This is a genomic window from Xylophilus sp. (assembly GCA_009914555.1).
In the GTDB taxonomy this organism is placed as follows: domain Bacteria; phylum Pseudomonadota; class Gammaproteobacteria; order Burkholderiales; family Burkholderiaceae_C; genus WNDY01.
This window is the reverse complement of sequence record WNDY01000009.1, coordinates 1-56,424: the sequence shown is the minus strand read 5'-3', so window position 1 is coordinate 56,424 and position 56,424 is coordinate 1. Positions and strand designations below refer to the sequence as shown.

The window sequence follows — 56,424 nt, the reverse complement described above, 5'->3', positions numbered from 1 at the left end:
CGCTTCCTCGATCGAGTGGGTGACGAAGACGAGCGTGAAGCGCACCTCGTCCCACAGCGCGAGCAGCTCCTCCTGCATCTTGCGGCGCGTGAGCGCGTCGAGCGCGGCGAAGGGCTCGTCCATCAGCAGCACGCGCGGCTGCATCGCGAGAGCGCGCGCGATGGCCACGCGCTGCTTCATGCCGCCCGAGAGGGTATGCGGATAGGCATCGGCGAACTTCGAGAGCCCGACCTTCTCCAGGTAGTGCAGCGCCCGCTCGTCGGCTTCGCGCCTGGCCAAGGTGCCCGAGGCGCGCAGCGGGAAGGCGACGTTCTGCCGCACCGTCTTCCACGGCGGCAGCTGGTCGAACTCCTGGAACACAACGATGCGGTCCGGCCCCGGGCCGGTGACCGCGCGGCCGTCGAGCCGGATCTGGCCTTCGACCGGCGCGATGAAGCCGGCGATGGCCTTGAGCAGCGTCGACTTGCCGCAGCCCGAGGCGCCGAGCAGCACGAAGCGGTCGGCGCCATACACGTCGAAGCGCACGCGGTGGGTGGCCCGCACCACGCGCTCGGGCGTGCGGTATTCGAGGCTCACGCCGTCCACCGCGAGCAGCGGCGCCGGCAGGGCCAGCGGCTCCTGCGGCGCATCGGCGGGCGCGCGCACGAGCGAAAGACCGGCCGCCGCCATCAGCGCAGGCTCCCGCGAGGGAAGGCCGGCTGGCGGCGGTGCGGTGTCGGATTCAGATGGAGATGCATGGAATGTGTTGTGCTCTGAAACGACAAGCCCGCCGCAGGCGCCGGGAAGCCATGCGGCGGAACGGGACGAGGCCGGTCAGCTGCCGTTGGCCGTCAGCGGCTCGTCGAAGAAGTAGTCCCTGAGCGCCTTGGGCTCGTTCTTGATCGCGCCCACGCGGTACAGAAACTGGCCCAGGCCCAGCGTGTTCTGCGGCTGCACCTTGAACTGCACCTCGGGGTTCTTGATGATCTGGAGCAGCAGGTTGCGGTCGGTCCTGGCGCCGGTCACCTTGAGGTAGATGTCGGCCGCCTTCTCGGGGTTGGCGGTGATGAACCGGGCCGCCTCGTCGAGCGCCTCGACGAAGGCCCTGTAGGTTTTTGGGCTCTCGTTGCGGAACTTCTCGGTGGCATAGAGCACCGTGACCGAGCCCGGGCCGCCGAGCACGTCGTAGGAGTTGAGCACCACGCGCGCGTTCTTGTTGTCGGCCAGTTCCTGTTCCTGGAACGGCGGGTTGCCGAAGTGCGCGGTGATCTCGGTGCCGCCCTTGATGATGGCGGCGGCCGCGTCGGGGTGTGGCACGGCGACCTGGATCTTGTCGAGGCGGTTGTACTCCTTGTCGCCCCAGAGCTTGGCCGATGCGAACTGGAGCACGCGCGACTGCACCGACACGCCCACGGCCGGCAGCGCGATGCGGTCCTTGTCGGTGAAGTCGGCGATCGACTTCACGTTGGGATTGTTGGTGACGAGGTAGTAGGGGAAGTTGCCCAGCGAGGCCACGCCCTTGACGTTCTGCCTGCCCTTGGTGCGGTCCCACAGCGTGAACAGCGGGCCGACGCCGGCGCCGGCGATCTCGACATTGCCCGACAGCAGCGCGTCGTTGACGGCCGAGCCGCCGGAGAGCTTGAGGAACTCGACCTTGATGTCCACGCCCGCAGCCTTGCCGTGCTTCTCGATGAGCTTCTGCTCTTGCGCCACGTTGAGCAGCAGGTAGACGATGCCGAACTGTTCGGCGATGCGCAGCTGGCCTTCGGCCGCGTGGGCGGCGCTAGTGGCGCCGAGGCTCGCGCCGAACAGGCCGATGGCTGTGGCGAACGCGGCGGCCCGGCGGACGAAGCGGCGGCGGACGGAATGCGGGACGGTCATGCTCTCTCCTCACCAAGGCAAAAGCTGCGACTGTAAGGAGCGCACCTTCTTCGGAAAACGAATTGTTTATTGGCTGCTAATTACGCCGGCTTCTATGGATGAATCCGCCGCAGCGGCATTCCCACAGGAGCACGGCCAGCGGCTTCGTTACCGGATCGAACTTCTAATGAGCAGGCTTGATTTTGTTATCTGGATTGATTCGTTTATGCCGGACGAGTTTGTCAAAGAGAATTTCGGCGTCCTATTCCCTGTCCACAGCGGAGACCCATCGTGTCCCAGTCTTCCACGTCTCACATCGACACCTCCATCGGCGACCTGCGCGTCCGGCGCGTGGCCGGCACCCTGGGAGGCGAGGTCCTCGACGTCAAGCTGAGCTCGCAGCTCGACGAAGCCGTCATCCAGCATCTGCACGCCGCGCTGGTCAGGCACAAGGTGCTGTTCTTCCGTGGCCAGAAGCATCTGGACGACGCCGAGCACGAAGCGTTCGGCGCGCGTCTGGGCAAGACCGTGACGCACCCGACGGTGCCCGCGCCCGCCGGCACCCGCATCTTCGAGCTCGATGCTTCCAAGGGCGGCGGGCGGGCCGACTCCTGGCATACCGACGTGACCTTTCTCGACGCCTTCCCCAAGTACGGCGTGCTGCGCGGCGTCACCATTCCGGCCTACGGCGGCGATACCGTGTGGGCCGACACGGCCGCCGCCTACGCGCGTCTGCCAGAGAGCCTCCAGCGGCTGGCCGACAACCTCTGGGCCGTGCACAGCAACGACTACGACTACGGCGCCGACCGCGTCGTGGTGAACGAGCAGCGGCTGCGCCACCACCGTGACGTGTTCGTCTCGGCGGTGTACGAGGCGGAGCATCCCGTAGTCCACGTGCACCCGGTATCGGGCGAGCGGGCCCTGCTGCTGGGCCACTTCATCAAGCGCATCCAGGGCCTGTCGAGCAACGAGTCGGCGCGCGTGTTCGAACTGCTGCAAAACCGCGTGATCCGGCTGGAAAATACCGTGCGCTGGCAATGGCAACAGGGCGACGTGGCGATCTGGGACAACCGCGCGACCCAGCATTTCGCCGTGAACGACTACGGCGACCAGCCCCGCCTGGTGCGGCGGGTCACCGTGCATGGCGACACGGCGGTGGCCATCGACGGGCGGCGCAGCCGCACGCTGCGCCGGCCCGAGGCCACCAACGACGCGCAGATCGACGCCGTGATTGCCGCCACTGCATGACTTCCCCCCGCAGCCTGAGCACCATGACCCAACGCCGCCATTTCCTGCAGACCGCCGGCGCACTCGGCGCCTCTGCACTGCTGCCCACCCTCGCCCGGGCCCAGTCCGGTGCGAGGAAATTCCAGGGCGTGACGCTCAATGTCTCCGCCTTCAGCTCCGCCTACCACACGCTGCTCAAGCAGTGGCTACCGGAGTTCGAGGCCGCCACCGGCGCCAAGGTCAACTTCGACACTCCTTCGTTCCCGGTCTACAACCAGCGCACCGACCTGGAACTGTCCACCAAGGGCTCGGCCTACGACGTGGTGAACGTCACCTTCATCTACATCAGCCGCTGGATCAACTCGGGCTGGCTGACGCCGCTGGACGATTTCATCAGGAACCCCAACCTGACGCCGCCGGACTGGGACGTGGCCGACTTCCTGCCCGGCGCGCGCGCGCCCGAGACCGGCAAGGACGGCAAACTCTACGGCATCCCCTGGGTGGCCGAGGCGCTGCTGTCGGGCGCCTCGCGCTTCGATCTCGTCAAAGCCGCCGGGTTCGGCTATCCCGACACCACCGACGACCTCGTGAAGGTGCTGCGCGCCGTCAACAAGAAGGAGCGCGTTGCCGGCTTCGTGGCCGACAACCATTACGGCTGGACCTTCGTGCCCTACCTGCACGCCTTCGGCGGCGATGTGTTCCGCAAGGCGCCGGACGACCTGTTCCCGACGCTGGACACGCCCGAGGCCGTGGCCGCCGCCGAGTACTACGCCAACCTGCTCAAGGAGTTCGGCCCCGACGGCGCCATCACCTACCAACCCGACCAGGTGACGCAGGCACTCAAGTCGGGGCGCGTGAACTTCGCCGATGCCGGGCAGATCTACCTCGCCCAGCTCGCCGACAAAGCCAGCAGCAAGGTGGCCCAGACCGCCCACTTCGGCCTGCTGCCCAAGGGGCCGGCGGGGCGTTTTCCGGGCACGGCGGTGCATGCGCTCAGCATTCCGACGGGTTCGAGGAACAAGGAGGCGGCCTGGGCTTTATCCAGTGGGCGCTGTCGAAGCAGACCACGCGCCGTGCCGTCCTGGCCGGCTACGGTTCGCCGGCGCGCCGCTCCGACCTGGACACCAGGGAATTCCGCGCCAAGCAGATCATCAACGGCGTCGACCTGGCCCAGCTCTCGATCGACTCGCTCGACATCGCAGCCAAGGGCGGCTACATGAAATACCGCACGGTCGCGGTCTATCCGCAGGTGGACCAGCAACTCAACAAGGCCATCGCACTGATCGCTTCGGGCTCAGCCACGGCCAAGCAGGCGTTGCAGCAGGCGCAGGCGCAATCGATCGCCGAGCTCACGCGGGCCGGGCAGAACATCTGAGCCACCGGTTTCGATGAATACACCGGCCGCGGCATCCACGCCCGGCTGGGAGGCCGAACGCCGCCGCGCCTTCCTGCTGGGGCTCGCCCCTTCGCTCGCGGTGCTGCTCGTCATTACGCTGGCGCCGTCTGTGGCGCTGTTGGTGGCGAGCCTCACTCCGCTGAGCCTGACCGACCCTGCGGGCACCTTCCGTTTCGACGACCCGCTGGTCAATTACCGGCACTTGCTGGAAGACGACCGCTTCATCGGTTCGGTCGCCACCCAGGCCAAGCTCTCCGTCGTCAGCGTGGCACTGCAGCTGGCTGCGGGCCTGGGGCTGGCGCTGTTGCTCAACGGCCGCTCGCGCATCCTGGACGCGGCCCGCGCCGTCTTCCTGATCCCGATGGTGCTGCCGCCGATCGTGGTGGCGCTGATCTGGAAGATCATCTACACGCCCGACGTGAGCCCGGTGCACCGCGCGCTGGACGCTCTGGGGCTGCCAGTGCACTCGCTGATAGCCAATCCAGCCACGGCGCTCTGGGCCATTGCCTTCGCGGACACCTGGCAGTGGTTCCCCTTCACGCTGCTGATGGTGCTGGCCGCGCTGCAGATGATGCCCGACGACCCGCTGGAAGCCGCCAGCCTGGACGGCGCCAACCGCTGGCAGTTGTTCCGCCACATCGTGTTCCCGCACATCCGACCGGTACTGGCGGTGTGCGGACTGTTCCGGCTGATCGACAGCCTCAAGGCCTTTCCGCTGATCTACGTGCTGACCGACGGCGGCCCCGGCAGCGTCACAGAAGTGACCAACTACTATGGCTTCGTCCAAGCCTTTAATTTCTCGTACTGGGGCTACGCCAGCGCGATCGCGATGGTCATCCTGGCGGGCGTGTTCGCCCTGAGCTGGCTGGTGCAGCGTCTCGGGTGGAATGACCATGCGCAGCAGCATTGAACCGGCGCGCGCAGCGGCGGCTCCCCCGGCGATCCGCCGGCGGCGTCTTGCCGGCTGGCTGCGCCGCCACGCGCGCGAACTGGTCACGCTGGCGCTTCTGCTGGCAGTGATGTTTCCCTTCCTCTGGCTGGTGCATCTGGCCTTCAAGCCGGGCGGGGAGCTGTTCGAGGAAAACCTGCTCTTCACTCCCACGCTGGAGGGCTTCCGCAGCCTGCTGCAGGGTAGCTTTCCGCGCTCGTTCGGCAACAGCCTGCTGGTGAGCACGCTGTCCACCGTGCTGTCGCTGCTCATCGGCGTGCCTGCCGCCTACGCGCTGGCGCGCTGGCGCTTCCGGTGGCGCCGCCGGGTGGCGCTGTGGATTCTGGTGACGCGCATGGCGCCGCCCATCGCCTTCACGATACCGTTCTTCCTGGCCTACCGCTGGCTCGGCTTGCAGGACACGGTACCCGGCCTTGCCATCGTTTACCTGACCTTCAATCTCGCCGTCGTGATCTGGCTGATGCAGACCTTCTTCGAAGCGGTGCCGCCCGCGCTGGAGGAGGCCGCCTACATCGACGGCTGCGGCGTCTGGCAGGCATTCTGGCGTGTGACGCTGCCGCTGTCCGCGCCGGGGCTGGCGGCCACCGCGGTGCTGTGCTTCATCTTCTCGTGGAACGATTTCTTCTACGCGCTCATCCTCACGCGCACCAACGCCGTGACCGCGCCGGTGGCGATCGTCAACTTCCTGCAGTTCGAGGGCTGGGAGTGGACCAAGATCGCCGCCGCAGGCACGCTGGTAATGTTTCCGGTGGTCATCTTCACGGTGCTGATGCGCAGCTACCTGGTGCGCGGCCTCACGGCGGGCGGCGTCAAGGACTGAAAAAACCATGGCCCGACTCACCCTGCACCGGATCGTCAAGCACTACGCCGATACCGAAGTCATTCACGGCATCGACATCGAAATCGGCGACGGCGAGTTCGTCGCGCTGGTCGGTCCTTCGGGCTGCGGCAAATCGACGCTATTGCGCCTGATCGCCGGGCTGGAGGCCATCGGCGGCGGTGAGATCCGCCTGGGCGAGCGCGTCATCAACGACGTGCCGCCGCGCGAGCGCAACATCGCGATGGTGTTCCAGAACTACGCGCTCTACCCGCACATGACGGTGGCGCAGAACCTCGGCTTCGCCCTCAGGCTGCAAGGCGAGGAAAAGGCCGCCATCCGCCGCCGCGTCGAGGAGGTCGCGGGCATCCTGGGACTGGAAGCACTGCTGGAGCGGCTGCCGCGCCAGCTGTCGGGCGGCCAGCGCCAGCGCGTGGCGATGGGCCGCGCCATCGTGCGGCGGCCGGAGGCGTTTCTGTTCGACGAGCCGCTGTCCAACCTGGACGCCAAGCTGCGCGTGCAGGTGCGCACCGAGATCAAGGCGCTGCACCAGCGCCTGGGCACCACCACCGTCTACGTGACGCACGATCAGGTGGAAGCCATGACGCTGGCCGATCGCATCGTGGTGCTGAAGGACGGCCGCGTCGAGCAGGCCGGCACGCCGCTGGATTTGTACGACCGCCCGGCCAACGCCTTCGTGGCCGGCTTCATCGGCTCGCCGGCCATGAACTTCGTCCCCGGGCGGTTGAGTCTGGACGGCGCGCCCGTCGTGCTGACCGAGGACGGCCTGCGCCTGCCGTTGGTCGCGCCGCCGCGCGCGGGCGACGGCACGCGCGTGCTCTACGGCGTACGGCCTGAGCACTTCACGCTGGATGATGGCGCGGACGGCCTGCCGGCGCAGGTGGCCGTGGTCGAGCCGACCGGCTCGGAGACGCAGGTGGCGCTGCGCCTGGGCGGACAGGACATCCTGGCCGCGTTCCGCGAGCGGCTGGCGCCGCGCCCCGGCGATGTGCTCCGGCTGCGACCCGTGGCGGCGCACGCCCATGTGTTCGACGCGGCCAGCGGTGCGCGGCTGAACTGAGCGCCGCTCACAGACGGTGCGTGCGGTCGCCTTCGGCGAAGCCGACCGGCTCCCATGCCGCGCCGGCCGTGCCGAGCAGCAGCGCCTTGAACAGCTCGCCCATCTCGTGCTCGTGGATCAGCCGCGCGCCTGCGGCGCGCTCGGCAGCGGTGCCCCGGGCCATGCGTTCGGGCAGCCCGCAGTTGATGAGCAGCCGCGCCTGCGTGGTGTAGCCCAGCACGTCGAGTCCGGCCTCCTGGGCGGCCACGGCGATGCCGGTGAAGTCCACGTGCGCCGTAATGTCCTTGCGCCCCACGTCGGCCAGCGGGTCGGAGTCGCTGCGGTGGCCCTGGTGGCACATGACGGTGCCCATGTGGCGCTGCGGGTGGTAGTACTCGCGCTCGCCGAAGCCGTAGTCGATCAGCAGCGCCGCGCCGCGCGCCATCCGGTCGCCCAGCGTGCGCACGAAGGCCTGGGCCTGGGGGTGGATCTCGGTCAGGTAGTCGTGGCCGCCGCCAATCTCCATTGGCGGGCGCAGGCCGGTCGGCACATCGGCCCAGGCGAAACGGCCTTCGTGCAGCGCCACGCCGCGCTCGTTCCACGCACCGGCATGCCGGGCGAGGAGCTGGACTGGCATCGCGTCGAGCACCTCGTTGCCGACGACCACGCCCTCGATGCGCTCGGGCAGCTCGCCCACCCAGCGCACGCGGTCGCCCCAGCCCGCGAGCCGCGCCTGCTGGCGCGCGCGCAGGGAGCCGGAGAGATCGACGATGGTATAGCGGGTTACCCGGTCGCCCAGCGCGTCGAGCAGCTGCTGCGCCAGCGCCCCGGAGCCGGCGCCGAACTCCCAGACCTCGCGCGTGCCGGTCGCGTCGAGGGCCTGGCCGACCTGCACCGCCAGCGCCTCGCCGAACAACGGCGTCATCTCGGGCGCGGTCACGAAGTCGCTGCCCGAGGACGGCAACGCGCCGAACTTGGTCGAGTCGCTGGTGTAGTAGCCGAGCTGCGGCGTATAGAGCGCCAATTCCATGAAGCGGTCGAAGCCGATCCAGCCGCCGGCGCGGGCGATGGTCTCGGCGACGTGCGCATGCAGCAGGGTCGAGCGCTCGGCATCGGGAGCGGCCACCGCGGCGGGGCCTGCACTGTCGGGTCGGGTCTTCGTCACGGGAGCGATTGTCCGCCATGCACCGGGCCCGCGCGGCGGCCGGTAAGTCATCCGTAATACAAGGCAGCATCAGCATGGGCAGTTGCAGCTTGTTCTGCACCTGGGCGATGTGGGGATCGATGTCCTGCTCGAAGGCGACGACGATGGTGATGCTGTCGCCGGAATTGCTCTCCGAGCGGATGTAGCGCAGGCCGTCCAGGCCGCTGAGCTGCTGCTCGATCCAGGCAAAGGTCGGGCGGTCGATGAAAAATCTGGCCATGGGCGACCCTCAGTTCGCGCTGGCTGGCGCCGGCTTGACCTAAATGCCCGGGCGGGCGCGCTGCACGCCTCCGGGCAGCCGGGCGCGCACGAACATGCCCGGCGCCAGCACGCCGTCATATCTTTCTCCTGGTTCAGCGCAGCGACTTCCCGACCTTGCGCGCCGCCCACGACGCCGCCATCACGCCCAGCACCACGACCAGTTGCAGCGTGCCCACCACCGCCGTCTTGGGGCTGATCTCCATGCTGATGTCCTCCCACATGCGCACTGCGAGCGTCGTGGCCTTCGGCGAACTGAGGAACAGGCCGATGATCAGGTCGTCGAAGCCGGCCAGGAAGGCGAACAGCAGCGCACTGGCCAGCGACACCGCCAGCAGCGGCAGCGTTACCGTGCGCAGCACGGCGGCCGGCGACGCGCCGAGGCTGGCCGCCGCCCGCTCCAGGTCGCCGTCGAGGCGTTCCAGCGCCGGCAGCAGGATGATGACCACATAGGGCAGGCCGATCACCGCATAGGCCAGCCAGAAGCTCGCCGGCCGTCCGTTGATGCCCAGCGCCACGGCGCAGAAGAACATGCCCAGGCCGATGACGATGTGCGGCAGGATCATCGGCGAGACTGCCAGCAGCCACAGGCCCCGCCGCGCGGCGTGCCGTCCGCGCGCCAGTGCAAAGGCGAGCGGCGTACCGGCTGCCAGAGCCGTCACCGCCGCGGCCAGGGCGATCCAGAGGCTGAAGCCCGCCGAGGCCAGCCAGGCGCCATCAGCGGCCAGGGTCCTGAACCAGCGCAGCGCATAGCCCGGCGGCGGGAAGGTGAGATAGGGCGCGCTGCTAAAGGCAAGCGCCACCACCACGGCCATCGGCGCCAGCAGGACCGCCAGCAACACTCCGGCATAACCGCCCAGCAGGGGCCCGGCAGACGAGGCCAGGGCCTGGGCGGCGCAGGCGGCCAAAGGCTCGGCCGCCCGGGGCCAGCGCAGCGTGGCCAGCCGCCGGCGGCGCAAGCCGGCGGCACCGGCGACGGTAGGGCGTGCGCTCCCGTCGCCATCGAAGGGCGCGATGCGCCGCCGCGCAAGCAGCAGGCCGCCGCTGGTAGCCAGCAGCAGCAGCAGGCAGGACAGCGCGGCCGCCACGTCGAACTCGCCCAGCGTGGACACGCGCACTTCGATGGCCTGTGCCAGCAGGTAATCGCCCGGCGCGCCCAGCAGTGCCGGGGTGATGTAGAAGCCCAGCGCGCTCAGGAAGACCAGTGCCGCGCCGGCGCCCAGCCCCGGCAGCGACAGCGGCAGGAACACGGTGGCGAACACCGCGGCCGGCGAGCCGCCCAGGCCGCGGCCGGCCTGCAGCAGCGCCGGGCTGATGCGCCGCATGCCCGCGTAGAGCGGCAGCGCGATCATGGGCAGCAGCACGTGCACCGTGCCCAGGTAGCTGCCGAAAGTGTTGAACACCAGCGCAACCGGCGCTTCGGTCACGCCCAGCGCCAGCAGCGCACGGTTGACAGGACCGTGGTTGCCGAGGATGGCGACCCAGGCATAGGAGCGGATCAGGATGCTGGTGAGGTAGGGCACCGTCACCAGGGCCATCAGCAACTCGGCGTGGCGGCGGCCGTGCCTCGCCGCGAAGTAGCAGTACGGACAGGCGATCAGCGCGCACAGCGCGGTGACGGCGGCGGCCATGCCCGCGGATGCCCAGGAGCACCGGCGACGCCAGAATCTCCGCGTAGGCGGCGATGCCGAATTGCCCGTTCCGGTGCAGGCTGGTCCAGGCGATGGTGGCCAGCGGCCCGAGGTAGCCGAGGCCGAGCAGCAGCAGTGCCGGCATCGCCGCCAGGCTGCCGCGCCATGAGGGACGTCGCATCGCCGTACCGCCCCGGGCGTCAGCGCGCCGCCACCCAGCGCTCCCACTCGGAGATCGCGCGACGCAGGTTGTTCTGGCCGCTGGCATCCGCGGCGTTCCAGAAGGCGTAGTCCTGCACGATCTGCTTGCCCTTGACGGCAGGCGCCGTGGGCAGCTGCAACGCGCGGTCGGCTTTGATGTGGCGGAAGGCCCGCGAGTTGGTGGGGCCGTAGGTGATGATTTCGGAGAACCGGGCCTGCGCCTCGGGCCGGCTCATGAAGGCAATGTACTTCTGGGCGTTCTCCACGTTGGGCGCCCCTTTCGGGATCGCCCAGGCCGACCATTGCAGGATGCCCTGGTTCCAGCTCTTGGCGATGCGCGCTCCCTCATCGTTCGCCCCGTCGATGCGGCCGTTCCAGGCGCTGCCGATGCTGGCCTGGCGGTCCACCAGCAGTTGCACCGACTCCGCGCCCTTGGTCCACCACTTGGCGATGTCGGCGCGCAGCCGCGCCAGGCTGGCCAGCGCGCGGTTCCAGTCCAGCGGATACAGATTCTCGGGCTTCACGCCGTCGGCCAGCAACGCGATCTCGTAGGTCGCACCGTCGGCGGCATTGGCGCCGGCCGCCAGGGTGCGGCGGCCGGGAAAGTCCTTCACGTTCCACAGGTCGGCCCAGCTGTCCGGCTTGCGGCGGCCATAGGGCTGGGCGTCGTAAGCCAGCACCATCGAGTAGAGCATGGCGGGCACGTACAGCGGCGCGCTCGGCACGATGTCGTAGCCGTCGCGGTCGGCCCGTTCCCAGTGGCCATAGTCGATGGGCAGCAGCAGTTTCTCGCGCTCGAACGCCGAGAGCGATCCGCCCGAGATGTTGGCGACGTCGTGCTTCGGGGCGCCTGCCAGGGTCGCCGCGCGCTGCACGCCCGCGGTCACGCCGGGCTGGTGGATGACCTTGATGCCCGTCTCGGCTTCGAATGGCTCTGAGTAGGCGATGCGCTGTGCCTCGCCCATGGTGCCGCCGCCGAAATGGACGACCACGCTCCCCGAGCCGCGCAGGCTGCCTGCGGCGATTGCCGGAAAGCCCAGGCCGGCGGTGGCCGCGCCGAGGGAAGAGGCGAGAAAGCGGCGGCGGCCGCTGGAGGAAGGGACGAACGTCATGGAAAGCGCTCCTTGGGACGTGGACTATGGTGAGGACAGGGGAAGGAATATGCGGCCGCGCCGCGCATGGAAGTCCAGGCGCGCCGCGTCGCCGCCGCTCCACAGCCGCAGGCTGCTCGGAACCTCGGCGAGGATGCGGTGGCCGGCGGCTTCGACCAGGACCGACTGCGTGGCTCCGGCGTAGGCAGCCTCCACCACGCGACAGGGCTCGCCGCCGGCGTGGTCCGCGGTCCGCAGCGCCACGTGCTCGGGCCGGATGCCGAAGACGCGGCCGGCCAGGGCGGGCGGGCTGTCGGCGGCCAGCGCGTCGACCCCCAGCGGTGCGGCAAAGCCCGCGATGCGCGCATCGCCGCTGCCGTCCAGCGGCAGGAAGTTGGTGCGGCCGATAAAGTCGGCCACGAAGGCATCGGCCGGGTTCTCGTACAGTGCGGCAGGCGCATCGAACTGGCGCAACCTGCCTTCGCTGAGCGGGGCGACGCGGTCGGCCATCGACAGCGCCTCCTCCTGGTCGTGCGTCACCAGAACGATCGTGCAGCCCAGTTCGCGGTGCAGCAGGCGCAACTCCATCTGCATGTGCTGGCGCAGCTTCTTGTCGAGCGCGCTCATGGGCTCGTCCATCAGCAGCACGCCGGGCCGGAACACCAGCGCGCGTGCGATCGCCACGCGCTGCTGCTGTCCGCCGGAGAGCTGGTCCGTACCGCGCGGGCCCAGGCCGTCGAGCCGCACCAGCGCCAACGCCTGCGCCACGCGCGCCGCGATCTCGGCGGTGGGCAGGCCGCGGCGACGCAGCGGATAGGCAACGTTTTCAGCGACCGTGAGGTGCGGGAACAGGGCATAGCGCTGGAACACCATGCCGATGTTGCGGCGGTGCGGCGGCAGACCGTCGATCGCCTGTCCGCCGATGACGATGCGGCCGCCGTCGGGCCGCTCGAAGCCTGCGATGGCCATGAGGGCCGTGGTCTTGCCCGAGCCGCTCGGACCGAGCAGGGCGACGAACTCGCCCGCGCGCACCTCGAGCGAGAGGCCATCGAGCGCCGTGACGGCGCCGTAGTGCTTGCGGATGTCCTGCAGCTCCAGCGATTGGCCCGGATCGGTCGGCGTCATGGCGGTCAGGCGCGCGGAAGTTCGTGGCCGAGCGCGGACAGCCGCTCGGGTTCGCCGTCGGTTACGACGAAGGTCTCGCCCAGGCACATGGCGAGGTTGCGTTCGCTGTCGAGCTGGATCATGTGCAGGAACACCACCATGCCGGGCTCCAGCGGCACTGGATTGCCGGCGAAGACCATCGGCCATTCCATCCAGGTCGGCGGATAGGAGATGCCGAGGCTGTAGCCGCAGGCATTGAGGCGCGCGTGGCGCTGGCCGTGGCGGTCCAGCACGCGGGCGTGCGCGTCGAACAGCTCGCCGTAGCTGCGGCCCGGGCGCAGCAGCGCGCGGCAGGCGCCGAGCGCCTCGACGTTGGCGTCGTGCATGCGCCGTTGCTGGTCCGACACTGCCCCGGTTACCACGGTGCGCATCAGCGCCGCGTGGTAGTGGCGCCAGGCGGCGGCGAACTCGATGTTGACCTGGTCCTGCGCGCCGATGCGCCCCTTGCCGGTGAAGTAGCGGCACAGCAGGGCGTTGTCGCCGGCGCCACAGACGAAGCGGCCCGCGGCCGGGTCGCCGCCTGCGCGCAGCACCGTGGCGTAGATCTCGGCCAGGATGTCGGATTCGGACTGGCCGGGCCGGCTGGCGTCCCGTGCGCGCAACCAGGCCTCGTCGGCGATGCGGCCCGCCTTGCGCACGAACTCCAGCTCGGCCGCAGACTTCACCGCCATCAGCGAAGAAACGAGCGTCGAAGCGTCCACCAGGGTGCACTCCGCCGCAAAGACTTCGTCGAGCAGACGGCCGCGCTGCGCGTTGAGGGACACCGAGGCGTACTCGACGCCGATCCGCTCGCCCGGGCGCAGGCGCCCTCCGATGGCTTCACGCAGCGCCTGGGCAGGATTGGCGCCGTGCGCATCGACCCATTGGCGCACGTCCTCGATCACCGAGGTGAGCCGCGCCTGCCGCACGTCGGAAGAGCGCGTGAGCAGCGTCATGTCGCCGTCGGCACCGAGCCAGAGGCACTGGAACTGCGAGTAGCCGGCCGTGTCGTAACCGGTCAGCCAGTACATGCTTTCCTGGCGGAACACGAGCAGGCCGGCCAGGTCTTCCGAGCGGATGCGCGCAAGGGCCCGGTGCTGCCGGGCCTGATACTCCAATGGTGGGAAGTGCAGCGCCATGCGCAAGGTCCAGAGTTTGCCAAGGCGCGAATCTTATAAGATCATTTGAGTTAAATAGTTATATAAATATGAGTTCATCTCAAGAATTGAATGCGGCCGCCGCAGGGCTGCCGCTGGCAGCACTGCGAACGTTCGAGAGCTTCGCAAGGCTCGGCAGCATCTCTGCGGCGGCGGCGGAACTCGGCATCACCGTGTCGGCGGTGAGCTACCAGCTCAGCGGTCTGGAGAACCAGCTCGGTACTGCCTTGACGGAGAAGCGGGGCCGCATTCTGGTGCTCAACGAGGCCGGCCGGCGCTTCTCGGATGCCGTGAGCCCGGCCTTCCTGTTGCTGCAGCGCGCTGCGGCCCAGTTGCGCCAGGAGGCGTTACCGGAACGCGTGACCGTGAGTGCGCAACCGCTGCTCGCTTCGGGTTGGCTGATGCCGCAGTTGGCCGCCTTCATGGAAAAGCATCCGCAGGTACAGGTGCAGCTTCAATATGCACGCTACCGCAATTACGCCAGCGATGTGGCGGACCTGTCGCTTCGCTTCGGACGAGGCGTCTGGCCGGGCTATGCCAGCGAGAAACTGCTCTCGGGAAAGGCCTTTCCAGTCTGCAGCGCGGCTCTGGCACAGCGGCACGGGCCGTTCGCACGGGATGCCGATCTGGCGGCACTCCCCCTGGTGCACGACGGCACGCCTGAGCCGTGGGCCGCCTGGCTGACCGCAGCCGGGGCACCGCCCAAAGCCGCGCTGGCAGGCATGGTTTGCGAGGACGGCCTGCTGACCCGAGGTGCGATGCTCGAAGGCATTGGCGCGGCGCTGACGCGGCCAGTCCTGATCGCGCCGGAACTGGCCAGCGGCGCGCTGGTACAGCTTTCGCAGCGCGGCTTCGACTCTGGCGAGGACTACTACCTCTGCCTGCGCTCGGATCGCGAGCCACAGCCGGGCGCCGCCGGGCTGGCCGCCTGGCTTCGGCGTGCGGCCCGCCCGGTGGGCCGCGGGCGCACTCGATCCAATCAGTCTGTGCCCGGACGGTAGGCAAGGTGCTGGCCGTGGGATGAAGTAACCGTCTTGGAAGTCAAGTTTGATGAAGGTCCAAATTCCAAGTCGAGCCATGCTTGGCGATGGCGTTGAGCATGCATGCCATGAGCGCGACCTTCTTGCGTTTGTCCGCAGCGAGCAGCCGTTGGTAGTCGGCCCTCAGCATCAGGTTGTGGCGTACGGCGGTCAGCGTGGCCATACACAGGGTTCGGCGCACATCGGCTCTGCCGGCCCAGACGGTGCGCTGCCCGCGCATCTGGCCGGAGTCGCAATTGGCTTCAAACATCCCAGAGGGCGGTCGGGCCACCCAAGCCGGTCCGAGGTCTAAAGATACAAGGGCCTGAGCGCCGGCCGCCGCTAAACTGGCCGCCTGCCGCCGCCCGCCCCTCCCGCCCCTCCCATGCCTGCACCCTCCCGCCCCCGCACCGTCCTCGTGACCGGCGCCGCCCGCCGCCTGGGCCGCGCGATTGCGCGCACGCTCGCCGCGGCCGGCTGGCAAGTGGCGATCCACTACAGATACTCCGAGCAGGATGCCATGGAGGCGGTGGAAGAATGTGCGCTCCAGGGACATACTGCCGCCAGTTTTCATGCAGATCTGTCCGACGAGGCCGATGTGCGGGCGCTGCTGCCGCGCGTGGCCGCGCACTTCGGCCGGGTCGATGCGGTGGTCAACAACGCCTCGCTGTTCGAGCACGACACGGTGCACGACTTCGGGTTCGCCGCGCTGGAGCGGCACCTGCGCAGCAACACCGGCGCGCCGATCCTGCTGGCGCAGGCGCTGCATGCGCATGTCGCGGCGCGCGAGCCGGCCGAGGGCGAACCGCCGGCCGTGGTGGTCAACCTGCTCGACCAGAAGCTCTGGAACCAGAACCCCGATTTCCTCAGCTACACGCTGTCGAAGGCCGCGCTGGAGGCCGCCGGCACCGCGCTGGCGCTGGCGCTGGCGCCGCGGGTGCGCGTGGTCGGCGTGGCGCCCGGGCTCACGCTGACCAGCCACATGCTCGGCGAGGAAAAATTCGCCGAACTGCACAAGCTCTCGCCGCTGGGCCGCTCGTCCACGCCGGCCGATGTGGCCGCTGCCGTGCGCTTCGCGCTGGAGACGCCGTCGATCACCGGCACCACGCTGCTGGTCGACGGCGGCCAGCACCTCATGCGCTTCGAGCGCGATTTCTCCCTGATGTAGCCGCCACGAGGCACGCCACCATGTCCATCACCAAGGGCAACCAGATCCTCACCCTCAGCGGCCTGCGCTTCGACGCCAACCTGGGCATCCTCGCGCACGAGAAGACCGCGCCGCAGCCGATCCAGGTCGATGCCGAGCTCAACCTCGGCACCCAGCCGCTGCTGCCGCGCGACGACGACATCACCCACGTGCTCGACTACCGCAAGGTCCGCCAGATCATCATCAACGAATGCACCGCCGAGCACGTCAACCTGCTGGAGAGCCTGATCGGCCGCCTGGCCCGCCGGCTGCTGCAGCTGCCGGGGGTGCTGGGCGTGCGCGTGAAGATCGCCAAGCTGGAAATCTTCGACGACTGCGAAGTGGCCATACGCGTCGAAACAGGGCAATGGTGAGCGGCCGGTAAAATCCGTGCCCTCGTCCGCCCCTTGCCTGCTGTCCCCATGAGCGCCGTCTGGATCGACCCCTCCGAGCCAACCGCACCGTCCATGAACGGTGCCGCCGCCGCGCGCCTGAAGATCGAGCGCGAGAGCCACAAGCTCGAAAAGCGCCTGTGCCGCGAGGTCGGCCGCGCCATCACCGACTTCCACATGATCGAGGAAGGCGACAAGGTCATGGTCTGCGTGTCGGGCGGCAAAGACAGCTATGCGCTGCTCGACATCCTGCTCAAGCTGCGCGCCCGCGCGCCGGTGCGCTTCGACCTGGTGGCGGTCAACCTCGACCAGAAGCAGCCGGGCTTCCCCGAGGACGTGCTGCCCACCTACCTGAAGAACCTGGGCGTGCCGTTCCACATCGAGGAGCAGGACACCTACAGCATCGTCAAGCGCGTCGTGCCCGAAGGCAAGACCACCTGCGGTCTGTGCAGCCGGCTGCGCCGCGGCATTCTCTACCGCGTGGCCGATGAACTGGGCGCGACCAAGGTCGCGCTGGGCCACCACCGCGACGACATCCTCCAGACGCTGCTGCTCAACATGTTCTTCGGCGCCAAGCTCAAGAGCATGCCGCCCAAGCTGGTGAGCGACGACGGCCGCCACGTGGTGATCCGCCCGCTGGCCTACGTGGCCGAGAAGGACACGGCGCGCTGGGCCCGGCACCGCGCGTTCCCGATCATTCCCTGCACGCTCTGCGGCAGCCAGGAAAACCTGCAGAGGAAGCAGGTCGGCGAGATGCTGCGCGACTGGGAGAAGCGCTTCCCCGGCCGGGTGGAGAACATGTTCACCGCGCTGCAGAACATCGTGCCGAGCCACCTGCTCGACGCCAGCCTGCACGACTTCCGCAACCTGAAGGCCACGGGCGTGGCCAGCGAGGACGGCGACCGGGCCTTCGACCACGAGGACTTTCCCGCCGCCCAGCCCAGCCTGCCCGGGCTGCAGGTCGTCACCATCTGACCTGCGCGGCAGGTCCGGAAAGGAGCACATTCCATGCAATCCCTGCCAAGAACCCTCTCCGCCCTGCTGCTGACGGCCGCGGCGCTGTGCATCGCCGGCTGTTCGACCTCGCGGCTGGTCGACAGCAACGTGCAGAGCTTCTCGTCGCTCAGCGGCCCGGTCGAGCCGTCCACCTACCGCTTCGAGCGGCTGCCCTCGCAGCAGGCGCGCGCCACCGAACAGAAGCAGCTGGAGGACCTGGCCGAGCAGGCGCTGGCCCGCGTCGGCCTGCGCCGCACCGACGAGGCCGCGCGCTTCACGGTGCAGATCGGCAGCCACACCGCGCGCGAGCTGCGCTACGACCCGTGGACCGATCCCTGGCTGCGCGGCGGCTACTGGGGCGGCCCGTACGGCGGCTGGCGCGGCGGCTACTGGGGCGCCGGCTGGCTGCGCCCGCATCCGCTCTACCTGCCGCCGCCCACGCTGTACCTGCGCGAGGCCAGCATCGTGATCCGCGACGCAGCCAGCGGCAAGGTGGTCTACGAGACGCGTGCGGTGCACGAGGGCGTCTGGCCCGACGACGCCACCCTGGGCGCGATGTTCGACGCGGCGCTGCGCGACTTCCCGCAGCCGCTGGCGGGAATCCGGCGCGTGGACGTAGAGATTCCAAGGTAGAGCACACCCCCCGAGCGGCTGCGCCGCTCCCCTCTTCTCTCTAGCGCTGCGCGCTCCGGGAAGGGAGAGAGGGTGACGCCAGCGCGGCGGGGCGGCCCTTGCGCGGCGTCTGCTGGCCTGGGCCGCGCCGGAACTGGCAGCCGATCACAACAGGGAAGCACCCACACATGGAAGAACCCACCCGCATCATCGCGATCCGCCACGGCGAGACGGCCTGGAACGTGGACACGCGCATCCAGGGTCATCTCGACATCCCGCTCAACGACACCGGCCGCTGGCAGGCGCGCCAGGTCGGCAGTGCGCTGGCCGGCGAGGACATCGCGGCGATCTACGCCAGCGACCTGCAGCGCGCCCGACACACGGCCGAGGCGGTGGGCGCGGCCGCGGGCATCGCGGTGACGCCGGAGCCCGGCCTGCGCGAGCGCGGCTTCGGCGTGTTCGAAGGCCGCACCTTCGCCGAGATCGAGGCCACGCTGCCCGAGCAGGCCCGCCGCTGGCGCACGCGCGATCCGCACTTCGAGCCCGAGGGCGGCGAGTCGCTGGTGCGCTTTCGCGAGCGCATCACCGGCGTGGCCCACCGGCTGGCCGCGCGCCATCCGGGCCAGCTCATCGTCCTCGTCGGCCACGGCGGCGTGATGGACGTGCTCTACCGCGCGGCCACCGGCCAGGAGATCCAGGCGCCGCGCACCTGGCACCTGGGCAACGCGGCCATCAACCGCCTGCTGTGGACGCCCGGCGGGCTCACGCTCGTGGGCTGGGCCGATACCCAGCACCTGCAGACCGGCACGCTCGATGAAAGCGCCGCCTGACCGCCTGCCCGCGCCCGAGGGCTGGAACGGCTGATCGCGGCCGATGTACGCGGGCCTCCGCCCGGGCATCCGGACTTCGCATAGGCAGGGAGTATGTTTTCCTGGCGCCCAGTCTGCGCGCGCTACGGCATAGTTGAGGCGGGAGTATGTGCAGCCGTCAATCCGCGTACGGCGCGATCCGGCTCTGGTTCTCGTCCACCTCCAGCGGCCGGCCGACGTAGGGAAAGGCCCGCTGCAGGCAGCGCTCGCGTTCACAGACCTTGCAGCCCATGCCGATCGGCGTGGCAGCCTCGGGGTCGCGCAGGTCCAGGCCCTTGGCATACACCAGGCGCGAGGCATGCCGGATGTCGCAGCCCAGGCCGATCGAGAACTCCTGCTGCAGGGCGCCGTAGCCGCCGGTGCGGTGCGACACCACCCGCGCGATCCAGAGGTAGGTGTGGCTGTCGGGCATGCGGGCCAGCTGCCGCAGGATGCGCCCGGGCTGGCCGAAGGCTTCGTAGACGTTCCACAGCGGACAGGTGCCGCCGGTGCGGCTGAAATGGAAATGGGTGGCCGACTGGCGCTTGGAGATGTTGCCCGCGCGGTCCACCCGCACGAAGAAGAACGGCACGCCCGGTGCCTCGGGGCGCTGCAGCGTGGAGAGCCGGTGGCACACCGTCTCGAAGCCCACGCCGAACTGCTGCCCCAGCAGGTCGATGTCGTAGCGCAGGGCCTCGGCGGCCCGCAGGAAGGCGCCGTAGGGCAGCAGCAGCGCGCCGGCGAAGTAGTTGGCCAGGCCGATGCGCGCCAGGGCGCGCGAGGCGGCATCGTCGGCCAGCTCGGGCACGTCGGTCAGGCCGTCGATCAGACGGGAGAATTCCAGCAGCGCCAGCTAGGTGGCCAGCCGGAAGGCGCGCTGCGCCGGCCCCAGCGATGGATGGATGCGCAGCGTGCGGCTGGCCACGTCGTAGCGGCGCTTGCGCGCCTCGCCCTCCCCGGCCAGGACCACGCGCACGCCGTGCTCGTGGGCCAGCCGCCGCTCCAGCCAGTCGACCTGCGCCATGCCGGCGGCCGGCGCCTCGGCGGCCCGTTCGAGGGGGTCGAAATGGTTCTGGTGGGCAAAGAAGAAGTCGCGCACGACCTCGAACGGCATCGTGGGCAGGGCCGACGTGTCGGCCCGGTCGTCGCCCAGGCGCAGCGACAGCATCTCCAGGCGCTCCCGCAGGTCGGCGGCGCGCCGGTGCAGCGCGACCACGGCCCGGCCCAGGGCCGGCATCTGGGCGGCGACCTCCTGCAGCTCGGGCAGCGCGACCGGCTCCAGCGCATCGGCCAGCGCCTCGCGCAGCCCGGCGACCAGCCGGGCCTCTTCGTCCTTGGAGAACGCCTGCACGTCCACATCCAGCGCCCGCTGGAGCCGCAGCAGCACCGCGACCGTGAGCGGCCGCTGGTTCTGCTCCAGCTGATCGAGGTAGCTCGGCGACAGACCCAGCGCCTGCGCCAGCGCGGTCTGCGACAGGCCGCGCTCCGCGCGCAGCCGGCGCAGCTTCACGCCCATGAAGGTCTTTCTGGCTCGGGCTCTTTCGGTCATGGCTTTTTGATTCGCAATCTTCGCAAAGCGCTGGGGACCATTTCGCAAAACTTCGCCTTTTTACCCCTGTTCGCCGGGGTTGATTTTGCGTAAATTGCGAACCTTGGCAACACCCCCGGCTCCGGGGACCGGGCAGGCCGCCGCGTGCCTGTCCGGGGGCCTTTTTGAACCCAGGAGACCCCTGCATGAGCGCTACCACGCCCCCCGAGACCGCCGCACCCGCCCCCTTCAAGCCCAAGAAGTCCGTCGCCCTCTCCGGCGTCGCCGCAGGCAACACCGCCCTGTGCACCGTCGGGCGCACCGGCAACGACCTGCACTACCGCGGCTACGACATCCTCGACCTGGCCGACAAGGCCGAGTTCGAGGAAGTGGCCCACCTGCTGGTCCACGGCAAGCTGCCCGGCCGCGCCGAGCTGCGCGCCTACAAGGCCAGGCTCCGCGCGCTGCGCGGCCTGCCGGCACCGGTGAAGACGGTGCTGGAGCAGATCCCGGCGGCGGCCCATCCGATGGACGTGCTGCGCACCTACGTCTCCACGCTCGGCACCATCGAGCCCGAGAAGGACGACCACGGCGTGGCCGGCGCGCGCGACATCGCCGACCGGCTGCTGGCCTCGCTCGGCTCGGCCCTGCTCTACTGGCACCACTGGGCCCGCAACGGCCGCCGCATCGAGGTCGAGACCGACGACGACTCCATCGGCGGCCACTACCTGCACCTGCTGCACGGCAGCAAACCCTCCGAGAGCTGGGTCAAGGCCGCCCACATCAGCCTGAACCTCTATGCCGAGCACGAGTTCAACGCCAGCACCTTCACCGGCCGCGTGATCGCCGGCACCGGCAGCGACATCTATTCGGCCATCACCGGCGCCATCGGCGCGCTGCGCGGCCCCAAGCACGGCGGCGCCAACGAAGTGGCCTTCGACATCCAGAGCCGCTATGACAGCGCCGACGAGGCCGAGGCCGACATCCGCCGCCGCGTGGAGGCCAAGGAAACCATCATCGGCTTCGGCCATCCGGTCTACACCGTGAGCGACCCGCGCAACAAGGTCATCAAGGAAGTGGCGCGTCAGCTCTCGGCCGAGGCCGGCAGCACCCGGCTGTTCGACATCGCCGAGCGGCTGGAGAGCGTGATGTGGGAAGTCAAGAAGATGTTCCCCAACCTCGACTGGTTCAGCGCCGTGAGCTACCACCTGCTGGGCGTGCCGACCGCCCACTTCACGCCGCTGTTCGTGATCGCCCGCACCAGCGGCTGGAGCGCCCACGTGATCGAGCAGCGCCAGGACGGCAAGATCATCCGCCCGAGCGCCAACTACACCGGCCCGGAGGACCTGGCCTTCGTTCCCATCGACGAGCGTGGCTAGGCCTGGACAGGCGGCGCACTTGGATCGAGAGTGGCGGCGGACCAACCAACCAGAGAGACAACGATGGCACTGAACCGCCGCGCCTTTTCCACCACGGTACTGGCCAGCATGGCGCTGCCCGCGATGCGGACGGGGCACGCCGAGGAGGCGTTCCCCGGCAAGCCGATCCGCATCGTCTGCCCCTTCGCGCCGGGCGGAGGGTCCGACTTCATCGCCCGCGTCGCGGCGAACATCCTGAACCAGCGCCTGGGCCAGCCGGTCATCGTCGACAACCGGCCGGGCGCGGGCGGGACGCTGGGCACCGAGTACGCGCTCCACACGCCGGCCGACGGGTACACGCTGCTGCTCATCGCCGGGAGCTACACGGTCAACCCCGCCCTCTACAAGCTGCGCTTCGACCCGGTGGCCGACATGACGCCGGTGATCCAGCTGTCCAAGGGCGCCTACGTGCTGTGCGTCAACCCGCAGCGCGTCAAGGCGCAGAACCTCCAGGAGCTGCTGGCCTACGCCCGGCAGAACCCCGGCAAGCTCACCTTCGCCTCGGCGGGCAACGGCAGCCACCTGCACATCGCGACCGAATACCTGTTCGGCATGGCCGGCGCCAAGGCGACGCACATTCCCTACCGGGGCACGGGCCCGGCCGTGACCGACCTGGTGGCCGGCAACGTGGACCTGTTCATCGCGGGCACCGAAGCCCTGATGCAGCATGTGCAGTCCGGCCGGCTTCGCGCGCTGGCCGTCACGACGGCCCGGCGGCTGGCGGCCTATCCGCAGATCCCGTCCGTGGCCGAAAGCGGCCTGCCCGACTATGACGTCGTGGCATGGCACGGCCTGATCGCGCCCCGCGGCGTGCCGCCCCAGATGCTGGCCAGGCTCAACGGCGCGCTCGACGCCGGCCTGAAGACGCCCGAACTCGCCGCGAAGCTGGAGCCGACCGGGGTCTCCCCCGCGGGCGGAAGCCCCGGCGCCTTCGGCGCGCTGATCCGCGCCGAGATCCCGCGGTACGCAAAAGTGGTGACCGACAACGACATCCGCGCTCAGTGAGCGAGCCGCCCTGCCCCGGCAGCCGCTTCGCGCCGGGTCATCCCCAGAAGACTGCCCCCGATGAATTCCTCCTTCAGAAAAGCCCTGCCCGATACCGCCCTGGACTACATCGACGCCCGCGCGGCCGTGGATGCGCTGCGCCCCGGCGCCTGGGCCGGCCTGCCCTACACCGCCCGCGTGCATGCCGAAAACATCGTGCGCCGCGCCGATCCGGCCCGCGTCGACGACTACCTGCGCCAGCTGATCGAGCGCCGGCGCGAACTGGACTTCCCGTGGTTCCCGGTGCGCGTGGTCTGCCACGACATCCTGGGCCAGACCGCACTGGTGGACCTGGCCGGCCTGCGCGATGCCATCGCCCAGGAAGGCGGCGACCCGGCCGCGGTGAACCCCGTGGTGCCGGTGCAGCTCATCGTCGACCATTCGCTGGCCGTCGAGTGCGGCGGCTTCGACCCCGACGCCTTCGCCAAGAACCGCGCCATCGAGGACCGCCGCAACGAGGACCGCTTCCACTTCATCGAATGGACGAAGAAGGCGTTCGCCAATGTGGACGTGATCCCCGCGGGCAACGGGATCATGCACCAGATCAACCTGGAGAAGATGTCGCCGGTGGTCTCCGTGCAGAAGGACGAGAAGGGCAGCCTGGCCTTCCCCGACACCTGCGTCGGCACCGACAGCCACACGCCGCACGTCGATGCGCTCGGCGTGATCGCCGTCGGCGTGGGCGGCCTGGAGGCCGAGAACGTGATGCTCGGCCGCGCCTCGTGGATGCGGCTGCCCGACATCGTCGGCGTGGAGCTGACCGGCCGCCGGCAGCCCGGCATCACCACGACCGACGTGGTGCTCGCGCTCACCGAGTTCCTGCGCAAGGAAAAGGTCGTGGGCGCGTACCTCGAATTCTTCGGCGACGGCGCCAGGAGCCTCACGATCGGCGACCGCGCGACCATCTCCAACATGTGCCCCGAGTACGGCGCGACCGCGGCGCTGTTCGCCATCGACGAGCAGACGCTGGACTACCTGCGGCTCACCGGCCGCGAGGAAGCGCAGGTCCGGCTCGTCGAGACCTACGCGAAGACGGCCGGCTTCTGGGCCGAAACGCTCGCCGGCGCGCAGTACGAGCGCGTGCTGCGCTTCGACCTCTCCACCGTGGTGCGCACCCTGGCCGGCCCGTCGAACCCGCACCGGCGCCTGCCGACCTCCGACCTCGCCGCGCGCGGCATCGCGGTCGATCTGGACAAGGCGCGCGAACAGGAGGCCGAGGGCCTGCTGCCCGACGGCGCGGTCATCATCGCCGCCATCACCAGCTGCACCAACACCAGCAACCCCCGCAACGTGATCGCCGCCGGCCTGCTCGCGCGCAACGCCCGCCGTCTCGGGCTGGTGCGCAAGCCCTGGGTCAAGACCTCGCTGGCGCCCGGCTCCAAGGCCGTGGAGCTGTACCTCCAGGAAGCCGGCCTGCTGCACGACCTGGAGGCGCTCGGCTTCGGCATCGTGGCCTTCGCCTGCACCACCTGCAACGGCATGAGCGGCGCGCTCGATCCGGTCATCCAGCAGGAGATCATCGACCGCGACCTCTACGCCACGGCCGTGCTCTCGGGCAACCGCAACTTCGACGGGCGCATCCACCCGTATGCCAAGCAGGCGTTCCTGGCCTCGCCGCCGCTAGTGGTGGCCTATGCCATCGCGGGTACGATCCGCTTCGACATCGAGCGCGACGTGCTGGGAGTGGTGGACGGCCGGGAGATCCGTCTGAAAGACCTCTGGCCCAGCGACGAGGAGATCGACGCCGTGGTCCGCGCCGCCGTCAAGCCGGAGCAATACCGCCGGGTGTACGAGCCCATGTTCGCCATCCGGCAGGCGGATGAGGCATCCACCTCCCCCCAGTACGACTGGCGCCCGCAGTCCACCTACATCCGCCGCCCGCCCTACTGGGACACCGAGGGCGTCGGCGCGCTGGCCGCCAACCCGCGCACGCTGCGCGGCATGCGCCCGCTGGCGCTGCTGCCGGACAACATCACGACCGACCACCTGTCGCCGTCCAACGCCATCCTGCGCGACTCGGCGGCCGGCGAATACCTCGCAAAGATGGGCCTGCCCGAGGAGGACTTCAACTCCTACGCCACCCACCGCGGCGACCACCTGACCGCCATGCGCGCGACCTTCGCCAACCCGCAGCTCGTCAACGAGATGGCCGTGGTGGACGGCCAGGTGAAGAAGGGCTCGCTCGCCCGCATCGCGCCCGAAGGGACAGTGGTGCGCATGTGGGAGGCCATCGAGACCTACCTGAACCGCCGCCAGCCGCTCATCATCATCGCCGGCGCCGACTACGGCCAGGGCTCCAGCCGCGACTGGGCCGCCAAGGGTGTGCGCCTCGCGGGCGTGGAGACGGTGGTGGCCGAGGGCTTCGAGCGCATCCACCGCACCAACCTCATCGGCATGGGCGTGCTGCCGCTCGAATTCCAGCCCGGCACCAGCCGCACCACGCTCGGCCTCGACGGCACCGAGACCTACGACGTGGCGGGCGCGCGCACGCCGCGCGCCACGCTCACGCTGGTCATCCACCGCAGGAACGGCGAGACCGCCGAGGTGCCGGTGACCTGCCGGCTCGACACGGCCGAGGAAGTCTCGGTCTACGAGGCCGGCGGTGTGCTGCAGCGCTTCGCCCAGGACTTCCTCGCACAGAATCAGAAGGATTGACATGGCTTTCGCACCGCAGATCCGCATCCCCGCCACCTACCTGCGCGGCGGCACCAGCAAGGGCGTGTTCTTCCGCCTGCAGGACCTGCCCGGGGCCGCGCAGCGGCCCGGCCCCGCGCGCGACCGGCTGCTGCTGCGCGTGATCGGCAGCCCCGACCCGTACGGCAAGCAGATCGACGGCATGGGCGCGGCCACCTCGTCCACGTCGAAGACGGTGATCGTCTCGGCCCCGTCGCGGCCCGGCCACGACGTGGACTACCTGTTCGGCCAGGTGTCGATCGACCAGCCCTTCGTGGACTGGTCGGGCAACTGCGGCAACCTCTCGGCGGCCGTGGGGCCGTTCGCCATCGCGAGCGGACTGGTGGCGCCAGGTCGCATCCCGCGCGACGGCATCGCCACCGTGCGCATCTGGCAGGCCAACATCGGCAAGACCATCGTGGCCCATGTGCCGATCACCAACGGCCAGGTGCAGGAGACGGGCGACTTCGAACTCGACGGCGTGACCTTTCCTGCAGCCGAGGTCCAGCTCGAATTCATCGACCCGGCCGACGAGGGAGAAGGCGAAGGCGGCGGCGCGATGTTCCCCACCGGCAACCTGGTCGACGACCTGGAGGTGCCGGGCGTCGGCACCTTCCAGGCCACGCTGATCAACGCCGGCATCCCGACCATCTTCCTCGACGCGGCGGACATCGGCTACACCGGCACCGAACTGCAGGGCGACATCAACGAGGACCGGGCCGCGCTCGCGCGCTTCGAGACCATCCGCGCCTGGGGCGCGGTGAAGATGGGACTGATCGGCGACGTGGCCGAAGCCGCCACGCGCCAGCACACGCCCAAGATCGCCTTCGTCGCGCCGCCCGCAGACTACACCGCGTCGAGCGGCAAGGCGGTGCGGGCGGCGGACGTGGACCTGCTGGTGCGCGCGCTCTCCATGGGCAAGCTGCACCACGCCATGATGGGCACGGCGGCCGTGGCCATCGGCACCGCCGCAGCCATCCCGGGCACACTGGTCAACCGGGCAGCCGGCGGCGGCGAACGCAGCGCCGTGCGCTTCGGCCATCCCTCGGGCACGCTGCGCGTGGGTGCCGAGGCCGCGCTGGTCGACGGGCAGTGGAAGGTCACCAAGGCCCTCATGAGCCGCAGCGCCCGCGTGCTCTTCGAAGGCTGCGTACGCGTGCCGGCAGACGCGCTGGACACCTGAGCGCCTGCGGCCGCCGGCGTGGTGAGGGAAGATCGCGCCGCCGATACCCGAAGAAAGACTCCGATATATGCCGCACCCATCCCTGAACTCCCCGCGCTCCCGCGCGCCGCGCGGCGGCTCCATCGCCCGGGAAGGCGCGCAGTGGGCGCGGGTGATCAAGAACGCCAACCTCTCCCTGGACTGACCCCGAACCATGACCACCACCAAGCAGAAACTCAAGCAGCTCGTCGAGGCCCGCCGCGGCGTCCTCGTCCCCGGCGCATTCAACGCCCTGTCGGCCAAGGTTGTCGAGGACCTCGGCTTCGAGGCCATCTACGTGACCGGCGCCGGCGTCACCAACATGTGGTTCGGCCTGCCCGACCAGGGCTTCATGGGCCTGGCCGAGATCGCCGACCACACGGCCCGCATCCGCGACGCGGTGGACGTGCCGCTGATCGTCGATGCCGACACCGGCTTCGGCAACGCGCTCAACACCTACCACACGGTGCGCACGCTGGAGCGCGCCGGCGCCGACTGCATCCAGCTGGAGGACCAGGTGGCGCCCAAGCGCTGCGGCCACTTCAGCGGCAAGGACGTCATCTCCACCGAGGAGGCGGTCAGCAAGATCAAGGCGGCCGTCGACGCGCGGCGCGACCCGGACTTCCTCGTCATGGCCCGCACCGACGCCGCGGCCACTCACGGCTGCGAGGCCGCGGTCGAGCGCGCCCAGGCATTCGCCGAGGCCGGCGCCGACATCCTGTTCGTCGAGGCCGTGACCCGGGAAGAGGAAGTGCGCGCGCTGCCGCAGCGCCTGTCCAAGCCGCAGCTCATGAACATGGTGATCGGCGGCAGGACGCCGATCTTCAACGCCCGCCAGCTCGGCGAACTGGGCTACGGCATCGTGCTCTACGCCAACGCCGCGCTGCAGGGCGCCGTGGCCGGCATGCAGAAGACGCTGGCGGTGCTGCGCGACACGCAGGAAGTGCAGGAGTCCAGCGGCCTCGTGGCGACCTTCGCCGAGCGCCAGCGGCTCGTGGGCAAGCCGCAGTGGGACGCGCTGGAAAAACGCTATACCTGACGCCCAGGAGGGAGTATAGGCCCACAGCGCCCGGATCTCAAGCACGCTGGCCAAGCACCCCAGGGGGTATATCAATCCCCATCGGCTGCGGCCTCGTCGCCGTAGTACTTCACTCCGATGCGGATGCGCTCGCGCCCGCTGGCCACGCGGTGGCGGTTCGTGTCGCGCAGCGAATAGACGCAGCCGCAGTACTCCTGCTGGTAGAAGTTCTCGCGCTTGCTGATCTCGATCATGCGGGCCGAGCCGCCGCCCTTGCGCCAGTTGTAGTCCCAGTACATCAGGCCCGGATAGCGCGAGGCCGCGCGGATGCCGCAGTCGTTGATCTGCTGCATGTTCTTCCAGCGCGAGATGCCCAGCGAGGAGGTCATCACCGCAAAGCCGTGCTCGTGCGCGTAGAGCGCCGTGCGCTCGAAGCGCATGTCGAAGCACATGGTGCAGCGCACGCCGCGCTCGGGCGCGTCCTCCGTGCCGCGGGCGCGCGCGAACCAGTCGTCGCGGTCGTAGTCGGCGTCGATGAACGGGATGCCGAATTTCTCCGCGAAGCGGATGTTCTCGTCCTTGCGCAGCTCGTATTCCTGGAGCGGATGGATGTTGGGGTTGTAGAAAAAGATCGTGTAGTCGATGCCCGAAGCCTGCATGGCCTCCATCACCTCGCCCGAGCACGGGGCGCAGCAGGAATGCAGCAGCACCTTGCGGTGGCCGCCGGGCAGGGGCAGGAGCTTGCGCTCCGGGGATGTCGTGGTGGTGGTGGTCATATCGCGAGTCCTCGCAGGAGGGGGGCGGCGGGATGGCGCGCGAGCTCGACGAAGGCCCGCAGGTAGTCGATCGCGATGTCGGCCTCGCGCGCGCCGAGGGAAATCTGCTTGGCGATGCCGCGCGGGCCGAGCCGCACCGGCACGACGTCGATTTTGCCCGCGTATTCCTCCACAAGCCAGCGCGGCAGCGCAGCCACGCCACGGCCGCTGGCGACCATCTGCAACATGATGTCCGTGGTCTCGATGGTCTTGTGGCGCCGCGGCGTGATGCCTTCGGGCAGCAGGAACTGGTTGTAGATGTCCAGCCGCTCGGTCGGCACCGGGTAGGTGATCAGCGTCTCCTGCGCGAGCTGGCGCGGCCGTGCGTAGGACACCTCCGCGAGCCGATGGCCGCGCGCCACGACCAGCACCTGCTCGTAGTCGAACACCGGCTCGAAGACTAGGCCCGGCTTAGCCAGCGGATCGGGCGTGACCAGCAGGTCGACCTCGTAGCCGAACAGCGCGCCGATGCCGCCGAACTGGAACTTCTGCTTCACGTCCACGTCCACGTCCGGCCACGCGGCCAGGTAGGGCGACACCACTTTCAGCAGCCACTGGTAGCACGGGTGGCATTCCATGCCGATGCGCAGCGTGCCGCGCTCGCCCGCGGCGAACTGGCGCAGCCGCTCCTCGGCCAGCCCGAGCTGCGGCAGCACGCGGTTGGCCACGGCCAGCAGGTACTGGCCGGCCTGGGTCAGCCGCAGGCTCCTGCCCTCGCGCAGCCAGATGGCGGTACCCAGCTGCTGCTCCAGCTTCTTCATGCTGTGGCTCAGCGCCGACTGGGTGACGTGCAAGACGTCGGCGGCGGCCGTCAGCGAGCCCTGTTTCTCGACCTCCTGCACGATGGCCAGGTGGATGCGCTCCAGCATATCTATGAACTCAACTCATGGATCATTGAAATAAGACCATTTTACGTAATGGTGCATCGTTCCTACCATCGCGCTTTATTCCTCATCTTCAGGGAGCGACGAGCCCATGACCACGATCCACAACCTCGGCTTTCCGCGCATCGGCGCCAGGCGCGAACTGAAGTTCGCGCTGGAGTCCTACTGGAAGGGCGAATCCTCGCGCGACGCGCTCCAGGCCACCGGCGCGCAGCTGCGCGAACGCCACTGGGCGCAGCAGGCCGGTCTGGACTGGGTGCCCGTGGGCGACTTCTCGTTCTACGACCAGGTGCTCGACGCCAGCTTCCTGCTCGGCAACCTGCCCGAGCGGGTGCGCGGCTTTCCCGGCGACGTGCTGGACAACTACTTCCGCGTCGCGCGCGGCCGTTCGGCGGCCCATGCCGACCAGGGCCACGACCACGCCGCCTGCGAAGGCGTGGCCGCCGGCGAGATGACCAAGTGGTTCGACACCAACTACCACTACATCGTCCCCGAGTTCACCGCCGCGACCGAATTCAGGCTCGACGCCTCGCGCCTGCTGGCGCAGCTGGCCGAGGCGAAGGCCCAGGGCGTAAAGGCCAAACCCGTGCTCATCGGCCCCGTCACCTACCTCGCCCTCGGCAAGGCCAAGGACGGCTCCGACAAGCTCGCCCTGCTGCCGCGCCTGCTGCCCGCCTATGCCGAGCTGCTCGACACGCTGGCCGCCCAGGGCGTGCAGTGGGTGCAGATCGACGAGCCCATCCTGGTGACGGAGCTGGACGCCGACTGGCAGCACGCCTTCAACACGGCCTACCACCAACTCAAGTCCAGCAAGGTCAGGATCCTGCTGGCGACCTACTTCGGCCAGCTGCAGGAGAACGCCTATCTCGCCGCCCACCTGCCGGTGGCCGGCATCCACATCGACGCGGTCAACGACCGCGACGGCGTGCTGCCGCTCATCAACCTGCTGCCCGCGCACAAGGTGCTGTCGCTGGGCGTCATCAACGGCCGCAACATCTGGAAGACCGACCTGCACGCGGTGCTCGACTGGCTGGAGCCGCTGGCCGTGCGCCTGGGCGAGCGGCTGTGGATCGCGCCGTCGTCCTCGCTGCTGCACGTGCCGGTGGACCTGGCGCAGGAACAGAAGCTCGACGCCGAGGTGAAGTCCTGGCTCGCATTCGCGTTGCAGAAGCTCGACGAACTGCGCGTGCTGGGCCGTGCGCTGCGCGAAGGCCGCGACGCGGTCCGGGCGGAACTCGCCGCCAACCAGGCCGCGCTGGCCGCGCGCCGCGCCTCGCCGCGCGTGACCAACCCGGCCGTGCAGGCCGCCGTCGCCGGCATCACCGCGCAGCTCGGCCGGCGCGCCCACGGCTATGCCGAGCGCGCCGCGAAGCAGTCGGCGCTGCTGCACCTGCCGGCCTACCCGACCACCACCATCGGCTCCTTCCCGCAGACCGGCGAGATCCGCCACGCGCGCAGCGAGTTCAAGGCCGGCCGCCTCGACGAAGCCGGCTACCGGGCCGCGATGCGCGCCGCGATCGAGCACAGCGTGCGCGAGCAGGAGAAGCTCGGCCTGGACGTGCTGGTGCACGGCGAGGCCGAGCGCAACGACATGGTCGAATACTTCGGCGAACAGCTCGAAGGCTATGCCTTCAGCCAGTTCGGCTGGGTGCAGTCCTACGGCTCGCGCTGCGTGAAGCCGCCGATCCTGTTCGGCGACATCCGCCGCCCGAAGGCGATGACCGTGGAGTGGATCACCTACGCCCAGTCGCTGACTGCCAAGCCCATGAAGGGCATGCTCACCGGCCCGGTGACGATCCTCAATTGGTCGTTCGTGCGCGACGACCAGCCGCGCTCGGCCTCGTGCCTGCAGCTGGCGCTGGCGATCCGCGAAGAGGTGCTGGACCTGGAGAAGGCCGGCGTGAAGATCATCCAGATCGACGAGGCCGCGCTGCGCGAGGGCCTGCCGCTGCGCCGCTCGCAGTGGAAGGAGTACCTGGACTGGGCCGTGGAGAGTTTCCGCATCACCGCCAACGGCGTGCGCGACGAGACGCAGATCCACACCCACATGTGCTATTCGGAATTCAACGACATCATCGCGTCGATCGCCGACATGGATGCCGACGTGATCACCATCGAGACCTCGCGCTCGGACATGGAGCTGCTCGATGCCTTCGAGCACTTCCAGTACCCCAACGAGATCGGCCCGGGCGTCTACGACATCCATTCGCCCAACATCCCGACGCAGCAGCACATCGTGCAGCTGATGCGCAAGGCCGCCGAGCGCATCCCGGCCGAGCGCCTGTGGGTCAACCCCGACTGCGGCCTCAAAACCCGCCAGTGGGCCGAGGTGATCCCGGCGCTGACCAACATGGTGGCGGCGGCGAAGACACTGCGCGGGGAAGCGGTGGCCGCCTGATCCGCTGTGCGGGAACGGAGGGCGCTTCGCCCCAGAACGTGGGAATGGATCCGGCTTCGCCCGATGGCCCGCCAGAACGCGGGCGATCAAGGTGCAAAGCGCAGACAGGGCTCGCGGCCACGGCGAGCGTCTGCAGAGACCAGCGGGCGTGGCAGGTTCGTTCGCACCTTCTCAACTCCCCGTCGACGCATGCCGCCGCAGCCCCGCGCCCCAGGCCGCGAACGCCAGCGCGAGGAAGGCGAAGCCCGCCAGCGGCGACACCCAACCGACCCAGCCCGGCGCGCCGAGCGGGTCGGCCCGCCCGAGGATCGCGAGCGCCGGGTAGTAGGCCACGGCCGCCAGCGGCACGGCGAAGGTCAGCAGCCGGCGAAACCAGCGCGCGTAGATCGCGAGCGGGAACTGGCCCGCCTCCACGCCGCCGTAGGTGAAGACGTTGGCGATCTCCAGGCTCTCGATCGTCCAGAACGCGAGCGCGCCCTGCAGCACCAGGATGCCGAGGAACAGCGCCACGCCGCCGGCCAGCGCGAACAGCGCGAGCGCCACGGCCGCCGGCGTCCACGCGATGCCGGCCTGCGCGGTCGCGAACGCGAGCACCGCCGCGGCCTGCAGCAGCCGGCCCGCGCGGCTGAGGCGCACGTCGTGCCCCATGAGCTGCAGCGCCACCGGGCGCGGGCGCAGCAGCAGCCGGTCGAACGCGCCGGTGCGCAGCAGCTCGGTGCCGAGCACGTCGAAGCCGCGGCCCAGCGCATCGGCCATGGCGAACATCGCATGCACCAGCCCGTAGAACAGTGCGACCTCGCCGATGCCCCAGCCCTGCAGCGCGCCGAAGCGGTCGAACAGCGCCCAGATCGCGACCACCTCGATGGCCGTGGCGAGGAACTGCCCCGCCGTCTGCAGCAGCGCCGAGGCCGGGTAGCGCGCCTGGCCCGCGAGCGAGGCGCCGGCGAGGCGGAAGAACAGCGTGAGGAAATCCATCGTTCACCCGCCTTGGATGTCCAGCCGCGCCAGCGTGCGCACGAGTGCCGCGTGCCCCAGCGCGACCAGCACCGCGATCCAGAACGCCTGCAGCGCGAGCCCGCCCACGGCCTGCCAGCCCGCGAGCTGGCCGAAGTAGAGGCGCACCGGAATGTCGAGCAGCCCCGCGAGCGGCTGCGCGAGCAGCGCGGCCTGCCAGGCGTCGGGCAGCAGCGCGAGCGGCAGCAGGATGCCCGACAGCACGATGACGGCCGGCACCGCGAAGGCGTTGATGCCGCGCGCATCGAGCGCGGCCGCGGCGGCCACGTTGAGCAGCATGACGAACGCGGCCGACAGCAGCAGCGCGAGCACCAGCGCCGCGGCGAAGGCCAGCGCCGCCGCGGCGCCCGCGGGCGGCTGCCAGCCCCACGCGCCGAAGCCCGCGAGCGGCAGCGCCACGGCCGCGAAGGCCAGCATCAGCAGCACGCGCGGCAGCGCGCGCGCCGCGATCCAGCCGGTGGTGCGCGCGAACCAGAACGCATAGGCGTCCACCGGCCGCAGCCGGTCGTAGGCCACCGCGCCGCTGCGCACGGCCTGCGCGACCTCCGGGTCGCCGAACCACGGCAGCAGCGCGAGCAGGTCCTGCGCGATCCAGGTGTAGGTGATCGCCTGGGCCAGCGGCACCGGCGGCGCCGCGCCGCCCGCATAGAACGCGGCCAGCACCATGACCTTGATGCCGCCCCACCAGCACTGCGTGGCGAAGCCGGCGAGCGCGGCCGCGCGGTACTGCAGCATCTGCAGGAAGCGTGCGGCGCAGGCCGCGGCATACGGGCGCCAGCGCGCCGCGCTCATCGGCACCACCCCCCGTAGAATACAGAGGGTATACGCCTGAAACGCTTTCCACATGCGCGCTGCAGCATGCTTACCCCAGGGGTATATGCCTCACTCGCCGGCATCGTGCAGCGCATAGAAGCGGGTGATGACCTCTTCGATCGGCAGCATCTCGATGCGGATGTCCTCCACCGCATGGGCCGCGGCCACCTGCGCGATCAGCGCCGGCGCGGGCACGGCCGCGGGGTCGAAGCCGAGCACGAGCCGCCGCTCCTCGCGTGCGCGCACCGCCACGCCCGGCAGCGCGATGTCGGCCGGCGCCGGCCCGGCGAAATCGACGACCAGCCGCCGCTCGGCCAGCACCTGCGCGCGCAGCGCATCGACCGGCGCATCGGCCAGCACGCGGCCGTGGCCGATCACGATCACCCGGCTGGCCAGCGCCTCGATGTCGTGCATGTCGTGCGTGGTCAGCAGCACCGTGGTGCCGCGCTCGCGGTTGGCGCGCAGCACGAAGTCGCGCACGGCGAGCTTGGACGGCGCGTCGAGCCCGATCGTCGGCTCGTCGAGGAACAGCGTGGCCGGCTCGTGCAGCAGGGCTGCCGCGATCTCGGCGCGCATGCGCTGTCCGAGCGAGAGCTGGCGCACCGGCTGCGCGAGCACGCCGTCGAGCCGCAGCAGCGCGACCAGCTCGTCGCGCGTGGCGCGAAAGCGCACCGGATCGACGCGGTAGATGTCGCGCAGCAGCGCGAAGCCCTCCTCCACCGGCAGGTCCCACCAGAGCTGGCTGCGCTGGCCGAAGACGACGCCGATGCCGGCCACGTGCCGCTCCCGGTCGGCGAACGGGTCGCGCCCGTCGACACGCACCGTGCCGCCATCGGGCCGCAGGATGCCCGAGAGGACCTTGATCGTGGTGGACTTGCCCGCGCCATTCGGTCCGACGAAGCCGAGCAGCTCGCCGCGCTGCAGCGCAAACGACACACCGGAGAGCGCGGCCACCGTGCGATGGCGCCGGTGCACCAGGCCTCGCACCGCGCCCCAGAGGCCGGGCGCGCGCTCGGCCACGCGGTAGGTCTTGACGAGGTTGTCGACGGCGATGTGGGGCGATGGCGGCATGGGGGCGCGGATGCTAGCAGAACCCGCGCCGGTGCGCCGCGGTCCCCTTCTTTCTCAGAGCGCGCTGATGACCGTGTTCGGCAGCAGGTCGCACAGCGCGTCGAGCTGGCCCGGCGCCTGCGCCAGCACCATCGCGAACAGGTCTTCCTGCGGATCGACGAGGAACACCGTGCCGCCCACGCCGCTCCAGCCGTAGCTGCCGGCCGAGGCCAGGCGCGGCGCCAGGCCCGCTTCGCGGCGCACCGCCACGCCGAGGCCGAAGCCATAGCCGGGCGGCAGCACGGCGCCGGGCGCCGGGATCGCGCCGAGATGGTCGGCCGTCATGAACGCGATGGTCTTGCGCCCGGCCAGGCGCAGGCCCGCATGCGTGCCCTGGCCGAGCAGCAGCGCGAGGAAGCGCGCATAGTCCTCGGCCGTCGACACCAGGCCGCCACCGCCCGACTCGAACGGCGCCGGCACGGTCACGTCGGCGAGCGCGATCGCGGCGCCGGTCTGCGGGTCCTGCGCGAACGGCTCGGCGATCCGGCCGTGGGCGCGCTCCGGCACGTGGAAGCCGGTGTCGCGCATGCCGAGCGGCGCGAGCACCATGCGCTGCAGCAGCGCACCGAGCGGCTCGCCGCAGACGGCTTCGAGCAGCGCGCCGAGCACGTCGGTGGCGCGGCTGTATTCCCAGGCGCTGCCGGGCTGGTGCGCCAGCGGCAGCGGGCCGAGCGCGGCAGTGAGCTGCGCGTTCGTCAGCGCGCGCGAGCCGATCCGCGCGGCCTGGTAGGCGTCCTGCACCAGCCCGGGCTCCCAGCCATAGCTCAGGCCCGCCGTGTGGCGCAGCAGGTCGTGCACCGTGGCGGCGCGCTGCGCCGGCACACGGCGGCCGTCGGGCAGCAGCACCTGCTGGTTGGCGAAGGCCTGCAGCCATTCGTCCACGCGCTGCGACAGCAGCAGCCGGCCCTGCTCCACCAGCATCAGCGCGGCCAGCGAGACGATCGGCTTGGTCATCGAATAGATGCGGAACACCGCGTCGCGCGGCATCGCCTCGCCGCCCGGCACGCGCGCGCCGAAGGTTTCGAAATAGGCGGTCTCGCCGCGGTGGTGGACGAGGGCGACGGCGCCGGGCAGCAGGCCGTCGTCGATGCGGCGGCGCAGCGCGGCGCCCAGGGGTGCGAAGGAAGGTGTGGGCATGAAGATCGTCTGTCAGGTGGGCGGGCGGCGCAGACGCACCATCATGGCTTATCCGTGACAGCCGCGCTGTTTGCCGCCGTTGCGCCCCGACATTGGCGGATCGCACGAGCGAATATGCATGGACGGTGGCGCGCCCGCGCTGCCAGGTTCAACAGGCTTCTGCCCGTTCCCCTTGCTGCCATGCCGTTGCCCGACGCCGCGCTCTTCGACCAGGTTTCCGACCCTCTGCGCGATGTGGCGCAACGCCTCGTGCTGCCACGCTTGCGTCGGCTGCGGGATGCCGACGTCGGCGAGAAAGCGCCAGGCGAGTGGGTCACGATCGTGGACCGCGAAGCCGAAGCCGCGCTGGCGGCCGTGCTGCCGCGGCTGCTGCCCGGCTCGCGCGTCGTCGCTGAGGAAGCTGTGGCAGCGCAGCCATCGCTTCGGGATGGTATGGGCCAAGGCTGGGTCTGGCTCGTCGACCCGCTGGACGGCACGGCGAACTTGGTGCGGGGTCACGATGACTTCGCCCTGATGGTCGCCCTGCTGCACAACGGCTTGGCGTGCGGCTCCTGGATCTTCGCGCCCGCGTCCGGCAGCCTGGCCGTGGCAGAACACGGCGCCGGCGCCTGGCTCGACGGTGCGCGTGTCAGCCAGCACCGGCGCAGCCGGCATTGACGACCCCGAGCTGGCCCGCGGCCGCTGGGCCTTTCTGCTGTACTGGCGCACGCTGCCGTGGGACCATGCGCCCGGCGTGCTGTTCATCGAGGGAGCCGGTGGGCATGCCGCAAGGCCCGACGGCAGCGCCTATCGGCCAGCCGATAAAGGTGCTGGCCTTCTCGTGGCACGTGATCGCGAGGTGCGGCAGGCAGTGCGCAACTGGTGGCCGGCACGCGGCGCACTCCATGCATACCCCCCAAGGTTATTGTCTACAGCGCTCTTCCAGCAAGCACTTTAACCACATACCCCCCATATTTTTGTCAGCAACTGCTGGTTGAAGGCTGTCTGCCCCGCCTGCCACTGCGGCAGATCGGCCGGCGCATGGGCCGTGTCCTGTCCGTCGCCGACGCTGAGCCAGCGCTTCCAGGCGGTGCGGTAGCGCCAGACCGAGACGTCGCCGGTCACGTCGCTGCCGACGATGCTGCCGCGCAGCGCGGCGATGACGGCGTCGCCATGGTGCGCCAGCAGCACGCCCTGGTCCCAATTCGTGCGCACCACGCCGGGCGCGAACGCGTCCTTGTCGATGCTGAGGTACGTGGGCTGCGGCTTCGCCGCCAGTTCATTGCACAGCGCGGCGACCAGCGCATCGCCGTCGGCGAAGCTGCGGAACGCGCGGCCCAGGCCGAGCCACTTCGCCCAGCCGGTGTCCACGCCGCAGCTCCAGTAGGTGAGCTTGCCGGCGCGCAGCGGGGTCAGGTAATTCTCCCAGGCATGGCCGCGGCCGATGTCGCCCGAGGTGATGCCGGCCACGTGCACGTGTGCCACCTGCGGCAGCAGGGCCACGCGGCGCACCCAGGAGCCGCAGTGCACGCCGAACGGGAAGCGCATGTTGTCCGGATGGTTGTCGAGCACGACGATGCGCAACGGGTGGCCCACGGTATGGCCGCGCGCGGCGATGCAGCGCGCGATCAGCGGCCAGCTCAGATGGTGGAAGTCGCCGCTGCCCAGGAAGACCGTGCCGTGGTCGGCGAACGCGGGCATGCGCGCATCCAGCTCGGCCGCGAAGGCGCGCATGCGCGGCAGGCCGCAGCCGAAGCGGATCGCTTCCTGCCACGCATCGGCGAGGGCGATGCGGCGCTCGCCGGGCAGCGCACCGACGGAGTGGTCGATGTCGAGGACGACGGGGCGGGCGATGCTCATGCCGCCTCCTGCGCATCGCGCCAGGTGCGGTCGGATTCGAAGCGGCCGGCGAACTTGCGTGCGAGTGCCCGCAGCACCGGGTTGCGCACATGGACCGCATGCCGCGTGAAGGTGAACTGCGCGCCCAGCTTGGCCTTGACCTCGGGGTCGGTCCAGCCGGCGATGTAGTGCGTGAGGCCGCGCTCCAGCGCGTATTCGAGGTTCACCATCCAGCTCACGAAGTACAGGTCGAGTTCGCGCGCATCCGGATAGGCCAGGCCGATGTACTTGTCCACCAGGCGGCCGCCGTGCTCGTAGCAGAGGTTCCAGCCGACCAACGCGCCGTCATTCGCATCATGGCTCGCGCGGCGGTATTCGAAGACGATGCCGCCGCTGCGCGCATCGCGCAGCACGGTGGCGAAGAAGGCGCGCGTGAGCCGGTCGAAGTGGACCTCGCTCTGCGCGAACACGCCCTGGTAGAGCACGTAGTACGCATCGACCGCCGCGTCGCTGGCGAAGGCCTCGCCGGTGGGCACCCGGCGCACCTGCACCTGGGCGCGGCTTCGGAGCTTGCGCTTCAGGTTCTTGCGGCGGCTGGTGGACAGGCGCGACAGGTAGCCGTCGATGCTGTCGAAGTCGATCGGCACATAGGCCAGCGCCTGGCCCTCGACCAGCACGCAGCCCTGCGCCGCGCAGGCCTGGGCCAGCGCCTCGGCATAGGCGTTGTCCTCCGCGCCGAGCAGCGGCGACTGCTGCGGCAGGTCCTTCACGATCGACAGCGGGTATCCGCGCCCGAGTCGCTGGCGCAGCGCGGCGGCCAGGGCCTCGGGCGCGACGCCGCGCGGCAGCGGCGCGTATTCGCTGACCGTGGTGCCCACGAAGGCGGTGCGCAGCCGCAGCCAGCGCGACCAGCGCGCGTAGAGCGGCAGCCGCGCGAGCTTGCGCTTGAAGCCGGCGTCGGCCGTGGTCAGCAGATCGAACGGCGCCGCGAAGGCCGGCGCCGGCAGGCCGGCCAACAGCGTGAAGCCCTCGGGCGGCTCGGCGGCGAAGGCGTCGAGCAGCGCGTCGGGCTCCAGCTGGTTGCGCCAGCGCATCAGGACTTTTTGGCGCGCGTGAGCAGCTGGTCGAGCAGCACCAGGGCTTCGTCGATCTCGCCGCGCGAGATCAGCAGCGACGGCGCGAAGGTGATGACGTTCTTGTAGTAGCCGCCCACGTCCAGCACCAGGCCGCGCTTCTGGCCACGGTACTCCAGCGTGCCTTCCAGGCCGATGTCGACCATCTTGTCGAGCAGCGCGCGGTTGGGCGTGAAGCCGTCGTCGGTGCAGATCTCGGCGCGCAGGGCCAGGCCCAGGCCGTCGACGTCGCCGATTTCCTTGTGGCGCTTCTGCAGCTCCTTCAGGCCATCGAGGAAGTAGGCGCCGCTGTCGCGCACCTGCTTGCCGAAGTCCACTTCGTGGGTCATCTTGAGCACTTCCAAACCCAGCGCGGTGCCGAGCGGGTTGGAGGCGAAGGTCGAATGGGTGGAGCCCGGCGGGAAGACCGTCGGGTTGATCAGCTCCTCGCGCGCCCACAGGCCGCTCAGGGCGTTGAGGCCGTTGGTCAGCGCCTTGGCGAAGACCAGCACGTCGGGCTGGACGCCGAAATTCTCGACCGACCACAGTGTGCCGGTGCGCCAGAAGCCCATCTGGATCTCGTCGACCACGAGCAGGATGCCGTGCTCGTCGAGCACCTTCTTGAGGCCCTTGAAGAAGTTCGGCGGCGGCACGACGTAGCCGCCGGTGCCCTGGATCGGCTCGACGTAGAAGGCCGCGTATTCGCACTGGTTGGTCTTCGGGTCCCAGATGGCGTGGTATTCGTTCTCGAACTTGCGGGCGAACTCGCGCACGATCTGCTCGGAATACTCCTCGGCCGTCATGCCCTTGGGGCGGCGGAACGGGTACGGGAACGGAATGAACTGCGCGCGGTCGCCGAAATGGCCGAAGCGGCGGCGGTAGCGGTAGCTCGACGTGATGCTCGATGCACCCAGCGTGCGGCCGTGGTAGCCGCCTTCGAACGCGAACATCAGGCTCTTGCCGCCGCTGGCGTTGCGCACGACCTTCAGCGAATCCTCGATGGCCTGCGCGCCGCCGACGTTGAAGTGCACGCGGCCGTCGCTGCCCCATTTGGCCTTGGCGTCCTCCGCGATGAACTTGGCGAGCTCGATCTTGGTCGGGTGCAGGTACTGGCTCGCGATCTGGGGCAGCGTCTCCAGCTGCTTCTTCATCACGTTCTCGAGCCGCAGGTTCTTGTAGCCGAAGTTCACGGCCGAGTACCACATCTGCAGGTCGAGGTACGGCGTGCCCTCGTCGTCGAACATGTAGCTGCCGTCGCAGCCGGTGAAGATCTTGGGCGGGTTCACATAGTGAACGGTGTCGCCGTGCGAGCAGTACTTCGCTTCGTCGGCCAGCAGTTGGGCGTGGTTCAGGGTCAAGGCGGGCTCCAGGATGCGCCCGACATCCGGGCGCGAGGTGGAGCGGAGTCTGCGGCGGCAACCTTGACCGGCTGTCGAGCGAATGTGGCGGTACTGTGGAGACGCCCGGCCGCCCGCCCCGGGGCGGGATTGACCAGGCCCGGCTCGATCAGCACTTTTCCCATGCGAAGGTCTGCTGTGCAAACGGGTGCACTCAAACCCGCACACGGCCGCCGCCCGAGGAGGAGCCGTGGCGGCGCGTCAGCCCTCGATGCGCTCCACCCGGCCCACGAGCAGGATGTACGACAGCGCGCCCAGCAGCGCCAGCGACGAGACGTAGATGATCGCCGGCGCGAAGCTGTCCTTGCTCACCAGCAGGCCGATGACGATGGGCGTGCAGATCGACGACAGGTTGCCGATGAAGTTGAACACGCCGCCGGTCAGCCCCAGCAGACGCGTGGGCGCCAGCGCCGACACCAGCGACCAGGTGATGGAGGCCAGGCCGTTGCCGAAGAAGGCGATCGCCAGGAAGAAGATCACCCAGGAGGTAGAGCCGGTGAAGTTGGCGCCGATCATCGCGGTGGAGATCAGCAGGCCCAGGATGATCGGCAGCTTGCGCGCCACGCCCAGGCTGGCGCCGCGGCGCACCAGGAGATCCGACAGCAGACCCGAGCACAGCACGCCGGCGAACGCCGCCAGGAACGGAATGGACGCCAGGAAGCCGGACTTGATGAAGTCCATGCCGCGGTACTTGACCAGGTACGTCGGGAACCAGGTCAGGAAGAACCACAGCGTCGAGGTCAGGCAGAACTGGCCGAGATACACGCCCCAGAGCTTGCGGCGCGACAGCACCAGGCCCAGGTCGTCCCAGCGAAAAGGGCTCTTGACCGAAGGGCCGGCGGCGCTCAGGTCGACGACGCCGCCGCCTTCCCGGATGTGGCGGATCTCCGCGGCGTTGGCCCCCTTGAACTGGCGCGGCTCGCGGTACACCGCGAACCAGACCAGGCCCCAGGCAATGCCCAGCAGGCCGGTCGCGACGAAAACCATGTGCCAGCCGTAGTGGTGCTGCAGCCAGGCCAGCACGGGCGTGAGGAACGCCAGGCCGACGAACTGGCCCGAGGTGTAGAAGCCGATGGCCGTGGCCCGTTCCTTTTCAGGAAACCAGGCGGTGACGACGCGGTTGTTGATCGGATAGGCGGGGGCCTCGAAGGCGCCGACGCACAGGCGCAGCAGCACCAGCGCGACGAAGCTGCCGGCAAAGCCCATGAAGAAGGTCGCGGCGGACCAGAGGATCAGCGCGGCCGCGTACAGCACGCGCGGCGCCACCCGGTCCACCAGCCAGCCGCCGGGAATCTGCATGGCCGCGTAGGTCCAGCCGAAGGCCGAGAGGATCAGGCCCTCCTGCACCGTGGTCAGGCCGAACTCGTCGCGCAGCGCGGTCGCGGCGATCGACAGGTTGCTGCGGTCGAGGTAGTTGATGACCACGGTGATGAAGAGCATCACCATGATGAGGTAGCGGCTGCGCGTGGCGCGCTCGCCGCGCTGCGGCGCAGCCGCCGCGTTCAGGGGAGTGGACATGGTCTTGTCTCCGGAAAAGGAAACCCGCACGGGAGAAGGCCGGCGGGCGCGGCAGGGTTCAGCGTGAAGGAAAGGCCGCCGCGCGCCGCGGCGGCCGGGACATCACCACTCGGCGAAGCTGCCGTCGGCATGCCGCCAGACGGGGTTGCGCCAGCGGTGGCCGACGGCGGCGCGCTCGCGCACGTATTCCTCGTTGACCTCGATGCCCAGGCCCGGCCCGGTGGGAATGTCCACCATGCCGTCGCGGTACGCGAACACCTCGTGGTTACTCACGTAGTCGAGCAGGTCGTTGGCCGCGTTGTAGTGGATGCCCAGGCTCTGCTCCTGGATGAAGGCGTTGTAGCAGTTCGCGTCGATCTGCAGGTTGGCCGCCAGCGCGATCGGGCCCAGCGGGCAGTGCAGCGCCAGGGCCACGTCGTAGGCTTCGGCCATGGCGGCGATCTTGCGGGTCTCGGTGATGCCGCCGGCGTGCGACGGATCGGGCTGGATGATGTCCACCCAGCCTTCGGACAGGATGCGCTTGAAGTCCCAGCGCGAGAACAGGCGCTCGCCCAGGGCGATCGGCGTGGAGGTCATCGGCGCCAGCTCCTTGAGCGCCTCGTAGTGCTCGGACAGCACAGGCTCCTCGATGAACATGAGCTTGTAGGGCTCCAGCTCCTTCATCAGCACCTTGGCCATGGGCTTGTGCACGCGGCCGTGGAAGTCCACGCCGATGCCCACGTTCGGGCCGACCGCGTCGCGCACGGCCTGCACGTTCTGCAGGCACTTCTCGACCTTGTCGTGGGTGTCCACGTACTGCAGCTCCTCCGTGCCGTTCATCTTGACGGCGGTGAAGCCGCGCGCCACCGCCGCTCTGGCCGCCGCAGCGGTTTCGGCCGGGCGGTCGCCGCCGATCCATGAGTACACGCGGATGCGGTCGCGCACGTTGCCGCCGAGCAGCTGCGATACCGGCTGGCCCAGGGCCTTGCCTTTGATGTCCCACAGCGCCTGGTCGATGCCGGCCAGCGCGCTCATGTGGATCGAGCCGCCACGGTAGAAGCCGGCGCGGTACAGAACCGTCCAGTGGTCCTCGATGTTGCGCGGATCCTTGCCGACGAGGTAGTCGGCCAGCTCGTCCACGGCCGCAGCCACGGTGTGGGCGCGCCCCTCGACGATCGGCTCGCCCCAGCCGGCGATGCCCTCGTCGGTCTCGATCTTCAGAAAGCACCAGCGCGGCGGGACGATGAACGAGGTGAGCTTGGTGATCTTCATGCGGAGGTCTCCGAAGGGGTTGCGGCGCGGGGGTAGGCCGCGCGCCATGCGGCCACGAAGGCGCGGGCGCGCTCACCCACGTCGGCAGCGCTGCGGCCGGGCTGGTACAGGGCCGAGCCGAGGCCGAAACCGGTGGCGCCGGCGGCCGCGTAGGCGGCAATGCTCTCGGGCACGATGCCGCCCACCGGGATCAGGCCCACGGGCGGGCGCAGGACCGCCCGCCACGCCTTGAGCGCCGGCACGCCGAGCTGCTCGGCCGGGAACATCTTGAGTGCGTCGGCGCCGGCGGCCAGCGCGGCATAGGCCTCGGTCGGCGTGGTCACGCCCGGCGTGCAGAACAGCCCGGCCGCCTTGGCGGCGCGGATCACGGCCGCGTCGGAATGCGGCATCACCACGATCTGGCCGCCGGCGGCGCGGATCTCGGCGCAGGCGGCCGGATCGATCACCGTGCCCGCCCCCACCAGGCAGCCGGCCGGCAGGCTATCGCGCAGGATGCGGATGCTGCCCAGCGGATCGGGCGAATTCAGCGGCACCTCGATGAGACGGAAGCCCGCGTCATGGAGCACCCGGCCCACGGCCTGGGCCTCGGCGGGCCTGAGCCCGCGCAGAATGGCGACGAGCCCGCAGTCGGCCAGCGCGGCCTGCAAGGCGGTGGGAGAGGAGGACATTTCGGTGGATCTCCACAAGTCGGGGGAAAGGGATGCGGCCGGCGTCACGCGGCCGCCAGGCCGGAGGCGACCGCCAGCTGCCAGAGGCCGCGTTCGGTCGCCCCGTGCACCCGCGCGGGGCGGCCCAGGCCGTTGCGCTCCAGCGCCAGGGCGTAGCGGTCGCACAGGGCGGTTTCGCCGCACAGCACGATGTTCGGCGTGCGGCCGCCCCCGGCGAGCGAGGCGGCCAGCGCGGCCACCTCGTGGCCGACCAGCAGGCCCGACAGGTAGTCGGCCTGGGCGCGGGCGCCCAGCTCGCCGGTAAGACCCAGCGTGCGGCAGCTGAAGATGGTGGACAGCACGCCCAGGCGGCCGGCCTGCGATCCGGCGACGTCGAGGCCGCGCGCGAAGGCCGCCTCGTCCGGGGGGCCGGCCTCCTGCATGGTGCGGCCCAGGATGGTGTGGCCGCGCAGGACCGCGTAGACCTCGCCGGTCATGAAGGTGTCGAAGTGCCGGACCTCGCCGGCACGCACGTCCACCCATTTGCTGTGGGTGCCCGGCAGGCCGATCAGCACGTCGCCGCCGGCGCGCGCCGGCGGCAGGCCCGCCAGCACGCCGGCGACCTGGGTCTCCTCGCCGCGCATGACGTTGGGCAGCGTGCCGCGGGCGATCAGGCCCGGAACGATGTGCAGCGGCGCGGCGTCGCCGCGCGGCACCCGCACCAGCTGCGCGGCCAGGCCGTCCAGCCGCGTCGGCAGGTCGAGGTAGGCCGCCTCGCGCCACCCCTGGGCGCTGCCCACCATGCCGCAGGCGATGACGGGCAGGCCCGGCTCGTCGCGCAGCCAGTCGCCGCAGGCGGCCTCGAAGGCGCGGTCGAAGCCTTGGGCGGGGTCCGCGTCGGCCGTGCCGCCCGGCGCCGGAGGCAGATGCATGATGCCCCAGGACAGACGCCGGCTTTCCAGCACGCGGCCGGCGGCGCCCATGCGGTAGGCGCGCAGGGAGGACGTGCCCCAGTCCAGGGCGATCAGGGTTGCAGTCATCGAGGATGCGTGTGTCTCGTCGTTTCGCGGCCGTCAGGCCGGCGGTGCGGGGGCGGATCCGCCGGCGGGCGAAGTCTACGCTCGCCCTCCCAATTTCTCAACATATAGTTTCTAATCCCACATATAGGGATAACGGATTTTCTACGGAGTATGCTTCGGCGCGCCGTCTTTTTCCGCCCCACCGCCACTTTGCCCATGCCTTCCGCCTCTCCGACCGATGCCGCCGCCCTCGCGGGTACCCAGACTCTCATGCGCGGACTCACCGTCGTGCAGGCGGTGGCCGATGGCGCCAGTGACCTCAAGGCGCTGTGCGCCGCCACCGGCATGGCCCGCAGCACCGCGCACCGGCTGGCGAGCCTGCTGGTGCAGGAGCGCTACCTGCGGCTGCTGCCGGGCACCGGCTATGCGCTGGGCCCGCAGCTGATCGCGCTCGGCTTCCAGGCCCGCGAGGGCCTGGCGCTGGTGGACGTGGCACGCGGCTACCTCGACGAACTCGCCCGCCACACGGGCGACACGATCCACCTCGTGGAGCGCGACGGCGACGAGGCGCTCTACATCGAGAAGATCGCCGGCACCCGCGGCCTGCAGATGCGCTCGCGCGTGGGCCAGCGCATGCCGCTGGCCTATACCGGCGTGGGCAAGGCGCTGCTGCTGGACGACGGCGAAGCCGAGTGGAAGCGGCTGTACCAGGCCGGCAGCGCGGCGGTGCCGCAGGCGGCCCGCCGGCTGACCTGCACGGCCTTCGTGCGCCGCATGCGCAGCTATGCCGCCGGCGGCTATGCCTACGACCTGGAGGACAACGAGCCTTCGATCCGCTGCGTGGCCGCGCCCATCCGGGGGGCCGACGGCGCCATCGCGGGCGGCCTCAGCGTGACGAGCACCGTGCCCTACCTGTCGCTGGAGCGCATGGAAGAGCTGCGTCCGCGCGTGATCGCCGCGGCCGCGGGCATCTCGATGGAAATGGGCTGGCGGCCGCCGCGCTGACGGCCTGCCCGCGGCTCACCGCCGCACGTCCAGCGTCGCGTCGCAGCCGGTGCCGGCCGCGAGCCAGCGCCAGCGCGCACCGAGCACCCCGGCGCGGCCATCAGTGCGGCCGGCGTGCGAGGACGTCGTCGCGCGGGCCGGCGTCGACCACGCGGCCGGCCTCCACGACGACGACGGTGTCGAAGCGCGCGAGCAGGCTCGGCCGATGCACCGAGGCGACGATGCAGGCCGACGGAAACGCCGCGACCATGCGGTCGAACACGCGGCCCTCGGCCTGCGGGTCGAGCGCGCTCGTGGGCTCGTCGAGCAGCAGCAGCGAGCTGCCCCGCGCCGCCAGCGCGCCGCGCGCCAGGGCCAGCCGCTGGCGCTGTCCGCCCGAGAGGTTGCCGCCGCGCTCGTTGCGCCCGCTGGCGAGCCCCTCGGGCAGGCGCTGCAGCACCTCGTCGAACACGCCGGTGTGCACGGCCGACTGCAGCGCGGCCGCGTCGGCCGGTTCGCCGAACGTGAGGTTCTCCTCGACGCTGGCTTCGAACACCTCGGCCTCCTGCGGGATCAGCGTCGCCAGCGTGCGCAGTTCGGGCCACTCCACCACGGCACCGTCGCGCAGCAGCTCGCCCTGCTGCGGCAGGTAGAGGCCGGCCAGCGTGCGCAGCAGCGTGCTCTTGCCGCCGCCGCTCGGGCCGATCAGCGCCACGCGCGTGCCGCGGCGCAGGACCAGATCCACGCCGTGCAGGCCGCCGCGCGCGTCGTCGGCATAGCGCCAGGTGGCGCCGCGCAGCGCCAGCGTCTGCCAGGGCGCATCGGCCGCCACGGCGGGCACGGCCGCATCCGGGTCGCCGGGCGCGGCCCAGACCGGCTCGGCGCTGCCATAGTCGGTGTGCATGCGCGCGAAGCTCTGGAAGTTCGACGCCATCGCGCCGACGACCGACGCGGCCTGCTGCGCGTACTGGTAGATCATGAACACGGTGCCCAGCAGCACGGCCTGGCCCGGCGCGCGGTGCTGCAGCACATAGACCACCACCAGGATCCAGGTGAGCCCCATGCCGAGCAGGTCGACCGCGAACCATTTGCCTTCGTTGACCATGACCGCGCGGCGCAGCGGCGCCATCACCGCGGCCATGCGCCGGCCCAGCAGCCTGCGCGAGGCGGCCTGCAGCCGCAGGCCGATCACCGTGCCGGCGTTGCCGACGAAGTCCAGCAGCGCGGCGGCATAGCGGCGCTCGGCGTCGTTCTCGGCGCGGGCCAGCTGCATCAGCGTGCGGTCGAAGCGCAGGATGATCAGCGCGATCACCACGTAGCCGCTGATCGCGATCGCGCCGCTGGTGCGCGACAGCAGCGCCAGCGCGACCAGCGGGCCGACGAAGTTGAAGACGCTCTGCAGGTAGCCGAACTGGTTCTGCGCGAAGTCCGACAGCGCCCGGCTGGCCTGCACCACGCGGTGCTGCAGTTCGCCCGAATGCCGGCCGTCGCGCCAGGCCAGCGGCGCGGAGGCGATGCGCGCATAGAGCTGGTCGGCCAGCCGCTCGCGCACCCGCACGCCCACGTTGCGCTCCAGCACCCGGCCCGGGCCGTGCAGCAGCCACGACAGCAGGTAGATGCCGATCAGGTAGACGATCCAGCGCCCGGCCGTGGCCATGCTGCCCTGCTGCAGCGCGTTGATGGCCTGGGCCGCGAGCCACGGCATGGTCAGCCGCAGCAGCTGCGCGGCCGACAGCAGGCCGGCCGCGCCGAGCAGTTGGGCGCGTGCGCCGTGCGCATGGCGCCAGAGCGCGCGGTACAGATCGCGCGCCGCGCTGCCGAGGCCGATGGCCGGCGGGCGTTCCACGGGTTCCGTCATGCAGGGGGCACTCTTTCGGGCCGCGGCGCGGGGCCTTCGGCATGGCGCAGGTCCACATGGGCCCGCAAAAAATCGAGCACCGCGCGCGTGCGCGGCGGCAGCCGGTCGGGCCGGCCGAGATAGACCGCGTGGATCGGCTCCAGCTCTACAGCGTCGAAGTCCTCGAGCAGCGGCACGAGCCGGCCGGCGCAGAGGTCGTCCCAGGCGTGGAACAGCGACAGCCGCGCGAGCCCCGCGCCCGCGACCGCCAGATTGCGCAGCACCTCGCCGTCGTTGACGCGCACCGTCTCGCCGACCGCGACCTCCACGCGCCGCCCATCCACCGAGAACGGCCAGTGCGGCACGGCGCGCCGGTAGTTCCAGCCGAGCCGCAGGTGGCCGCGCAGCTCGTCCGGATGGCGCGGCACGCCGCGGCGCGCGAGATAGTCCGGCGCGCCCACGACCACCTGCCGCGTTCGGCCCAGCAGCCGGGCCACCATGTCCGAGGCGGGCAGCCGGCCCCAGCGGATCGCGATGTCCACGCCGCCGGCCAGCAGGTCCACCACCTGGGCGGTGAAGTCCAGGTCCAGCCGCAGCCCCGGATGCGTCTCCAGCAGGCGCCCCACGAGCGGCACCAGCAGCCGCTGGCCGGTGGACGTGCTGGCGCTGATGCGCACCAGGCCGCGCGGCGCGCTGCGCGCGGCCACCGTGGCCTCGGCCTCGTCAAGGTCGGCCAGCACGCGCTTGCCGCGTTCGTAGAGCTCGACGCCCTCGGGCGTGAGCTGCACCCGCCGAGTGCTTCGCTGGAGCAGCCGCACGCCGAGCCGCGCCTCCAGCCGCGACATGGTCTTGCTCACGGCCGAGGGCGACACGCCGAGCCGGCGCGCCGCGGCCGACAGGCTGCCGTGCTCGGCTACGAGCACCAGCGCCTCGATCTCGGCGGTGCGGTTGATGTCGGCGCCCGAAGGCGGCGTGGCGGCGTCTGTCGTCATGGGAAGCGGCGCAACCTGTGCCCTGGGGGCACAGCTGCATTTCCATTATTCCATCTACACACGGCGCGGCCGGTGCGCCACATTCCTGCACTCACCGAACACGCAAGGATGCATTCCATGCCGCTTTCCCTTCTGGCCCTCGCGGCCGGTGCCTTCGGCATCGGCACGACCGAATTCATCATCATGGGCCTGCTGACCCAGGTCGCCGGCGACCTGCACATCTCGATCCCCACGGCCGGCACGCTGATCTCGGGCTATGCCTTCGGCGTGGCCGTCGGCGCACCGGTGCTCACGCTGGCCACGCGCCGCTGGCCGCGCAAGCACCTGCTGCTGGCGCTGATGCTGATCTTCATCGCCGGCAACGCCGCTGCCGCGCTCGCGCCCGGCTACGGCTGGCTGCTGGCCGCGCGGGTGCTGACCTCGCTGACGCACGGCACCTTCTTCGGCGTGGGCGCCGTGGTGGCGACCGGGCTGGTGCCGCAGGACAGGCGCGCCTCGGCCATCGCGCTGATGTTCTCGGGCCTGACGCTGGCCACGCTGCTCGGCGTGCCGGCCGGCGCCTGGATCGGCCAGCATTTCGGCTGGCGCACGGCGTTCTGGGCCGTGGCCGCCGTCGGCGTGGTCGCGTTCGCGATCCTGGCCGCCTTCGTGCCGCGCGACCGCGCCCGGCCGCAGCCGGTGCCGCTGCGGCAGGAGCTGGCCGTGCTGCGGCGCGGGCCGGTGTGGCTGGGCCTGGGCATCACCGTGTTCGGCTTCGCAGGGGTGTTCGCGCTCTACACCTACGTCGAGCCACTGCTGACCCGGGTCACCGGCATGGGCGACGGGCTGGTGGCGCTGACGCTGCTGCTGTTCGGCGCAGGCCTCGCGGCCGGCAACCTGCTCGGCGGCAGGCTGGCCGATCGGGGCGTGGTGCGGGCGCTGCTGCTGTCGGTCGGCACGCTGATGCTGGTGCTCGCGGCCGGGCGCTGGGCCTTCGGCACGCCGGCCGTCGCCATGGCCTATGTCGTGCTGCTCGGCACCGTGGCCTTTGCCACCGTCGCGCCGATGCAGATGCGCGTGCTGCAGCAGGCCGGGCCGGACGGTGCCAACCTGGCATCGAGCCTCAACATCGCCGCCTTCAACCTCGGCAACGCGCTCGGCGCCTGGGCCGGCGGGCTGGTGCTGGCTCGTGGCCTCGGCCTGCTGTCCACGGCCTGGGCCGCGGCCGCACTGACCGCCGTGGGCCTGCTGCTGGCGCTGGGGAGCCGGCGCCAGCCGGCCGGCGGCTCGGCGGTGGCAGCCTGCGCCTGACCCGATGCAGGGTGCTGGCCACCTGATCGCAGCCGAAATCCGGCACGGCACCCGGGACGCGCACGCCTGCCAGCGGGAGCGAAGGACCTTCGACGCCTTCGCCCCGAGGCATGTTCAGAAAACCGAGGCCTGGGGATCCAGCAGGGCAGCGATCTCGTCGACCACCGTCTGCACCGGCCGGTGCGTGACCACCTTTCGGACAGGCAGATCCGCGTAGAGCGCGAAGCGCGTCCGGATGACGCGCTCTTCGCGCTCCGGCGTGCGGACGAAGGGCAGCGGCCGTTGCAGCTGGCGGCGCACGATCTCGGAAACACAGGCTTCCAGATCGAGCGACGGCAGCAGCACGAATGCCCGGGCGTCCGATACGATCTGCCGGCGGATCGCGGTGTACGCAGGATGGATGCCGTCGCGGTACGTCATGAACCCCGACGACAGTGCCAGGACACCGTACGGAGCAGGCGCATCGCACAACGCCAGATACGCCTGCACGTTCTCGGCGGCGTAGGCGTCATAGCCTCGCTTGCCGATGAAATCGGCGATGTCGCCATTGCGGGCGATGAACTCGGCATCCAGGTCGCCGAAACGGGCCTGGAGGCGGTTCGCCAGCGCAGCCCCGGCGGTGGTCTTGCCGGCACCACCGGGCCCGATGAGCCGGACCGGCGTCATGCCGTTTCCCGAGCCAGCACCGGCGCCAGCGCCACCCCCGTGTGCGTGCCGAGCCGCACCACGTCCTCCGGCGTCGCCGTCGCCACCACGCGCCCGCCGCCGGAGCCGCCCTCGGGCCCCAGGTCGATGATCCAGTCGGCCTCGGCGATCACGTCGAGGTCGTGCTCGATCACGACGACGCTGTGGCCGCCCGCGACCAGCCGGTGCAGCACGCGGATCAGCCGCTCCACATCGGCCATGTGCAGGCCGACCGTGGGTTCGTCCAGCACGTAGAGCGTGTGCGGCGCCCTGTTGCCGCGCCGCGTCACGTCGTCGCGCACCTTGCTGAGCTCGGTCACGAGCTTGATGCGCTGCGCCTCGCCGCCCGAGAGCGTCGGGCTCGGCTGGCCCAGCGTGAGGTAGCCGAGCCCCACGTCGTGCAGCAGCTGCAGCGGGTGCGCGATGGCCGGCATGCTCGCGAAGAACCCGACCGCCTCGTCCACCTCCATGCGCAGCACGTCGCCGATGCTCTTGCCGCGCCAGGTCACGGCCAGCGTCTCGGGGTTGAAGCGCGCGCCGTGGCAGGCCTCGCAGGGCACCTTTACGTCGGGCAGGAAGCTCATCTCGATCGTGCGCACGCCCTGCCCTTCGCAGACCGGGCAGCGACCCTCGCCGGTGTTGAACGAGAAGCGGCCGGGGCCGTAGCCGCGGGCCTTGGCCTCCAGCGTGTCGGCGAACAGGCGCCGCACCGTGTCCCAGAAACCGATGTAGGTCGCGGGGCAGGAGCGCGGCGTCTTGCCGATCGGCGTCTGGTCCACTTCGAGCACGCGGTCCACGGCCTGGTAGCCGTCGAGTGCGTCGGCGCCGCTCCAGGCCGGGTGCCGGCCGGCGTCGTCGGCGTCGCGGCCGGCCTTGGTGCTGCGCTGTTGCACGGCCGCGGCCACGTTGGCCAGCAGCACGTCGCGCGCCAGCGTGGACTTGCCCGAGCCGCTGACGCCGGTGATGGCAACCAGGCGGCGCAGCGGCAGGTCGACGTCGATCGATTGCAGGTTGTGCAGTTGCGCGCCGCGCAGGGCGATCCAGTCGAGCTCTTCCCCCGTGACCGCGCGGCGCGGCTGCAGCGGATGGCGCATCGCATGCAGCAGGTAGCGGCCGGTCTGCGATGCGTCGGCCGCGGCTTCGATCTCGGCGACCGTGCCCTGCGCGACGACGCGGCCGCCGCGCTTGCCCGCGCTCGGGCCGATGTCGATCACGTGGTCGGCGCGGCGGATGGTGTCCTCGTCGTGCTCGACGACGACCAGCGTGTTGCCCTTGTCGCCGAGCGTGTGCAGCGCGTCGAGCAGGATGCGGTTGTCGCGCGCATGCAGGCCGATCGTGGGTTCGTCGAGCACGTAGCACACGCCCTGCAGATTGCTGCCGAGCTGCGCCGCGAGCCGGATGCGCTGCGCCTCGCCGCCCGAGAGCGTGGGTGCGCCGCGGTCGAGCGTGAGGTAGCCCAGGCCCACGTCTTCGAGGAACTGGAGCCGGCTGCGGATCTCGGGCAGCAGGTCGCGCGCGATGTCGCGGTCTCTTTGGGTCATGCGGCCGTCGAGCGCGAGCCCTTCGGCCCACAGCCGCACGTCGCGCACCGACAGGCGGGCGATGTCGGTGATCGACACGCCGGCGAACTTCACCGCCCGCGCGACCGCATTGAGCCGCGTGCCCTCGCAGGTGGGGCAGACCTGGTCGCCCACGTCCTCCGCCTCGGGCTCGGCGAAGGTCTGCTCGCGGCCGCGGCTGTCGTCGGCCTGCACCGAGTCGTCGAACACCTTGCGCTGCTCGCGCGTGAGCTTCACGCCGGTGCCGACGCAGTCCGGGCACCAGCCGTGCTTGCTGTTGTAGGAGAACAGGCGCGGGTCCAGCTCGGCATAGCTGGTGTCGCAGACCGGGCAGGCGCGCTTGGTCGAGAACGCGTGCAGCGTGCCGATGCCGGCCGTGGGCGTGCCGGCCTCGATCGCCGCGCCCAGGCCGTCGAGGTCGCTGAGCACATGGACCACGCCCTTGCCGTGGTCGAGCGCGGTCGCGAGCGCCTCGCGCAGCGCGGCCTCGTTCTCAGGCGTGACGTCGAGGCTGGCCACGGGCAGCTCGACCGTGTGTTCCTTGAAGCGGTCGATGCGCGGGAACTTGGTGGTCGGCAGGAATTCGCCGTCCACCCGCAGGTGGCTGTAGCCGCGCGGACGGGCCCAGTCGGCCAGCTCGGTGTAGACGCCCTTGCGGTTCATCACCAGCGGCGCGAGCAGGCCGATGTGCCGGCCGCGGAAGCGCTTGAGCAGTTGGGCGGCGATGCTCTCGGGCGTCTGCGGCTGGACCGCGGCCCCGTCGTGGATGCAGTGCTGGATGCCGAGCTTGACGTAGAGCAGCCGCAGGAAGTGCCAGACCTCGGTCGTGGTGCCGACCGTGCTCTTGCGCCCGCCGCGCGACAGCCGCTGCTCGATCGCGACCGTGGGCGGGATGCCGTAGACCGCATCGACCTCGGGCCGGCCCGCCGGCTGCACGATGCTGCGCGCATAGGCGTTCAGCGATTCGAGGTAGCGGCGCTGGCCTTCGTTGAACAGGATGTCGAATGCCAGCGTGGACTTGCCAGAGCCCGACACGCCGGTCACCACGTTGAACTTGCCGCGCGGGATCTCGACGGTGACGCCCTTGAGGTTGTGCTCGCGCGCGTTGACGATCTGGATACTCTCGGGGAGGATGCTCCTGTTGCGCTTGGCCACCGCGCGCTGCAGCGGTATACCCTCCTCTACCGCTGGGCTCGCGCCGACACCGAGCGCCCGTTCGTACTCGCGCAGCGCGCGGCCGGTGTGCGAGCGCGGATGCGCGCGCAGGTCGGCCGGCGTGCCGGCCGCGACGAGTTCGCCGCCCGCGTCGCCGCCCTCGGGGCCGAGGTCGATGAGCCAGTCGCTGGCGCGGATCACGTCGAGGTTGTGCTCGATGACGACCAGCGAATGCCCGGCTTCGAGCAGCCGGCGCAGCGCGCGCATCAGCTTGGCGATGTCGTCGAAGTGCAGGCCGGTCGTCGGCTCGTCGAACAGGAACAGCGTGCCCTTGCGCGCCACGGCCTGGCGGCTCGACGTGGCGCTCTTCGCGGCCTCGGCGAGGAAGCCCGCGAGCTTCAGGCGCTGCGCCTCGCCGCCCGAGAGCGTGGGCACCGGCTGGCCGAGCTTCACGTATTCGAGGCCCACGTCCACGATCGGCTGCAGGGCGCGGATCACCTCGCGGTCGGTGTGGAACAGCGCGGCGGCCTCGCTGACCGTCAGCTCCAGCACGTCGGCAACGTTGAGCGTCCTGCCGCCGCGCTCGATCGTCACTTCGAGGATCTCGTCGCGGTAGCGCCTGCCGTCGCAGTCGGGGCAGCGCAGGTACACATCGGAGAGGAACTGCATCTCCACATGCTCGAAGCCCGAGCCGCCGCAGGTCGGGCAGCGCCCGTCGCCCGAGTTGAAGCTGAACTTGGCCGCGGTGTAGCTGCGCTGGCGCGCCACCGAGGTGGTCGCGAAGATCTCGCGCACGGCATCCCAGGCGCCGACGTAGCTCACCGGGTTGGAGCGCGCGGTCTTGCCGATCGGCGACTGGTCCACGTAGACCACGTCGGAGAGAAAGTCGGCGCCGAGCAGCCGGTCGTGCGCGCCGGGCGACTCGGTCGCCTTGCCGAAGTGGCGCAGCAGCGCCGGCGCGAGCACGTCCTGGATCAGCGTGGACTTGCCCGAGCCGCTGACGCCGGTGACGGTCACGAGCCGCTGGAGCGGGAAGTCGACCGACACGTCCTTCAGGTTGTGCTCGCGCGCGCCTTCGAGGATCAGGCGCGGCGTGGCATCGGTCACCGGGCGTTGCAGGCCCAGGCCGATCTGCTGGCGCCCGCCCAGGTAGGCGCCGGTCAATGTGTCGGCCGTGCGCAGTTCGTCGGGCGTGCCGTCGAATACGATCTGGCCGCCGCGCTCGCCGGGCGCCGGGCCCATGTCGATCACGCGGTCGGCCGCGAGCATCACGGCCGGGTCGTGCTCCACCACGACCAGCGTGTTGCCGGCGTCGCGCAGGCGCTGCATCGCCTCGGTGATGCGGTCCATGTCGCGCGGGTGCAGGCCGATGCTCGGCTCGTCGAGCACGAACAGCGTGTTCACCAGCGAGGTGCCGAGCGCGGTCGTCAGGTTGATGCGCTGCACCTCGCCGCCCGACAGTGTGCGGCTCTGGCGGTCGAGCGTGAGGTAGCCGATGCCGACCTCGTGCAGGTAGCGCAGGCGCGTGGTGATCTCTTCGTGCAGCAGCTTGAGCGCCTGCTGTTCGCCCGCATCGCCGCCGGCCTGCGCGCCGACCGCGACGCGGTCGAAGAAGCGCCGCAGCCGCTCGATCGGCAGCAGCATCAGGTCGTGCAGGCACAGGCCCGGCAGCGCTCCGAGCTGGTCGCGCGACCACTGCACACCCACCGGCAGGAAGCGCTTCCCGGGCGCGAGCACCGCGTCGGCGTCTTCCTTCGAGCCGATGCGCCAGAGCAGGCTCTCCAGCTTGAGGCGCGCGCCGCCGCAGGTCGGGCACGGCGTGTAGCTGCGGTATTTGGACAAGAGCACGCGGATGTGCATCTTGTACGCCTTGCTCTCCAGGTAGCCGAAGAAGCGGCGGATGCCGTACCACTGCTTGTTCCAGTTGCCTTCCTTGAAGTTCGGCGTGCCTTCGATCACCCAGTCGCGCTGGGCGTCGGTGAGCTTGGCCCAGGGCGTGTCGCGCGGGATGCCGGCGGCCTCGGCATGGCGCATGAGGTCGTCCTGCGCCTCCTTCCACGCCGGCGTCTGGATCGTCTTGACCGCGCCGGCGCGCAGCGTCTTCTTGTCGTCGGGGATGACCAATCCCCAGTCCACGCCGATCACGCGGCCGAAGCCGCGGCAGGTCTCGCAGGCGCCGACGGGCGAGTTGAACGAGAACATCGACGGCAACGGCTCGGCATAGCGGCGGTCGCTCTCGGGGCAGTGCAGGCCGGTGGAGAACTTCCAGATGTCCGGTTCACCGTCCTCGCGCAGCCGGTAGACCGTGAGCCGGCCCGCGCCGCGCTTCAAGCCCACCTCGATCGCCTCGATGACGCGGGCGCGTTCGGCCGTGCCGACGCGGAAGCGGTCGGCCACCACATCGAGCACCTTGCGCGGCCCGGTCGGCGTGGCGACCTCGCGCTCGGCCTGCACCCGCGTGAAGCCGCTGGCCGACAGCCACTGCTCGACCTCCTCGGGCGTCGACGAGCCGGGCAGTTCGACCGGGAATGTCAATACTACCCGGGGGTCACCCTCGGCGCGGACGTGTTCCGCAAGCGTTGCGTAGATGGTGTCGGGAGTATCGTGGCGCACCGGCAGCGCGGTGTCGGCATCGAACAGCTGCGCCGCGCGCGCGAACAGCAGCTTCAGGTGATCGTTGAGCTCGGTCATCGTGCCGACCGTGGAGCGCGAGGAGCGCACCGGGTTGGTCTGGTCGATCGCAATCGCGGGCGGCACGCCTTCGACCTTGTCGACCGCGGGCTTGTCCATGCGGTCGAGGAACTGGCGCGCGTAGGCCGAGAAGGTCTCGACGTAGCGCCGCTGCCCTTCGGCATAGAGCGTGTCGAACACGAGGCTGGACTTGCCCGAGCCGCTGGGCCCGGTGACGACCGTGAGCTCTCCGGTCTGGATGTCGAGGTCGAGGTTCTTGAGGTTGTGCTGGCGTGCGCCTCGGATGCGGATGGAGCCCTGGGTCATAGGGAGGTCATGTGGGGGGCGAGGCGAACAATTCTAGGGAGGCCCTCCGCTACGGCAGTGACAGGATACGCGCCGCCGCCCCATG

Annotated in this window: 45 protein-coding genes and 3 pseudogenes (1 of these 48 only partly in view); 21 read left to right on the top strand and 27 right to left on the bottom strand. The window is 70.3% G+C overall.

The window, feature by feature from the left end; genetic code table 11:
• Both GAK38_RS06995 and GAK38_RS06990 read right to left on the bottom strand, forming a co-directional pair.
• Positions 1–669, bottom strand: partial view of an ABC transporter ATP-binding protein gene (locus tag GAK38_RS06995; protein WP_325342664.1) — the 5' portion only. It extends 174 nt beyond the left edge of the window; only the first 669 of its 843 coding nucleotides appear in the window; it begins with the start codon at positions 667–669; its stop codon lies beyond the left edge, outside the window.
• A 144-nt stretch (positions 670–813) separates the two neighbouring features.
• A complete protein-coding gene (locus tag GAK38_RS06990) occupies positions 814–1,860 on the bottom strand; it encodes an ABC transporter substrate-binding protein (RefSeq protein WP_325342662.1) in 1,047 nt (348 codons plus the stop codon).
• Positions 1,861–2,130: 270 nt separating this feature from the next.
• Between GAK38_RS06990 and GAK38_RS06985 the strand changes: the two genes are divergently transcribed.
• The 6 genes from GAK38_RS06985 to GAK38_RS06960 are packed head-to-tail and all read left to right on the top strand — an operon-like array spanning position 2,131 to position 7,309.
• Positions 2,131–3,087, top strand: coding sequence for a TauD/TfdA dioxygenase family protein (locus GAK38_RS06985; RefSeq protein WP_325342660.1), 957 nt, complete (start codon positions 2,131–2,133; stop codon positions 3,085–3,087).
• Between the two features lie 23 nt (positions 3,088–3,110).
• On the top strand, positions 3,111–4,286 hold the full coding sequence (locus tag GAK38_RS06980; protein WP_325342658.1) for an ABC transporter substrate-binding protein: 1,176 nt from the start codon (positions 3,111–3,113) through the stop codon (positions 4,284–4,286).
• On the top strand, positions 4,283–4,441 hold the full coding sequence (locus GAK38_RS06975) for a hypothetical protein (protein WP_325342656.1): 159 nt from the start codon (positions 4,283–4,285) through the stop codon (positions 4,439–4,441). The genes GAK38_RS06980 and GAK38_RS06975 overlap by 4 nt, the downstream gene beginning before the upstream one ends.
• 13 nt (positions 4,442–4,454) lie before the next feature.
• Entirely contained in the window at positions 4,455–5,372 is a 918-nt protein-coding gene (locus tag GAK38_RS06970; RefSeq protein ID WP_325342654.1) for a carbohydrate ABC transporter permease, read from the top strand.
• The gene (locus tag GAK38_RS06965) at positions 5,356–6,231 is read left to right on the top strand and encodes a carbohydrate ABC transporter permease (protein WP_325342652.1); all 876 of its coding nucleotides are present in this window, start codon (positions 5,356–5,358) and stop codon (positions 6,229–6,231) included. Before GAK38_RS06970 ends, GAK38_RS06965 begins: the two co-directional genes overlap by 17 nt.
• Positions 6,232–6,238: 7 nt before the next feature.
• Entirely contained in the window at positions 6,239–7,309 is a 1,071-nt protein-coding gene (locus GAK38_RS06960; protein ID WP_325342650.1) for an ABC transporter ATP-binding protein, read from the top strand.
• Positions 7,310–7,316: 7 nt separating this feature from the next.
• Here the strand turns inward: GAK38_RS06960 and GAK38_RS06955 are convergent, their stop codons facing one another.
• The 6 genes and pseudogenes from GAK38_RS06955 to GAK38_RS06930 all read right to left on the bottom strand — a co-directional run bounded on the left by GAK38_RS06955 (position 7,317) and on the right by GAK38_RS06930 (position 13,955).
• Positions 7,317–8,318, bottom strand: coding sequence for a class I SAM-dependent methyltransferase (locus tag GAK38_RS06955; protein WP_325342727.1), 1,002 nt, complete (start codon positions 8,316–8,318; stop codon positions 7,317–7,319).
• Positions 8,319–8,514: 196 nt separating this feature from the next.
• Positions 8,515–8,712, bottom strand: a pseudogene (locus GAK38_RS06950) (efflux RND transporter permease subunit); the annotation flags it as partial.
• 133 nt (positions 8,713–8,845) lie between these two features.
• On the bottom strand, positions 8,846–10,381 hold the full coding sequence (locus tag GAK38_RS06945; RefSeq protein WP_325342648.1) for an ABC transporter permease subunit: 1,536 nt from the start codon (positions 10,379–10,381) through the stop codon (positions 8,846–8,848).
• A 200-nt stretch (positions 10,382–10,581) separates the two neighbouring features.
• Complete coding sequence (locus tag GAK38_RS06940; RefSeq protein ID WP_325342646.1) at positions 10,582–11,694, bottom strand: ABC transporter substrate-binding protein; 1,113 nt, start codon at positions 11,692–11,694, stop codon at positions 10,582–10,584.
• 24 nt (positions 11,695–11,718) lie between these two features.
• Positions 11,719–12,798 (bottom strand): ABC transporter ATP-binding protein, encoded by a 1,080-nt coding sequence (locus tag GAK38_RS06935; RefSeq protein WP_325342644.1) that lies wholly within the window; start codon positions 12,796–12,798, stop codon positions 11,719–11,721.
• A gap of 5 nt (positions 12,799–12,803) precedes the next feature.
• The gene (locus tag GAK38_RS06930) at positions 12,804–13,955 is read right to left on the bottom strand and encodes a M24 family metallopeptidase (RefSeq protein WP_325342642.1); all 1,152 of its coding nucleotides are present in this window, start codon (positions 13,953–13,955) and stop codon (positions 12,804–12,806) included.
• Between the two features lie 68 nt (positions 13,956–14,023).
• Between GAK38_RS06930 and GAK38_RS06925 the strand changes: the two genes are divergently transcribed.
• A complete protein-coding gene (locus tag GAK38_RS06925; RefSeq protein WP_325342640.1) occupies positions 14,024–14,974 on the top strand; it encodes a LysR substrate-binding domain-containing protein in 951 nt (316 codons plus the stop codon).
• A gap of 40 nt (positions 14,975–15,014) precedes the next feature.
• Here GAK38_RS06925 and GAK38_RS06920 read toward each other — a convergent pair.
• Positions 15,015–15,251: pseudogene (locus GAK38_RS06920) on the bottom strand (transposase); the annotation flags it as partial.
• A 126-nt stretch (positions 15,252–15,377) separates the two neighbouring features.
• Between GAK38_RS06920 and GAK38_RS06915 the strand changes: the two are divergent.
• The 5 genes from GAK38_RS06915 to GAK38_RS06895 all read left to right on the top strand — a co-directional run bounded on the left by GAK38_RS06915 (position 15,378) and on the right by GAK38_RS06895 (position 19,008).
• Positions 15,378–16,160 carry an SDR family oxidoreductase gene (locus GAK38_RS06915; RefSeq protein WP_325342638.1) on the top strand — a complete coding sequence of 261 codons (783 nt, stop codon included), beginning with the start codon at positions 15,378–15,380 and terminating at the stop codon, positions 16,158–16,160.
• Between the two features lie 20 nt (positions 16,161–16,180).
• Positions 16,181–16,552, top strand: a complete 372-nt coding sequence (locus GAK38_RS06910) for a dihydroneopterin aldolase (protein ID WP_325342636.1) — start codon at positions 16,181–16,183, stop codon at positions 16,550–16,552.
• A gap of 48 nt (positions 16,553–16,600) precedes the next feature.
• On the top strand, positions 16,601–17,545 hold the full coding sequence (gene ttcA / locus GAK38_RS06905) for a tRNA 2-thiocytidine(32) synthetase TtcA (RefSeq protein ID WP_325342634.1): 945 nt from the start codon (positions 16,601–16,603) through the stop codon (positions 17,543–17,545).
• Positions 17,546–17,578: 33 nt separating this feature from the next.
• Complete coding sequence (locus GAK38_RS06900) at positions 17,579–18,199, top strand: DUF4136 domain-containing protein (protein WP_325342632.1); 621 nt, start codon at positions 17,579–17,581, stop codon at positions 18,197–18,199.
• 167 nt (positions 18,200–18,366) lie between these two features.
• Positions 18,367–19,008, top strand: coding sequence for a histidine phosphatase family protein (locus GAK38_RS06895; protein WP_325342631.1), 642 nt, complete (start codon positions 18,367–18,369; stop codon positions 19,006–19,008).
• 157 nt (positions 19,009–19,165) lie between these two features.
• On the opposite strand, the pseudogene GAK38_RS06890 reads toward GAK38_RS06895, so the two are convergent.
• A pseudogene (locus tag GAK38_RS06890) lies at positions 19,166–20,542 on the bottom strand (short-chain fatty acyl-CoA regulator family protein).
• Between the two features lie 218 nt (positions 20,543–20,760).
• Between GAK38_RS06890 and prpC the strand changes: the two are divergent.
• From prpC to GAK38_RS06865, 5 genes are all read left to right on the top strand, one after another.
• Complete coding sequence (gene prpC / locus GAK38_RS06885) at positions 20,761–21,933, top strand: bifunctional 2-methylcitrate synthase/citrate synthase (protein ID WP_325342629.1); 1,173 nt, start codon at positions 20,761–20,763, stop codon at positions 21,931–21,933.
• 63 nt (positions 21,934–21,996) lie between these two features.
• Positions 21,997–22,977 carry a tripartite tricarboxylate transporter substrate binding protein gene (locus GAK38_RS06880; protein ID WP_325342627.1) on the top strand — a complete coding sequence of 327 codons (981 nt, stop codon included), beginning with the start codon at positions 21,997–21,999 and terminating at the stop codon, positions 22,975–22,977.
• A gap of 60 nt (positions 22,978–23,037) precedes the next feature.
• Positions 23,038–25,671 (top strand): Fe/S-dependent 2-methylisocitrate dehydratase AcnD, encoded by a 2,634-nt coding sequence (gene acnD / locus GAK38_RS06875; RefSeq protein ID WP_325342625.1) that lies wholly within the window; start codon positions 23,038–23,040, stop codon positions 25,669–25,671.
• A 1-nt stretch (position 25,672) separates the two neighbouring features.
• On the top strand, positions 25,673–26,872 hold the full coding sequence (gene prpF / locus GAK38_RS06870; protein WP_325342623.1) for a 2-methylaconitate cis-trans isomerase PrpF: 1,200 nt from the start codon (positions 25,673–25,675) through the stop codon (positions 26,870–26,872).
• Between the two features lie 193 nt (positions 26,873–27,065).
• Entirely contained in the window at positions 27,066–27,929 is an 864-nt protein-coding gene (locus GAK38_RS06865) for an isocitrate lyase/PEP mutase family protein (protein WP_325342621.1), read from the top strand.
• Positions 27,930–28,000: 71 nt separating this feature from the next.
• On the opposite strand, the gene GAK38_RS06860 is transcribed toward GAK38_RS06865, so the two are convergent.
• Positions 28,001–28,684 carry an epoxyqueuosine reductase QueH gene (locus GAK38_RS06860; RefSeq protein ID WP_325342619.1) on the bottom strand — a complete coding sequence of 228 codons (684 nt, stop codon included), beginning with the start codon at positions 28,682–28,684 and terminating at the stop codon, positions 28,001–28,003.
• Positions 28,681–29,592, bottom strand: a complete 912-nt coding sequence (locus GAK38_RS06855; protein WP_325342618.1) for a LysR family transcriptional regulator — start codon at positions 29,590–29,592, stop codon at positions 28,681–28,683. Before GAK38_RS06855 ends, GAK38_RS06860 begins: the two co-directional genes overlap by 4 nt.
• 106 nt (positions 29,593–29,698) lie before the next feature.
• Between GAK38_RS06855 and metE the strand changes: the two genes are divergently transcribed.
• The gene (gene metE / locus GAK38_RS06850) at positions 29,699–32,005 is read left to right on the top strand and encodes a 5-methyltetrahydropteroyltriglutamate--homocysteine S-methyltransferase (protein WP_325342617.1); all 2,307 of its coding nucleotides are present in this window, start codon (positions 29,699–29,701) and stop codon (positions 32,003–32,005) included.
• 171 nt (positions 32,006–32,176) lie between these two features.
• Here the strand turns inward: metE and GAK38_RS06845 are convergent, their stop codons facing one another.
• The 4 genes from GAK38_RS06845 to GAK38_RS06830 all read right to left on the bottom strand — a co-directional run bounded on the left by GAK38_RS06845 (position 32,177) and on the right by GAK38_RS06830 (position 36,079).
• Positions 32,177–32,980 carry an ABC transporter permease gene (locus GAK38_RS06845; RefSeq protein WP_325342616.1) on the bottom strand — a complete coding sequence of 268 codons (804 nt, stop codon included), beginning with the start codon at positions 32,978–32,980 and terminating at the stop codon, positions 32,177–32,179.
• Positions 32,981–32,983: 3 nt separating this feature from the next.
• A complete protein-coding gene (locus GAK38_RS06840; RefSeq protein ID WP_325342615.1) occupies positions 32,984–33,811 on the bottom strand; it encodes an ABC transporter permease in 828 nt (275 codons plus the stop codon).
• A gap of 90 nt (positions 33,812–33,901) precedes the next feature.
• Positions 33,902–34,903 carry an ABC transporter ATP-binding protein gene (locus tag GAK38_RS06835; RefSeq protein ID WP_325342614.1) on the bottom strand — a complete coding sequence of 334 codons (1,002 nt, stop codon included), beginning with the start codon at positions 34,901–34,903 and terminating at the stop codon, positions 33,902–33,904.
• Positions 34,904–34,957: 54 nt separating this feature from the next.
• The gene (locus tag GAK38_RS06830; RefSeq protein WP_325342612.1) at positions 34,958–36,079 is read right to left on the bottom strand and encodes a serine hydrolase domain-containing protein; all 1,122 of its coding nucleotides are present in this window, start codon (positions 36,077–36,079) and stop codon (positions 34,958–34,960) included.
• A gap of 180 nt (positions 36,080–36,259) precedes the next feature.
• Here GAK38_RS06830 and GAK38_RS06825 point away from each other — a divergent pair, with 180 nt between their 5' ends.
• Positions 36,260–36,736 (top strand): inositol monophosphatase family protein, encoded by a 477-nt coding sequence (locus GAK38_RS06825; protein ID WP_325342610.1) that lies wholly within the window; start codon positions 36,260–36,262, stop codon positions 36,734–36,736.
• Between the two features lie 276 nt (positions 36,737–37,012).
• Here the strand turns inward: GAK38_RS06825 and GAK38_RS06820 are convergent, their stop codons facing one another.
• From GAK38_RS06820 to GAK38_RS06790, 7 genes are all read right to left on the bottom strand, one after another.
• Positions 37,013–37,918 carry a hypothetical protein gene (locus GAK38_RS06820; protein WP_325342608.1) on the bottom strand — a complete coding sequence of 302 codons (906 nt, stop codon included), beginning with the start codon at positions 37,916–37,918 and terminating at the stop codon, positions 37,013–37,015.
• The gene (locus tag GAK38_RS06815) at positions 37,915–38,991 is read right to left on the bottom strand and encodes a peptidogalycan biosysnthesis protein (RefSeq protein WP_325342606.1); all 1,077 of its coding nucleotides are present in this window, start codon (positions 38,989–38,991) and stop codon (positions 37,915–37,917) included. The genes GAK38_RS06820 and GAK38_RS06815 overlap by 4 nt, the downstream gene beginning before the upstream one ends.
• Positions 38,991–40,367 carry an aspartate aminotransferase family protein gene (locus GAK38_RS06810; protein ID WP_325342604.1) on the bottom strand — a complete coding sequence of 459 codons (1,377 nt, stop codon included), beginning with the start codon at positions 40,365–40,367 and terminating at the stop codon, positions 38,991–38,993. Before GAK38_RS06810 ends, GAK38_RS06815 begins: the two co-directional genes overlap by 1 nt.
• A 240-nt stretch (positions 40,368–40,607) precedes the next feature.
• The gene (locus GAK38_RS06805; protein WP_325342602.1) at positions 40,608–41,924 is read right to left on the bottom strand and encodes an MFS transporter; all 1,317 of its coding nucleotides are present in this window, start codon (positions 41,922–41,924) and stop codon (positions 40,608–40,610) included.
• Positions 41,925–42,026: 102 nt separating this feature from the next.
• Complete coding sequence (gene dgoD, locus GAK38_RS06800) at positions 42,027–43,175, bottom strand: galactonate dehydratase (RefSeq protein WP_325342600.1); 1,149 nt, start codon at positions 43,173–43,175, stop codon at positions 42,027–42,029.
• Complete coding sequence (locus GAK38_RS06795) at positions 43,172–43,843, bottom strand: 2-dehydro-3-deoxy-6-phosphogalactonate aldolase (RefSeq protein WP_325342598.1); 672 nt, start codon at positions 43,841–43,843, stop codon at positions 43,172–43,174. Before GAK38_RS06795 ends, dgoD begins: the two co-directional genes overlap by 4 nt.
• A gap of 44 nt (positions 43,844–43,887) precedes the next feature.
• The gene (locus GAK38_RS06790) at positions 43,888–44,862 is read right to left on the bottom strand and encodes a 2-dehydro-3-deoxygalactonokinase (RefSeq protein WP_325342596.1); all 975 of its coding nucleotides are present in this window, start codon (positions 44,860–44,862) and stop codon (positions 43,888–43,890) included.
• Between the two features lie 195 nt (positions 44,863–45,057).
• Here GAK38_RS06790 and GAK38_RS06785 point away from each other — a divergent pair, with 195 nt between their 5' ends.
• Positions 45,058–45,846, top strand: coding sequence for an IclR family transcriptional regulator (locus tag GAK38_RS06785; protein WP_325342594.1), 789 nt, complete (start codon positions 45,058–45,060; stop codon positions 45,844–45,846).
• 100 nt (positions 45,847–45,946) lie between these two features.
• On the opposite strand, the gene GAK38_RS06780 is transcribed toward GAK38_RS06785, so the two are convergent.
• Both GAK38_RS06780 and GAK38_RS06775 read right to left on the bottom strand, forming a co-directional pair.
• Positions 45,947–47,683 carry an ATP-binding cassette domain-containing protein gene (locus tag GAK38_RS06780; protein ID WP_325342593.1) on the bottom strand — a complete coding sequence of 579 codons (1,737 nt, stop codon included), beginning with the start codon at positions 47,681–47,683 and terminating at the stop codon, positions 45,947–45,949.
• Positions 47,680–48,654 carry a LysR family transcriptional regulator gene (locus GAK38_RS06775; RefSeq protein WP_325342592.1) on the bottom strand — a complete coding sequence of 325 codons (975 nt, stop codon included), beginning with the start codon at positions 48,652–48,654 and terminating at the stop codon, positions 47,680–47,682. The genes GAK38_RS06780 and GAK38_RS06775 overlap by 4 nt, the downstream gene beginning before the upstream one ends.
• Before the next feature lie 117 nt (positions 48,655–48,771).
• Here GAK38_RS06775 and GAK38_RS06770 point away from each other — a divergent pair, with 117 nt between their 5' ends.
• Positions 48,772–49,944, top strand: coding sequence for an MFS transporter (locus tag GAK38_RS06770; RefSeq protein WP_325342591.1), 1,173 nt, complete (start codon positions 48,772–48,774; stop codon positions 49,942–49,944).
• Between the two features lie 114 nt (positions 49,945–50,058).
• Here the strand turns inward: GAK38_RS06770 and GAK38_RS06765 are convergent, their stop codons facing one another.
• Positions 50,059–50,610, bottom strand: coding sequence for a shikimate kinase (locus GAK38_RS06765; RefSeq protein WP_325342589.1), 552 nt, complete (start codon positions 50,608–50,610; stop codon positions 50,059–50,061).
• Positions 50,607–56,339, bottom strand: a complete 5,733-nt coding sequence (gene uvrA, locus GAK38_RS06760; RefSeq protein WP_325342587.1) for an excinuclease ABC subunit UvrA — start codon at positions 56,337–56,339, stop codon at positions 50,607–50,609. The genes GAK38_RS06765 and uvrA overlap by 4 nt, the downstream gene beginning before the upstream one ends.
• Between the last annotated feature and the right edge of the window lie 85 nt (positions 56,340–56,424).

Excerpts from the sequence above, each read along its gene's own strand:
- GAK38_RS06990 (WP_325342662.1), bottom strand. The coding sequence starts at position 1,860 with ATGACCGTCCCGCATTCCGTCCGCCGCCGCTTCGTCCGCCGGGCCGCC.
- GAK38_RS06980 (WP_325342658.1), top strand. The coding sequence starts at position 3,111 with ATGACCCAACGCCGCCATTTCCTGCAGACCGCCGGCGCACTCGGCGCC.
- GAK38_RS06975 (WP_325342656.1), top strand. The coding sequence starts at position 4,283 with ATGAAATACCGCACGGTCGCGGTCTATCCGCAGGTGGACCAGCAACTC.
- GAK38_RS06970 (WP_325342654.1), top strand. The coding sequence starts at position 4,455 with ATGAATACACCGGCCGCGGCATCCACGCCCGGCTGGGAGGCCGAACGC.
- GAK38_RS06965 (WP_325342652.1), top strand. The coding sequence starts at position 5,356 with ATGCGCAGCAGCATTGAACCGGCGCGCGCAGCGGCGGCTCCCCCGGCG.
- GAK38_RS06960 (WP_325342650.1), top strand. The coding sequence starts at position 6,239 with ATGGCCCGACTCACCCTGCACCGGATCGTCAAGCACTACGCCGATACC.
- GAK38_RS06955 (WP_325342727.1), bottom strand. The coding sequence starts at position 8,318 with ATGGAATTGGCGCTCTATACGCCGCAGCTCGGCTACTACACCAGCGAC.
- GAK38_RS06945 (WP_325342648.1), bottom strand. The coding sequence starts at position 10,381 with ATGGCCGCCGCCGTCACCGCGCTGTGCGCGCTGATCGCCTGTCCGTAC.
- GAK38_RS06940 (WP_325342646.1), bottom strand. The coding sequence starts at position 11,694 with ATGACGTTCGTCCCTTCCTCCAGCGGCCGCCGCCGCTTTCTCGCCTCT.
- GAK38_RS06935 (WP_325342644.1), bottom strand. The coding sequence starts at position 12,798 with ATGACGCCGACCGATCCGGGCCAATCGCTGGAGCTGCAGGACATCCGC.
- GAK38_RS06930 (WP_325342642.1), bottom strand. The coding sequence starts at position 13,955 with ATGGCGCTGCACTTCCCACCATTGGAGTATCAGGCCCGGCAGCACCGG.
- GAK38_RS06925 (WP_325342640.1), top strand. The coding sequence starts at position 14,024 with ATGAGTTCATCTCAAGAATTGAATGCGGCCGCCGCAGGGCTGCCGCTG.
- GAK38_RS06915 (WP_325342638.1), top strand. The coding sequence starts at position 15,378 with ATGCCTGCACCCTCCCGCCCCCGCACCGTCCTCGTGACCGGCGCCGCC.
- GAK38_RS06910 (WP_325342636.1), top strand. The coding sequence starts at position 16,181 with ATGTCCATCACCAAGGGCAACCAGATCCTCACCCTCAGCGGCCTGCGC.
- ttcA (WP_325342634.1), top strand. The coding sequence starts at position 16,601 with ATGAGCGCCGTCTGGATCGACCCCTCCGAGCCAACCGCACCGTCCATG.
- GAK38_RS06900 (WP_325342632.1), top strand. The coding sequence starts at position 17,579 with ATGCAATCCCTGCCAAGAACCCTCTCCGCCCTGCTGCTGACGGCCGCG.
- GAK38_RS06895 (WP_325342631.1), top strand. The coding sequence starts at position 18,367 with ATGGAAGAACCCACCCGCATCATCGCGATCCGCCACGGCGAGACGGCC.
- prpC (WP_325342629.1), top strand. The coding sequence starts at position 20,761 with ATGAGCGCTACCACGCCCCCCGAGACCGCCGCACCCGCCCCCTTCAAG.
- GAK38_RS06880 (WP_325342627.1), top strand. The coding sequence starts at position 21,997 with ATGGCACTGAACCGCCGCGCCTTTTCCACCACGGTACTGGCCAGCATG.
- acnD (WP_325342625.1), top strand. The coding sequence starts at position 23,038 with ATGAATTCCTCCTTCAGAAAAGCCCTGCCCGATACCGCCCTGGACTAC.
- prpF (WP_325342623.1), top strand. The coding sequence starts at position 25,673 with ATGGCTTTCGCACCGCAGATCCGCATCCCCGCCACCTACCTGCGCGGC.
- GAK38_RS06865 (WP_325342621.1), top strand. The coding sequence starts at position 27,066 with ATGACCACCACCAAGCAGAAACTCAAGCAGCTCGTCGAGGCCCGCCGC.
- GAK38_RS06860 (WP_325342619.1), bottom strand. The coding sequence starts at position 28,684 with ATGACCACCACCACCACGACATCCCCGGAGCGCAAGCTCCTGCCCCTG.
- GAK38_RS06855 (WP_325342618.1), bottom strand. The coding sequence starts at position 29,592 with ATGCTGGAGCGCATCCACCTGGCCATCGTGCAGGAGGTCGAGAAACAG.
- metE (WP_325342617.1), top strand. The coding sequence starts at position 29,699 with ATGACCACGATCCACAACCTCGGCTTTCCGCGCATCGGCGCCAGGCGC.
- GAK38_RS06845 (WP_325342616.1), bottom strand. The coding sequence starts at position 32,980 with ATGGATTTCCTCACGCTGTTCTTCCGCCTCGCCGGCGCCTCGCTCGCG.
- GAK38_RS06840 (WP_325342615.1), bottom strand. The coding sequence starts at position 33,811 with ATGAGCGCGGCGCGCTGGCGCCCGTATGCCGCGGCCTGCGCCGCACGC.
- GAK38_RS06835 (WP_325342614.1), bottom strand. The coding sequence starts at position 34,903 with ATGCCGCCATCGCCCCACATCGCCGTCGACAACCTCGTCAAGACCTAC.
- GAK38_RS06830 (WP_325342612.1), bottom strand. The coding sequence starts at position 36,079 with ATGCCCACACCTTCCTTCGCACCCCTGGGCGCCGCGCTGCGCCGCCGC.
- GAK38_RS06825 (WP_325342610.1), top strand. The coding sequence starts at position 36,260 with ATGCCGTTGCCCGACGCCGCGCTCTTCGACCAGGTTTCCGACCCTCTG.
- GAK38_RS06820 (WP_325342608.1), bottom strand. The coding sequence starts at position 37,918 with ATGAGCATCGCCCGCCCCGTCGTCCTCGACATCGACCACTCCGTCGGT.
- GAK38_RS06815 (WP_325342606.1), bottom strand. The coding sequence starts at position 38,991 with ATGCGCTGGCGCAACCAGCTGGAGCCCGACGCGCTGCTCGACGCCTTC.
- GAK38_RS06805 (WP_325342602.1), bottom strand. The coding sequence starts at position 41,924 with ATGTCCACTCCCCTGAACGCGGCGGCTGCGCCGCAGCGCGGCGAGCGC.
- dgoD (WP_325342600.1), bottom strand. The coding sequence starts at position 43,175 with ATGAAGATCACCAAGCTCACCTCGTTCATCGTCCCGCCGCGCTGGTGC.
- GAK38_RS06795 (WP_325342598.1), bottom strand. The coding sequence starts at position 43,843 with ATGTCCTCCTCTCCCACCGCCTTGCAGGCCGCGCTGGCCGACTGCGGG.
- GAK38_RS06790 (WP_325342596.1), bottom strand. The coding sequence starts at position 44,862 with ATGACTGCAACCCTGATCGCCCTGGACTGGGGCACGTCCTCCCTGCGC.
- GAK38_RS06785 (WP_325342594.1), top strand. The coding sequence starts at position 45,058 with ATGCCTTCCGCCTCTCCGACCGATGCCGCCGCCCTCGCGGGTACCCAG.
- GAK38_RS06780 (WP_325342593.1), bottom strand. The coding sequence starts at position 47,683 with ATGACGGAACCCGTGGAACGCCCGCCGGCCATCGGCCTCGGCAGCGCG.
- GAK38_RS06775 (WP_325342592.1), bottom strand. The coding sequence starts at position 48,654 with ATGACGACAGACGCCGCCACGCCGCCTTCGGGCGCCGACATCAACCGC.
- GAK38_RS06770 (WP_325342591.1), top strand. The coding sequence starts at position 48,772 with ATGCCGCTTTCCCTTCTGGCCCTCGCGGCCGGTGCCTTCGGCATCGGC.
- GAK38_RS06765 (WP_325342589.1), bottom strand. The coding sequence starts at position 50,610 with ATGACGCCGGTCCGGCTCATCGGGCCCGGTGGTGCCGGCAAGACCACC.
- uvrA (WP_325342587.1), bottom strand. The coding sequence starts at position 56,339 with ATGACCCAGGGCTCCATCCGCATCCGAGGCGCACGCCAGCACAACCTC.